Origin of the sequence: Pseudarthrobacter sp. (assembly GCF_036675385.1) — a bacterium.
In the GTDB taxonomy this organism is placed as follows: domain Bacteria; phylum Actinomycetota; class Actinomycetes; order Actinomycetales; family Micrococcaceae; genus Arthrobacter.
Genome location: NZ_JAKFFD010000009.1, coordinates 1 through 56,723 on the forward strand (window position 1 = coordinate 1; position 56,723 = coordinate 56,723).

52 protein-coding genes and 3 pseudogenes (1 of these 55 running past the window's edge) are annotated in these 56,723 nt (G+C 64.0%); 22 read left to right on the top strand and 33 right to left on the bottom strand.

Going from position 1 to position 56,723, the window contains the following annotated elements:
* Positions 1-131: 131 nt before the first annotated feature.
* From ureE to V6M49_RS00885, 9 genes are all read right to left on the bottom strand, one after another.
* Entirely contained in the window at positions 132-617 is a 486-nt protein-coding gene (gene ureE, locus V6M49_RS00845; RefSeq protein WP_332759494.1) for an urease accessory protein UreE, read from the bottom strand.
* Between the two features lie 24 nt (positions 618-641).
* A complete protein-coding gene (gene ureC, locus V6M49_RS00850; RefSeq protein WP_332759495.1) occupies positions 642-2,354 on the bottom strand; it encodes an urease subunit alpha in 1,713 nt (570 codons plus the stop codon).
* Positions 2,351-2,698, bottom strand: a complete 348-nt coding sequence (locus tag V6M49_RS00855) for an urease subunit beta (RefSeq protein ID WP_332759496.1) — start codon at positions 2,696-2,698, stop codon at positions 2,351-2,353. Before V6M49_RS00855 ends, ureC begins: the two co-directional genes overlap by 4 nt.
* Positions 2,699-2,714: 16 nt before the next feature.
* The gene (locus tag V6M49_RS00860) at positions 2,715-3,017 is read right to left on the bottom strand and encodes an urease subunit gamma (RefSeq protein WP_332759497.1); all 303 of its coding nucleotides are present in this window, start codon (positions 3,015-3,017) and stop codon (positions 2,715-2,717) included.
* A 117-nt stretch (positions 3,018-3,134) separates the two neighbouring features.
* Entirely contained in the window at positions 3,135-3,323 is a 189-nt protein-coding gene (locus V6M49_RS00865) for a hypothetical protein (RefSeq protein ID WP_332759499.1), read from the bottom strand.
* Between the two features lie 129 nt (positions 3,324-3,452).
* Positions 3,453-5,228, bottom strand: a complete 1,776-nt coding sequence (locus tag V6M49_RS00870; protein ID WP_332759501.1) for an ATP-binding protein — start codon at positions 5,226-5,228, stop codon at positions 3,453-3,455.
* A gap of 7 nt (positions 5,229-5,235) precedes the next feature.
* Positions 5,236-6,963: a carboxyltransferase domain-containing protein gene (locus V6M49_RS00875; RefSeq protein WP_332759503.1), complete on the bottom strand. Its 1,728-nt coding sequence runs from the start codon at positions 6,961-6,963 to the stop codon at positions 5,236-5,238.
* 19 nt (positions 6,964-6,982) lie between these two features.
* A complete protein-coding gene (locus V6M49_RS00880; protein ID WP_332759505.1) occupies positions 6,983-8,335 on the bottom strand; it encodes an MFS transporter in 1,353 nt (450 codons plus the stop codon).
* 59 nt (positions 8,336-8,394) lie between these two features.
* Positions 8,395-9,153, bottom strand: a complete 759-nt coding sequence (locus tag V6M49_RS00885) for a LamB/YcsF family protein (protein ID WP_332759506.1) — start codon at positions 9,151-9,153, stop codon at positions 8,395-8,397.
* Between the two features lie 106 nt (positions 9,154-9,259).
* Here V6M49_RS00885 and V6M49_RS00890 point away from each other — a divergent pair, with 106 nt between their 5' ends.
* Together V6M49_RS00890 and V6M49_RS00895 are read left to right on the top strand one after the other, a co-directional pair.
* Positions 9,260-9,988: a GntR family transcriptional regulator gene (locus V6M49_RS00890; protein ID WP_332759508.1), complete on the top strand. Its 729-nt coding sequence runs from the start codon at positions 9,260-9,262 to the stop codon at positions 9,986-9,988.
* A 17-nt stretch (positions 9,989-10,005) separates the two neighbouring features.
* Complete coding sequence (locus V6M49_RS00895; protein WP_141138952.1) at positions 10,006-10,341, top strand: hypothetical protein; 336 nt, start codon at positions 10,006-10,008, stop codon at positions 10,339-10,341.
* Here V6M49_RS00895 and V6M49_RS00900 read toward each other — a convergent pair.
* Positions 10,338-11,087, bottom strand: coding sequence for a LysR family transcriptional regulator substrate-binding protein (locus V6M49_RS00900; RefSeq protein WP_332759511.1), 750 nt, complete (start codon positions 11,085-11,087; stop codon positions 10,338-10,340). The two genes, V6M49_RS00895 and V6M49_RS00900, sit on opposite strands and share 4 nt — an antisense overlap.
* 101 nt (positions 11,088-11,188) lie before the next feature.
* On the opposite strand from V6M49_RS00900, the gene V6M49_RS00905 reads away from it, so the two are divergent.
* Positions 11,189-11,593 carry a DUF5997 family protein gene (locus V6M49_RS00905; RefSeq protein ID WP_332759512.1) on the top strand — a complete coding sequence of 135 codons (405 nt, stop codon included), beginning with the start codon at positions 11,189-11,191 and terminating at the stop codon, positions 11,591-11,593.
* Between the two features lie 28 nt (positions 11,594-11,621).
* On the opposite strand, the gene V6M49_RS00910 is transcribed toward V6M49_RS00905, so the two are convergent.
* From V6M49_RS00910 to V6M49_RS00920, 3 genes and pseudogenes are all read right to left on the bottom strand, one after another.
* Positions 11,622-12,002, bottom strand: coding sequence for a VOC family protein (locus V6M49_RS00910; protein WP_332759513.1), 381 nt, complete (start codon positions 12,000-12,002; stop codon positions 11,622-11,624).
* A 415-nt stretch (positions 12,003-12,417) separates the two neighbouring features.
* Positions 12,418-12,983, bottom strand: a pseudogene (locus tag V6M49_RS00915) (recombinase family protein).
* 119 nt (positions 12,984-13,102) lie between these two features.
* A complete protein-coding gene (locus tag V6M49_RS00920) occupies positions 13,103-13,702 on the bottom strand; it encodes a TetR/AcrR family transcriptional regulator (RefSeq protein WP_332759515.1) in 600 nt (199 codons plus the stop codon).
* 126 nt (positions 13,703-13,828) lie between these two features.
* On the opposite strand from V6M49_RS00920, the gene V6M49_RS00925 reads away from it, so the two are divergent.
* Entirely contained in the window at positions 13,829-14,563 is a 735-nt protein-coding gene (locus V6M49_RS00925; RefSeq protein ID WP_332759516.1) for an SDR family NAD(P)-dependent oxidoreductase, read from the top strand.
* 120 nt (positions 14,564-14,683) lie between these two features.
* Positions 14,684-15,307 (top strand): NADPH-dependent F420 reductase, encoded by a 624-nt coding sequence (locus tag V6M49_RS00930; RefSeq protein ID WP_332759517.1) that lies wholly within the window; start codon positions 14,684-14,686, stop codon positions 15,305-15,307.
* Between the two features lie 347 nt (positions 15,308-15,654).
* On the opposite strand, the gene V6M49_RS00935 is transcribed toward V6M49_RS00930, so the two are convergent.
* The 4 genes from V6M49_RS00935 to V6M49_RS00950 all read right to left on the bottom strand — a co-directional run bounded on the left by V6M49_RS00935 (position 15,655) and on the right by V6M49_RS00950 (position 18,629).
* Complete coding sequence (locus V6M49_RS00935) at positions 15,655-16,245, bottom strand: TetR/AcrR family transcriptional regulator (protein ID WP_332759518.1); 591 nt, start codon at positions 16,243-16,245, stop codon at positions 15,655-15,657.
* Between the two features lie 104 nt (positions 16,246-16,349).
* The gene (locus V6M49_RS00940; RefSeq protein WP_332759520.1) at positions 16,350-17,018 is read right to left on the bottom strand and encodes an NADPH-dependent F420 reductase; all 669 of its coding nucleotides are present in this window, start codon (positions 17,016-17,018) and stop codon (positions 16,350-16,352) included.
* Entirely contained in the window at positions 17,015-17,956 is a 942-nt protein-coding gene (locus tag V6M49_RS00945) for an SDR family oxidoreductase (protein ID WP_332759522.1), read from the bottom strand. Before V6M49_RS00945 ends, V6M49_RS00940 begins: the two co-directional genes overlap by 4 nt.
* 52 nt (positions 17,957-18,008) lie before the next feature.
* Positions 18,009-18,629 carry an NADPH-dependent F420 reductase gene (locus V6M49_RS00950; RefSeq protein ID WP_332759524.1) on the bottom strand — a complete coding sequence of 207 codons (621 nt, stop codon included), beginning with the start codon at positions 18,627-18,629 and terminating at the stop codon, positions 18,009-18,011.
* 312 nt (positions 18,630-18,941) lie between these two features.
* Here V6M49_RS00950 and V6M49_RS00955 point away from each other — a divergent pair.
* A pseudogene (locus V6M49_RS00955) lies at positions 18,942-19,429 on the top strand (recombinase family protein); the annotation flags it as partial.
* 574 nt (positions 19,430-20,003) lie between these two features.
* Here the strand turns inward: V6M49_RS00955 and V6M49_RS00960 are convergent.
* From V6M49_RS00960 to V6M49_RS00975, 4 genes and pseudogenes are all read right to left on the bottom strand, one after another.
* Positions 20,004-21,191 carry a 4-hydroxybenzoate 3-monooxygenase gene (locus V6M49_RS00960; RefSeq protein ID WP_332759526.1) on the bottom strand — a complete coding sequence of 396 codons (1,188 nt, stop codon included), beginning with the start codon at positions 21,189-21,191 and terminating at the stop codon, positions 20,004-20,006.
* A gap of 124 nt (positions 21,192-21,315) precedes the next feature.
* Positions 21,316-22,068 carry an IclR family transcriptional regulator gene (locus V6M49_RS00965; RefSeq protein ID WP_332759527.1) on the bottom strand — a complete coding sequence of 251 codons (753 nt, stop codon included), beginning with the start codon at positions 22,066-22,068 and terminating at the stop codon, positions 21,316-21,318.
* A gap of 722 nt (positions 22,069-22,790) precedes the next feature.
* Entirely contained in the window at positions 22,791-23,099 is a 309-nt protein-coding gene (locus V6M49_RS00970) for a cytochrome P450 (RefSeq protein WP_442959683.1), read from the bottom strand.
* A gap of 294 nt (positions 23,100-23,393) precedes the next feature.
* Positions 23,394-23,834, bottom strand: a pseudogene (locus V6M49_RS00975) (FAD-dependent monooxygenase); the annotation flags it as partial.
* A 280-nt stretch (positions 23,835-24,114) separates the two neighbouring features.
* Here V6M49_RS00975 and V6M49_RS00980 point away from each other — a divergent pair.
* The 5 genes from V6M49_RS00980 to V6M49_RS01000 all read left to right on the top strand — a co-directional run bounded on the left by V6M49_RS00980 (position 24,115) and on the right by V6M49_RS01000 (position 31,020).
* A complete protein-coding gene (locus tag V6M49_RS00980) occupies positions 24,115-24,987 on the top strand; it encodes a LysR family transcriptional regulator (protein ID WP_332759531.1) in 873 nt (290 codons plus the stop codon).
* 281 nt (positions 24,988-25,268) lie between these two features.
* On the top strand, positions 25,269-26,876 hold the full coding sequence (gene mdlC / locus V6M49_RS00985) for a benzoylformate decarboxylase (RefSeq protein ID WP_332759532.1): 1,608 nt from the start codon (positions 25,269-25,271) through the stop codon (positions 26,874-26,876).
* Positions 26,877-26,935: 59 nt separating this feature from the next.
* Positions 26,936-28,288, top strand: coding sequence for an MFS transporter (locus V6M49_RS00990; protein ID WP_332759534.1), 1,353 nt, complete (start codon positions 26,936-26,938; stop codon positions 28,286-28,288).
* 34 nt (positions 28,289-28,322) lie between these two features.
* Positions 28,323-29,816: an aldehyde dehydrogenase family protein gene (locus tag V6M49_RS00995; RefSeq protein ID WP_332759535.1), complete on the top strand. Its 1,494-nt coding sequence runs from the start codon at positions 28,323-28,325 to the stop codon at positions 29,814-29,816.
* Positions 29,817-30,039: 223 nt separating this feature from the next.
* Positions 30,040-31,020 (top strand): malate dehydrogenase, encoded by a 981-nt coding sequence (locus tag V6M49_RS01000; RefSeq protein ID WP_332759536.1) that lies wholly within the window; start codon positions 30,040-30,042, stop codon positions 31,018-31,020.
* Between the two features lie 89 nt (positions 31,021-31,109).
* Here the strand turns inward: V6M49_RS01000 and V6M49_RS01005 are convergent, their stop codons facing one another.
* Positions 31,110-32,105, bottom strand: a complete 996-nt coding sequence (locus V6M49_RS01005) for a LacI family DNA-binding transcriptional regulator (RefSeq protein ID WP_332759537.1) — start codon at positions 32,103-32,105, stop codon at positions 31,110-31,112.
* A 233-nt stretch (positions 32,106-32,338) separates the two neighbouring features.
* On the opposite strand from V6M49_RS01005, the gene V6M49_RS01010 reads away from it, so the two are divergent.
* On the top strand, positions 32,339-33,628 hold the full coding sequence (locus V6M49_RS01010) for an MFS transporter (RefSeq protein ID WP_332759538.1): 1,290 nt from the start codon (positions 32,339-32,341) through the stop codon (positions 33,626-33,628).
* A gap of 205 nt (positions 33,629-33,833) precedes the next feature.
* The gene (locus V6M49_RS01015; protein ID WP_332759539.1) at positions 33,834-36,224 is read left to right on the top strand and encodes an alpha-L-rhamnosidase-related protein; all 2,391 of its coding nucleotides are present in this window, start codon (positions 33,834-33,836) and stop codon (positions 36,222-36,224) included.
* 318 nt (positions 36,225-36,542) lie between these two features.
* Here the strand turns inward: V6M49_RS01015 and V6M49_RS01020 are convergent, their stop codons facing one another.
* On the bottom strand, positions 36,543-36,743 hold the full coding sequence (locus V6M49_RS01020) for a hypothetical protein (protein WP_332759540.1): 201 nt from the start codon (positions 36,741-36,743) through the stop codon (positions 36,543-36,545).
* A gap of 912 nt (positions 36,744-37,655) precedes the next feature.
* On the opposite strand from V6M49_RS01020, the gene V6M49_RS01025 reads away from it, so the two are divergent.
* Both V6M49_RS01025 and V6M49_RS01030 read left to right on the top strand, forming a co-directional pair.
* On the top strand, positions 37,656-38,261 hold the full coding sequence (locus V6M49_RS01025) for a hypothetical protein (RefSeq protein WP_332759542.1): 606 nt from the start codon (positions 37,656-37,658) through the stop codon (positions 38,259-38,261).
* Between the two features lie 53 nt (positions 38,262-38,314).
* On the top strand, positions 38,315-38,917 hold the full coding sequence (locus tag V6M49_RS01030) for a DUF6919 domain-containing protein (protein ID WP_332759544.1): 603 nt from the start codon (positions 38,315-38,317) through the stop codon (positions 38,915-38,917).
* 10 nt (positions 38,918-38,927) lie between these two features.
* Here V6M49_RS01030 and V6M49_RS01035 read toward each other — a convergent pair whose 3' ends face one another.
* From V6M49_RS01035 to V6M49_RS01050, 4 genes are read right to left on the bottom strand one after another with little or no spacing between them, the layout of a single operon-like run.
* Positions 38,928-39,332 carry a universal stress protein gene (locus tag V6M49_RS01035; protein ID WP_332759545.1) on the bottom strand — a complete coding sequence of 135 codons (405 nt, stop codon included), beginning with the start codon at positions 39,330-39,332 and terminating at the stop codon, positions 38,928-38,930.
* Positions 39,329-40,861 carry a tripartite tricarboxylate transporter permease gene (locus tag V6M49_RS01040; RefSeq protein ID WP_332759546.1) on the bottom strand — a complete coding sequence of 511 codons (1,533 nt, stop codon included), beginning with the start codon at positions 40,859-40,861 and terminating at the stop codon, positions 39,329-39,331. Before V6M49_RS01040 ends, V6M49_RS01035 begins: the two co-directional genes overlap by 4 nt.
* Positions 40,862-40,870: 9 nt before the next feature.
* Complete coding sequence (locus V6M49_RS01045; protein WP_332759548.1) at positions 40,871-41,407, bottom strand: tripartite tricarboxylate transporter TctB family protein; 537 nt, start codon at positions 41,405-41,407, stop codon at positions 40,871-40,873.
* On the bottom strand, positions 41,404-42,408 hold the full coding sequence (locus tag V6M49_RS01050; RefSeq protein ID WP_332759550.1) for a tripartite tricarboxylate transporter substrate binding protein: 1,005 nt from the start codon (positions 42,406-42,408) through the stop codon (positions 41,404-41,406). The genes V6M49_RS01045 and V6M49_RS01050 overlap by 4 nt, the downstream gene beginning before the upstream one ends.
* Positions 42,409-42,548: 140 nt before the next feature.
* On the opposite strand from V6M49_RS01050, the gene V6M49_RS01055 reads away from it, so the two are divergent.
* Positions 42,549-43,436 carry a LysR family transcriptional regulator gene (locus V6M49_RS01055; RefSeq protein ID WP_332759552.1) on the top strand — a complete coding sequence of 296 codons (888 nt, stop codon included), beginning with the start codon at positions 42,549-42,551 and terminating at the stop codon, positions 43,434-43,436.
* On the opposite strand, the gene V6M49_RS01060 is transcribed toward V6M49_RS01055, so the two are convergent.
* The 6 genes from V6M49_RS01060 to V6M49_RS01085 form a co-directional block, all read right to left on the bottom strand.
* Positions 43,356-44,207, bottom strand: coding sequence for a sugar phosphate isomerase/epimerase family protein (locus tag V6M49_RS01060; protein WP_332759553.1), 852 nt, complete (start codon positions 44,205-44,207; stop codon positions 43,356-43,358). The two genes, V6M49_RS01055 and V6M49_RS01060, sit on opposite strands and share 81 nt — an antisense overlap.
* Positions 44,204-45,247 carry a hydroxyacid dehydrogenase gene (locus V6M49_RS01065; RefSeq protein WP_332759554.1) on the bottom strand — a complete coding sequence of 348 codons (1,044 nt, stop codon included), beginning with the start codon at positions 45,245-45,247 and terminating at the stop codon, positions 44,204-44,206. The genes V6M49_RS01060 and V6M49_RS01065 overlap by 4 nt, the downstream gene beginning before the upstream one ends.
* Positions 45,244-46,116, bottom strand: a complete 873-nt coding sequence (locus tag V6M49_RS01070; protein ID WP_332759555.1) for a carbohydrate ABC transporter permease — start codon at positions 46,114-46,116, stop codon at positions 45,244-45,246. Before V6M49_RS01070 ends, V6M49_RS01065 begins: the two co-directional genes overlap by 4 nt.
* Entirely contained in the window at positions 46,109-47,095 is a 987-nt protein-coding gene (locus V6M49_RS01075; RefSeq protein ID WP_332759557.1) for a carbohydrate ABC transporter permease, read from the bottom strand. Before V6M49_RS01075 ends, V6M49_RS01070 begins: the two co-directional genes overlap by 8 nt.
* Entirely contained in the window at positions 47,092-48,366 is a 1,275-nt protein-coding gene (locus V6M49_RS01080) for an extracellular solute-binding protein (RefSeq protein ID WP_332759558.1), read from the bottom strand. The genes V6M49_RS01075 and V6M49_RS01080 overlap by 4 nt, the downstream gene beginning before the upstream one ends.
* A 103-nt stretch (positions 48,367-48,469) precedes the next feature.
* On the bottom strand, positions 48,470-49,534 hold the full coding sequence (locus V6M49_RS01085) for a substrate-binding domain-containing protein (protein WP_332759560.1): 1,065 nt from the start codon (positions 49,532-49,534) through the stop codon (positions 48,470-48,472).
* 154 nt (positions 49,535-49,688) lie between these two features.
* On the opposite strand from V6M49_RS01085, the gene V6M49_RS01090 reads away from it, so the two are divergent.
* From V6M49_RS01090 to V6M49_RS01115, 6 genes are all read left to right on the top strand, one after another.
* Entirely contained in the window at positions 49,689-50,354 is a 666-nt protein-coding gene (locus V6M49_RS01090) for a hypothetical protein (RefSeq protein ID WP_332759561.1), read from the top strand.
* A 186-nt stretch (positions 50,355-50,540) separates the two neighbouring features.
* A complete protein-coding gene (gene kdgD, locus V6M49_RS01095; RefSeq protein WP_332759562.1) occupies positions 50,541-51,455 on the top strand; it encodes a 5-dehydro-4-deoxyglucarate dehydratase in 915 nt (304 codons plus the stop codon).
* Positions 51,456-51,498: 43 nt separating this feature from the next.
* The gene (locus tag V6M49_RS01100) at positions 51,499-53,115 is read left to right on the top strand and encodes an aldehyde dehydrogenase (NADP(+)) (RefSeq protein ID WP_332759564.1); all 1,617 of its coding nucleotides are present in this window, start codon (positions 51,499-51,501) and stop codon (positions 53,113-53,115) included.
* Complete coding sequence (locus tag V6M49_RS01105; RefSeq protein ID WP_332759565.1) at positions 53,112-54,440, top strand: enolase C-terminal domain-like protein; 1,329 nt, start codon at positions 53,112-53,114, stop codon at positions 54,438-54,440. Before V6M49_RS01100 ends, V6M49_RS01105 begins: the two co-directional genes overlap by 4 nt.
* A gap of 81 nt (positions 54,441-54,521) precedes the next feature.
* Positions 54,522-55,442, top strand: coding sequence for an AEC family transporter (locus V6M49_RS01110; protein WP_332759566.1), 921 nt, complete (start codon positions 54,522-54,524; stop codon positions 55,440-55,442).
* Positions 55,443-55,878: 436 nt separating this feature from the next.
* Positions 55,879-56,723, top strand: the 5' end (the start) of a protein-coding gene (locus V6M49_RS01115; protein ID WP_332759568.1) for a putative bifunctional diguanylate cyclase/phosphodiesterase. Its footprint extends 1,252 nt past the window's final position; 845 of the gene's 2,097 nt are visible here — the first part of the coding sequence; the start codon lies at positions 55,879-55,881; its stop codon lies off the right edge, out of view.

The following is a 56,723-nucleotide window of genomic DNA, read 5'->3' on the forward strand; positions in this document are numbered from 1 at the left end:
CTTCGCCGTCGATGAGGCCACGTTCCAGGAACGTCTCCATCCCGAAGGAATGGCTGAACCCGCCGGTGGGGAGCGCGGAGTCAGAGAGCTGCAGCAGCGGCAGCAGGTACGACGGCGGCTCGTTCACGCGCTCAGTGGGTGTGTTCGGCATGGCGGAACGGCACGGGCACCACACGTTCCTGGCGGGAGTACGGCACGCCAACGTGGATCAGGTAGTCCTCGATCGTGTGGTCGTACTGCACCACCATCACCTCGGCGGCATATTCACTGTCGGCGTCGAAGAACTGCGCCTGCATGTGCCGGTTGCCGAGGTTGTGCGCCACGACCCCCATTTCGCGCATGCTGCGCGCGGCGATTATAAGGACGTCGGTTGCCAGCGCAGTCACCACGATGACCGTTTTGTCGTCGCGGAACAGGATGTCGCCGTCGCGGAGATCCCGCACGGGGCCCGCGGCATCGCTGAGCCGGATACCCAGCTCACGGCCGTGATCGGTGGTCACCCGCTGGATTTTCTTGACGAGTTCCGCGCTCGGCAGCAGGACCTGCTCTTCGTGGAGGCCGGCCAGTTCGCCGTCGGGGAGATCGTGCCGGTTGGCGATGACGTGGTCGATGATCATATATGCCCCCTTAGGGATATGTGTCTAGAAGAGGAAGTAGCGCTGCGCCATGGGCAGCACCGTCGAGGGCTCCGCCGTGATGGGCTCGCCGTCGACAGTCACCTCGTAAGTTTCCGGGTCAACGCCGATATCCGGCGTCGCGCCGTTGTGTTTCATATCTGCCTTGGTGAGCGTACGGATACCGCTCACCGGCCGGATCACGCGGTGCAGGCCCAGCTGCTCGGGGACTCCGGCGGCGATGGCGGCCTTGGAAAGAAACGTGATCGAGGAGGCATGTACCGCGGTGCCGAGCGCCCCGAAGTTGCCGCGCAGGACGCGTGGCTGCGGGGTGGGGATCGAGGCGTTCGGATCTCCCATAACGCTCATGACGGCCTGCCCGCCCTTGAGCACGAGCTCAGGCTTGACGCCGAAGAACATCGGGTCCCAGAGCACGAGGTCGGCGAATTTGCCCTCCTCGATGCTTCCGACCGAGTCCGCGATGCCGTGGGCGATCGCCGGGTTGATCGTGTATTTGGCCACGTAGCGCTTGAGCCGGAAGTTGTCCCCCACCTCGGGGTCGCCGTCGAGCTTTCCGCGTTGGCGCTTCATGGCGTCCGCTACCTGCCAGGTGCGCAGGACCACCTCGCCCACCCGGCCCATGGCCTGGGAATCGGAGCTGGTGATGGAGAAGATGCCCATGTCGTGCAGCACGTCCTCCGCTGCGATGGTCTCCTTGCGGATCCGCGAATCGGCGAAGGCCACATCCTCGGGGATGTCCGGGCTCAGGTGGTGGCAGACCATCAGCATGTCGAGGTGTTCGTCGATGGTGTTGACCGTGTACGGCAGGGTGGGATTGGTCGACGCCGGCAGGACGTTGGGCAGCGCCGCGATCTTGATGATGTCCGGGGCATGCCCGCCGCCGGCGCCTTCGGTGTGGAACGTGTGGATGACGCGGCCGCCGATGGCCCGGATGGTGTCTTCGACGAAGCCGCACTCGTTGAGCGTGTCGGAGTGGATGGCCACCTGCACGTCATACTCGTCGGCCACGCGCAGCGACATGTCGATCGAGGACGTGGTGGCGCCCCAGTCCTCGTGCACCTTCAGCCCGATGGCGCCGGCCCGGATCTGCTCCGTGAGGGGCTCGATTGCACTGGCGTGGCCTTTGCCGAGCAGGCCGACATTGATCGGGAGGTTCTCCACGGCTTGAAGCATGCGTGAAATGTGCCAGGCGCCCGGCGTCACGGTGGTGGCCTTGCTCCCATCGCTTGGTCCAGTGCCGCCGCCGATCATGGTGGTGACTCCCGAGGCCAGTGCCACCGGCACCTGGTCGGGGCTCACGAAGTGCACGTGCGTGTCTATGCCGCCTGCGGTGAGGATCTTGCCCTCACCCGCGATGATGTCGGTGGCGACGCCGATGGTGATGTTCACGCCCCGGGAAATCTGGGGGTTGCCGGCCTTGCCGATCTTGAAGATGTGCCCGTCCCGCAGGGCCACATCGGCCTTGTAGATGCCGGTGTAGTCAAACACGATCACGTTCGTGATCACGGTGTCCGGGATGTCCTTGTCCCGGACCAGCTGCCCGTTCTGGCCCATGCCGTCACGGATGACCTTGCCGCCGCCAAAAACGACTTCTTCGCCGTAGTTGGTGTGGTCGTGCTCAATCTCGAGGAACAGATCAGTGTCGGCCAGGCGGACGGCGTCGCCCGTGGTGGGGCCGTAGAGGTCCGAGTACTGTTTGCGGCTCAGTTCGAAGCTCATTTGGTGTCGTCCTGGAGGGAGATCAGGCCGCGGCTCGCCGCTAGCGGGCCGTTGATGCGGTCCCGGAATCCGAACACCGCACGCTCGCCCGAGAGAGCGAGCAGGTTGACCGTCTTGGCATCTCCGGGCTCGAACCGCACCGCGGTTCCCGCCGGGATGTCCAGCCGGAAGCCGTGGGCCGCGTCCCGGTCGAATTCGAGGGCGTCGTTCACCTCGAAGAAATGGTAATGCGACCCCACCTGGATGGGGCGGTCACCGCGATTGATCACGGCGAGGGCGCGGGGAATGAGGCCCGCATTGCACGTGACGGGCTCTGTCCGAAGGATGTATTCGCCGGGTTTCATGGGGGTTCTCCTACGCCTAGCGAATGGGGTTGTGCACGGTGACGAGCTTGGTGCCGTCCGGGAACGTCGCTTCGACCTGGACGTCATGGATCATGTCGGCGACACCTTCCATAACATCGTCCCTGGTCAGGATGGTGGTGCCGTAGCTCATGAGGTCCGCGACCCGGCGTCCATCACGGGCGCCCTCGACCAGCTCATACGTAAGAATCGCGATGGATTCCGGATGGTTGAGCTTAAGTCCGCGCTTCTGCCGCCGTCGTGCAAGATCGGCAGCAACCACGATCATCAGTTTTTCATTTTCGCGTGGCGTCAGATGCATAAAAGCCTCCTCATCATTCGCGATAAATCGCGAGTTCCCACTCGTTATCTACAACCGGCCAAAGAAGCGCCCGGGAGGCCCGTGGATGACTGAAGACTATCAGAGTCAACCCGCAGGTCAGGCTCGAACCCACTCCCGCACGAGCGCCACGAATTCTTCCTGCCGGGCTTCCGCCGCCTCCGCGCTTGGAAAAATCACCTGGCCGCGGTCCCGCCCGATCATTTCCAACAGCCCGCTCCATTTGGAGGCGTCAAAAGGAAAGTCATCCTCGAGGGCCTTTGCGCCGCCGTGAAAAATCAGCTGCACTTGATGAAGCGGCCGCAGGTTAAAGGTGGCCCGGTCAACAGAGTTGAAGCAGAAGCTCGGCGCCTTCGGTCCGGCCGGGCGGGAACACCGGCCGGACCTTTTCGCTGGAGCCAGGCATGCCCGAACGGCTCAGCCGATCAGCGCCAGCACGGCCCCGGCGTTCACAACGCCGCCGGCTTCTGCGCGGATCCCGGTCAGCATTCCGGCGCGGTGGGCGGTCACCTGCGTCTCCATCTTCATCGCCTCAAGCACGACGACGGCGTCCCCCGCCGAAACCTCGGCGCCCGGCTCCACGAGCCACTTGACCACGGTCCCGGCCATGTCGGCCCGCAGCTCGCCGGGATCAGCGGCACCTGCCGCAGCACCGCCGTCGGCAGCGCCGTCCAAACCAGCCCCGTCAAGGGAGACCCCCGCCGGAACGCCTGCACCGGAGCGCGCCCAGCCATCCAGCAGGTCAGCGGGCAGGCCGACGGCGAGGCGCCGGCCGTCGACGTCAACGGTAATGGTGCGCCGCTCACCGTCCGGAACGGACGTGCCGAACTCCGGATCCGCCGCGATGGAATCCGCAAAGTCAGTCTCGATCCAGCGGGTGTGGATGCCGAGCGCGGTCTCCGACGTGAAGTCCGGCGCCTGGACCACGGCCCGGTGGAACGGCAGGACGGTGGCCACGCCGGTGATCTCCATCTCGGCGAGGGCACGGCGGGCACGGCGGAGCGCCTGCTGGCGGTCGGCGCCGGTGACGATCAGCTTGGCCAGCAACGAATCGAACTGCGGCGCCACGATGGAGCCGGAGCGGACCCCGGAGTCCAGACGGATGCCAGGTCCCGTGGGGCCACTGAACGTCGCGACGGTGCCTGGCGACGGCAGGAAGCCCCGGCCCACATCCTCGGCGTTGAGCCGGAACTCGAACGAGTGGCCGCGCGGCGCGGGATCGGCGGTGAAGCGCAGCGGCTCTCCGGCGGCGATCCGGAACTGCTCCTGGACCAGGTCCACGCCGGTGGTCTCCTCGGTGATGGGGTGCTCCACCTGCAGGCGCGTGTTCACTTCGAGGAACGCGACGGTGCCGTCGGCGGCCACCAGGAACTCCACCGTCCCGGCCCCCGAATAGGAGGCTTCGCGGCACACTGCCTTGGCGGCGTCGTAAATCAGCTGGGTCTGCTGATCGGTCAGGAAGGGTGCGGGGGCCTCTTCCACCAGTTTCTGGTGCCGGCGCTGCAGCGAGCAGTCGCGGGTGCCCACCACCACCACGTTGCCGTGCTGGTCCGCCAGGACCTGGGCCTCCACATGCCGGGGCCGGTCAAGGTAACGCTCCACAAAGCACTCGCCACGGCCGAAGGCCACCACTGCTTCGCGGACCGCGGAATCGAAGGACTCCTCGATCTGGTCCATCTCGCGGACCACTTTCAGCCCGCGTCCGCCGCCGCCGAACGCCGCCTTGATGGCGATCGGCAGGCCGTGCTGTTCGGCAAACTCACGGACCTCCGCGGCCGAAGCCACCGGACCGTCGGTGCCGGCCACCAAGGGGGCGCCGGCGCGGACGGCGATCTCGCGGGCCGTGATCTTGTTGCCGAGCTGCCGGATGGCCTCCGGGTTAGGCCCGATCCAGGTCAGGCCGGCATCCAGGACCGCCTGGGCAAAGCCGGCGTTCTCGGACAGGAAGCCGTATCCCGGGTGCACCGCGTCCGCTCCGGACTCCGCAGCCACGCGCAGCAGGTTGGGGATATCGAGGTACGTTTCCGAGGGCGCGTTGCCGCCCAGGCTGTACGCCTCGGTGGCGGCGCCCACGTGCATGGCGTCGGCATCCACGTCCGCGTAGACAGCCACGGACTCCAGTCCGGCGTCCTCGCAGGCGCGGGCGATGCGGACGGCGATTTCTCCGCGGTTGGCGATCAGGACCTTGCGCATCAGTTGCTCACTTTGTCTGGGAATCTTTTGTCTGGGAAATGTCAGGGGAAGAATGGGAAAAGCCGGTGGGCAGTCCGTAGCCGGGAGCCCAGCGGAACCGGATGGACCCGCCGATGGGAACCTGGGCGGCCAGGTCCAGCTGGTGGTCAACCACCACGCCGATCACGGGGTAGCCACCGGTGATGGGGTGGTCGGCCAGGAAGAGTACGGGCTGTCCTTCCGGCGGGATCTGGAGCGCGCCAGCCATGGTTCCCTCGCTGGGCAGTTCACCGTCCCGGCTTCGGCTGAGCGGCTGGCCGTCCAGCCGCATGCCCACTCGGTTGGAGCGGGGCGTCACCGCCCACTCCTGGGCGCAGAGCGATTCCAATGCTGCGGCGTCGAACCAGTCATCGCGGGGTCCGGGAACGATGTCCAGGACCGTGACGCCGATGTCCGGAAAGTCGGGCTGCAGTTCGGGGTTGCCCACCACGTTGGAGGACGTGGCGGCGCCGGCTCCCAGCAGTTGCCCGGCGGCCAGCGGTGCAGGTCCGATCCCGGACATGGTGTCCGTGGACCGGCTCCCGAGCACCGCATCGACTGCTGCGCCGCCGCGGATGGCCAGGTAGCTGCGGAAGCCGCGCTCGGGTGCGCCGATGGTCAGGATCTCGCCGTCCAGCAGGGCAAACGCGGTGGCCATGGGCACTTCGCGCACCCGCTCGGACTGGACAAACTCGGACTGGCCATCTTCGTCGTCCGAAGCGTCCGGGTCGGGAACGTCCGACGGCGTCACTACAGTCAGTGCCGAGGGCGCGCCGGCCACTGCCAGCACCTGGTCCCCCACGGCCTGGACGCGCAGCCCGCCGGCAACGGATTCGACGACGGCGGCCGACGGGTCGTTGCCCACGATCCGGTTGGCGCGGCGCAGGGAGGAGCGGTCCAGTGCCCCGGCTGAGGACACGCCGAGCCCGGCGTGACCGGGGCGGCCGAGGTCCTGGATCAGGCTCTGGAGCCCCGGCGACAGGATCAGCAGTCCGGATTGGACGTCCGGTTCATGGGCAGCAAGGGCGGCGGCATCCACGGCAGCGTGCGGCACCGCGACTTCAATGAGCTCGCGTACCGCGCTGAACCGCACGCGGTCACCGGGCGCGGCCAGGGCCGGCTGCTCCCGGCTGAGGTCCCACATGTGGGCTGCGGTGCGGCCGATCAGCTGCCAGCCGCCCGGGGATTTCCGCGGGTACACGGCCGAATAGTTGCCGGCCAGGGCCACGGAACCTGCGGGGACGGCGGTCCGGGGCGAACTCCGGCGCGGGACTTCAAGTACCTGGTTTTCCCCCACCATGTAGCTGAAGCCCGGCGCGAAGCCACCGAACGCAACCGTCCAGACCTGCCCCGTGTGGGCTGCAATGACGCCGTCAGCGCCCAGCCCGGTGAGCCGACCCACTTCGGCGAGGTCGTCGCCGTCGTACACGGTCTCAATCTGTACCAGTTTGCCTTCGGCGTGGGACTGGACCGTCAGGTCCATCTCCAGCAGCCGGGCCGCCATCCGGCGCGCCGCAGCGGGTGAATCCGCCTTTACCATCACGGTTTCGGCGGCGGCCAGGACGTCCACCTGGCCGGGCAGCGGCTGCTCCAGCAGGAGGGCCTGGAGGGCAAGGACGTCGTGGAGCCCGGAGAGTTCGGCGAGCACCGCCGTCGTACCTACCGGCCGGACGGTGAGCACTCGGGCCGCGGCTGTTGGCTTGCTGACTGTTTCCATGGGGATCAGGCCGCGCCGCTCAGGCGCGGCTCTCCTGCGAGTCGTCGCGGTGCAGCAGGCGGAGGTCCTCTTCCGGCTGCGGGTCGCGGCCCAGGCGCATACCCACGATGGTGATGATGGCCGTCAGGAGGATGTACCCGGCGATCAGGTACCAGCCGCCGGATGCTGCGCCGTAAAGGGCGGTGAAGATCAACGGAGCCACAGCGCCGCCGATGACGCCGGCAAGCGTGTAGGCCAGCGAGCTGCCGGCGTAGCGGAGGCGGGCCGGGAACTGCTCGGTGATGAACGCTGCCTGCGGGCCGTACATAAAGGCGTGCAGGGCCAGTCCGATCACCACACCGATGATCAGCATCACCACGGACTTGCCCGCGATCATCAGGAAGAACAGGGGAATGTAGACGGCGGTGGCGGCAGCGGCAATGCCGTAAACCCAGCGGCGGTTGAACCGGTCGGTCAGGGCGCCGGCGAGCGGGATGAGGAAGAGCTGGAACGCGGAGCCGATCAGGATGGCGGCCAGCACGTTGCCGGTGGTCATGCCCAGTTCCTTGGTGGCGTAAACGGCCACAAAAACGGTGAACAGTGCGTAGAGCACGTCCGGGCAGACGCGGGACAGTGCGGCGGCGATCAGCGCACGGGGCTGGGTGGTGAAGACTTCCTTGATGGGCGCCTTCGGCTGGTCGCCGTGGGCCGCGATGGCCTTGAAGACCGGGGTTTCCTCGAGCTTGAGGCGGATGATCAGGCCGAAGACCACCAGCAGGGCGGAGGCCAGGAAGGCTACCCGCCAGCCCCAGGAGAGGAACGCTTCGGTGCTCAGCGAGGCTGCCAGGATCGCAAGTACGCCGTTGGCCATCAGGTTGCCGGCGGGCGGGCCGATCTGGGCTGCGGAGGACCAGAATCCGCGCTTGTTGGGGTCGCCGAATTCGCTGGATAGCAGCACAGCGCCGCCCCATTCACCGCCGACGCCGATGCCCTGGGCCAGGCGCAGGAGCACCAGGAGGATGGGGGCCCAGATGCCGATCGCGGTGTAGTCCGGCAGCGCACCGATGAGGACGGTGGCGACGCCGATCAGCACCAGGGTGAAGACCAGTACGTACTTGCGGCCCACCTTGTCGCCGAGCCGCCCGAACACGATGCCGCCGATGGGGCGGGCGAGGTAGCCCACCGCAAAGGCGGAGAAGGACAGCAGGAGGCCTACGAATTCATCATCCGAGGGGAAGAAAATCTTGGGGAAGACGAGGGCTGACGCCACCGAGTAGATGGCGAAGTCGTAGTACTCAAGCGAGGTGCCGGTGAGGCTGGCGACGTACGCCTTGAGCGCGCCGGGCGGCGGCTTCCTTGCCGCGGCCTTTGCGGCCTTGTTCGTGCTGGTCATGGTTTCCTCCGGGGGAATGAGGGGTGGTGCGGGGGCCTGGGTGCGGCCATGGGATGGGGCTAGCGGAACGAGCCGATGCTCACGCCGGCGTCGCCGAGAGCGGACTTCACTGCAGTGGCCATCGCTACGGCCCCCGGTGAGTCACCATGCACGCAGATGCTTTCCGCGCGGATTTTGAGGGTGGACCCGTCAATTGTGCGGACGGAGGATTCCGTGGCCATCCGTAGGACATGTTCCGCCACTTGTTCCGGATCCTCAAGGACTGCTCCGGGGAGGGAGCGCGACACCAGGGTGCCGTCGGGGTTGTAGGCCCTGTCCGCGAACGCTTCGGTCACGGCGCGCAAGCCGGCTTTCTCTGCAAGCCGCAGGACTTCCGAACCGGGGAGGCCGAGGATCGGAAGGTTGGGGTCAACCGATTTCACGGCGTCGACGACGGCCTGGGCCTGCGCTGTGTGCGTCACGATGGCGTTGTACAGTCCGCCGTGCGGCTTCACATACCGGACTTGGGTTCCTTCAACGGCGGCCAGGGCCTGCAGGGCACCGATCTGGTACACCACGTCGTCGGCCAGTTCCGCGGGGCTGATGTCCATAAAACGGCGTCCGAAACCGGCGAGGTCCCGGTAGCCGACGTGGGCACCAATAGCGACGCCGGCAGCAGCAGCCTCGCGGCAGGTCCTGCGGATGACGCTGGGATCGCCGGCGTGGAATCCGCAGGCCACGTTCGCGCTCGAAACCGAGCCGAACATGGCCAGGTCATCGCCGAGGCTCCAGCGGCCGAAGGACTCGCCGACGTCGCTGTTCAGGTCAATCGTTGCCATTTGTGATCCCCGTCTCATTGAGTGGTCCTACTAGGATGCACTAAATTTACGGATTGTTCAACAATCCTTCGATTCCACAATGTGACGATCGTGTAAATTCTCGAGTATGGCCTCTTCAGAACCGATCGTCCCCTCTTCCCGCGTTTCGGCGAATCACTCGGCGACGCGGACCGCCTCGGGCCGCCTGCGGGTGGCCGTTCCGTCCGTGGCTGAGCGGGTGGCGGATGAACTCCGCCTGCAGCTGGCGGAGGGAGCATTGCTTCCCGGAACGCGGCTCACCGAATCCACCATCGCCGAGGACCTGGGCGTCTCCCGCAACACGGTGCGCGAGGCCTTCGTGGAACTTGCCAGCGAACGCCTGGTGGTCCGCCATCCCAACCGCGGCGTCTTCGTGGCAAGCCTGGAGGCGGGGGACGTCCACGACGTCTATACCGTCCGGCGCGCCATCGAGGTCAGCGCGCTGCGTGCCGGAGGCAGCCCGGAGGACGTGGCCGCCGTCCGGGCCGCCGTCGACGAAGGCAAACGAGCTGCGGCAGCCGGTGACGACGAAGCCCTGGGCACCGCCAACCAGCACTTCCACGGCGCCATTGTGGCCATGGCCGGAAGCCCGCGGCTGAACAGCATCATGGGCCAGGTCCTGGCCGAAATGCGCCTGTTTTTCCACAAAGCCACCGTGGACGCGCAGTTTTACCAGCACTACCTGCCGGACAACGAAGCGATCTGCCTGGCCCTGGAAGCCGGGGAACTGGACCGCGCGGCCGACCTTCTCCTGGCGTACCTGGACCGCTCCGAAGACAACCTGAGCGAGGTGCACGGCGAGGCCGGAACAGACTGAGCCGTTAGGCTGGACGAATGAAACGCCGCCTTGCAGCCCTGTCCGCCGTCCCCCTGATGCTCCTCCTCTCCGCCTGCGGATCGGTCCAGGAAGTCGCTGAAACCACCGCGAACGATGCCGCGTCCAAGGTGGCAACCGCAGCCTCGGACGAGGTCAGGAAGCAGGTCTGCACGGTGGTGGAGGACGGGCTGGTCAGCGTCCAGGACAAGGCATTGCTGGGCGGGCTGGTGTCCGCCGCGGACACTGCCGGGGTGCCTGCGGAAATTACGACGCCGCTGGGCCAGATCGCCGAAGCCGGAGACCAGGTGCCGGCTGAGTCAGTCACAGCACTGACGGAAGCCTGCTCGGCTTAGCGCTTGCCTTTTTTGCGTGAGCCCTTGCCGCGGCCCTTGTCCGGATTCGGGGCGTAACGCTGGGCCACCTTCGGTTTCTTGACCGCGGGGCCGCGCCGGTCCGGCTTCGGCTCCTTCTTGGGCTTCTCCTGCTGGGCCGACGGCTGCCGGGAGCTCGCCGCGGTGCGGCCGCGGACAATCCCGATGAACTCCTCGATGATGTCGTCCGAGGAGTCGCTGGGCCAGGCCAGCGCGATCTCCGTGACCGGGGCACCCGTCAGCCGGCGGGCCACGGTGTCCTTGACGTTGAAATGCCTGGCCACGGACATGGGCAAAATCACCAGGCCCGCACCGGACGCCACCACCTGCATGGCCGCTTCGGGGCCACCCATTTCGGCGACGTCCAGGAAAGTCTCTGCCGAGAGATCGGCCAGGGCCACTTCCTCAAACACCGAAATCTCGTGCCCCTTGGGCGCCACTACCACGGGCTGCTCCTCATACAGCGGGATCACGTTGAGGCCTTCCCGCTCCACCGGAAGCCGGACAAAGCTGAGGTCCGCGGAACCGTCACGCAATACGGAAAGCTGGGCGCCGTCGTCGGACATAAACGACTCCAGCGGGATGTCCAGCACGCGCTCTTCCCAGCGGCGGATCCACTTGCCCGGGGTTACGCCGGGCACATAGGCGAAGCGGAGCACACGGGGCGCCTCCGGCTCCGGCGATTCGTCGGGGCTGGCGTTCTGGGGGGATTCATTGTCTGCGGGCACGTCTTCACAGTACCGCCCGCGCGGCCCCGCACTGCCGGAGCTGGTGCGAAGCTGGTGCGGAGCTGGTGCCTTTCAGCCGGGCAGCCGGATACCCTTGAACCATGACCTCTGCAAACTCCCAGTCCATGAAGCCGGCCACCGTTGCCAAGAAGCTTGGCATCTACCTGCCGGCAACACCGCAGGAGTTCCAGGATTCAACCATCAGCCGCGCCGATTTCGCCGAACTACAGTCCAACCCGCCGGGGTGGCTCGTGGAGCTCCGCCGTAACGGCCCGCACCCCCGCCCGGTGGTGGCCCAGAAGCTGAACGTCTCCATCAGCGGCCTGGCCCGCGGCGGTGTTGAGGAAGCGCTGACGACGGCGGAAATCACCGCGCTGCTGCAGGCTCCCCCGGCCTGGCTGGTCGCCGAGCGCTCCACCCACGCCGCCGTCCGCACCGAAGCCCAGCGCGTCAAGGACGAGGCTGCCAAAAAGGACGCCAAGAAAGCCCGCGCCCAGGCCGAGTAACTCCCGCTGGCTGAGTCCCGCGGGAGCGTCAGTCCTGGTGCAGCTGCACGAAGTTGCCGCAGCCGTCGTCGAAGACTGCACTGATCCCGGACGGATCCTCTGACGGCTCGCCCTGGAATTTCACGCCGGCGGCCACCAGCCGGTTGTACTCGGCCTGCACATCCGGAACGCCGAAGGTGATGGCCGCGAGCCCGGCGTCGTGCAGTGCGTTCATGTAGTTCGCACCGATCGGGTTGTCGCTGGGCTCCAGCAGCAGCCCCACCGACCCGGCGTCGGAGCCTGGATCCTTGATGATGAAGAGGTTGTACTCGGGCATCGCCATCAGGGTCTCGAACCCGAGGGTCCCGGTGTAGAACGTATGGGCGGCGGCCGGATCCTGGACGTGGATGCTGCACATTTTCAGTCTCATGGTCCTAAGCTACCGGCCCGCAGCAGGCGTGCGAACCTTCAGCGGAGAAGAGCCGTCCTACGTGTCCATCAGAGCTGCCAGCCCGGAGATTAGCGGTCTCCAGGGCCCAGACCGAAGGCACATCCGCCAGGCAGCTGGCCTCCGCAACCGCATCGCTGCGCAGGCCGCGGTGAAATGTGGCGTGGACTCGGCCGTGGATCCGGATTCGAAGATGTCTTTCGGTGACATCGTAGGCGGAGCCGAAGTCCCGTGAGCTGGACACCATCTCCTTTCACCAGTGGCGCGCGACAACTGCCGACGTGAGGTGACACGAGAGCTGCGCATTCCGGCCCTCTTCGAAACTGGCCGATAAGGGACCTTCCATCAAGCAAATTGCGTTCCCTAGCAGTAACAGCCGCGCCGGCGGGCAAGAGGTTCAGCCCAGCTTGGCGTGGCGCAGGTACTGGTAGACGGTCTCCCGGCTCATCCCGTAGTCACGGGCAAGGAGGGCTTTAGGTACACCGCTGCTGGCGCGCTGGACCAGCTCGGCTGCCCGTTCCGGCGTGAGAGTCTTTTTCGTCCTTTATAGGCGCCGCGCTGCTTGGCCAGAGCGATGCCTTACCTTTGGCGTTCCCTGATGAGGGAGCGTTCGAATTCGGCGAAGGCGCCCATGACTGAGAGCATGAGGTTGGCCATGGGCGAGTCCTCGCCGGTGAAGACGAGGCCTTCTTTGGCGAACTCCACCCGCACTCCTTTGCGTGTCAGACCCTGGACGAGCGCACGTAGGTCGTCGAGGTTGCGGGCGAGCCGGTCCATGCTGTGCACAACCAGGGTGTCCCCGTCACGGGCGAACCGCAGCAGCTCTGTGAGCTGTGGCCTGGCGGTGTCCCTGCCGGAGGCCTTGTCCATGAAGACCCTGTCCAGGACCTGGCCTTCGAGCTGGCGCTTCTCGTTCTGATCCAGAGTGCTCACTCGCACATATCCGATCCGCTGGCCAGCCACGATTTCCTCCAACCTTCGCGGTGGTCGCAACACTTAGCGAGTGAAGAGTGTTGTGCGGAGTTGTCGTCGGCGTATCGGCATGAGTTGGCGCAGCGGTTCTGGGCGGCGTTGCAGGCTGGTCAGTTCCTAAGCGAAACGGTGGCCGGTGCCGATGCTGCGGGGATGGCGTTGTCGACGAGGACGACGGCGATGGCGGCGGCGGTAGCGAAGGTGTCGGTGTTGAGGACTCGGCTGCGGGCCGAGGCGCCATCCAGGAGCAGCGCCAGTTGCTCACCGAGCCGCTCGGGGTCGTTGGCGCCGGCCTCGCGGGCGGCATCGGTGAGCCGCGCCGCAAATGCCTTCTTGTAGTCACTGGCGAGTACGCGTGCCGGGTGGCCCGGGTCGGGGATCTCGACGGCCGCCGCGATGAACGGACACAGGGGCGCGTGGATATCGAAGACGGCGAGGAGTCGTTCGCGAGGTGTTAGGTCGGTGCGGTCGAAGACTTCGGGCAGGATGTCGGGATCGAATCCGCGTAGGCATTCGGCGATCAGCTCGTCCTTTCCGGTGAAGTGCTGGTAGAGCGTGCGCTTGGACACCTTGGCCACCGAGCAGAGCTGGTCCATGCCGGTGCAGTTGATGCCTTGGTCACGGAACAGTTGTTGTGACGCGCTGAGGATGCGCTCTCGTGCGCCCCTGCCGCGGCGCAGGCCTCGCGGTCCCTTCTCCAACTCCGTCATACGCTCCAGCATACCCCACTCGGTACCGATCGGTGTGCATAGCTTGACACCTCGCAGACCCGCCCGATACGTTAAGTACGCAGATCGGTGTACTTAACATCGGCACGGTACATGAATGGAGTAGTCATGGGAAAGCTCGATGGCAAGGTTGCGGTGATCACAGGCGCGACTAGCGGGATGGCGCTGGCCGGTGCGAAGTTGTTCGTTGAAGAAGGCGCTCACGTTTTCATTTCGGGCCGGCGGCAGGACGCGGTGGACGAAGCGGTCAAGCTGATCGGCCGGAACGTGACCGGTGTGCAGGCCGATTCGGCCAGCCTCGATGATCTGGACCGTTTGTTCGAGACGGTCAAGCGGGAAAAGGGCTCGATCGACGTGCTGTGGGCAAGCGCTGGGGGCGGAGCGCAGGGCAGGCTCGGCGAGATCACCGAGGAGCAGTTCGATGCCGCCTTCTCGCTGAACGCGCGCGGCACGCTGTTCACGGTCCAGAAGGCGCTGCCGCTGTTCAACGACGGAGGCTCGATCTTTATGACCGGATCCAACGCGTCACTCCGGGGCTACCCCGAATGGAGCGTGTACGCAGCGAGCAAGGCCGTTCTTCCCGCCTTCGCGCGGGTATGGGTTGCCGAGCTGAGAGACAGGAAGATCCGGGTGAACGTTCTTACCCCCGGCTCGGTCGCCACGCCGATGATGGGCGATGTGTTGAGCCCGGAGCTGAAAGAGATGTTCGCGTCTGTGATCCCGCGGCGAGAGATGGGCCACCCTGAAGAGATCGCGTCGGTCGCGTTGTTCCTCGCCTCGGACGACTCGAGCTACGTCAATGGCATGGAGCTGGTCGCCGACGGCGGCACCACAGTGATCTGAACCACGCTCCAGCAATCCCGCGGGCACACCCACAACAACCCGTCGCCGCAACGAACTGATCTCGAAACGGGCACGAATGAGACAGGGCGACACCTCGAGAACAAGAAAAGAGCACACCTCATGAGCAGCATCACCCTAATCGGTACGGGGAACATGGCCCGTACCATCGGCACGCTCGCAGTGGCGGGCGGCAATACCGTCGAGGTCATGGGACGCGATCAGTCCAAGGCCGATGGCCTGGCCAAGGCTCTGGGCGGCGGTGCGGCGACAGGCAAGTGGGGCGCCATCCCCGCCGGGGACATTGTCATCACGGCCCTGCTCTACGACGGAGTCGTTCCGGTCGTCGCCGAGTACGGAGACGCCCTCGCGGGCAAGGTCATCGTCGACATCAGCAACCCCTTCAACGCCACGTTCGACGGACTGGCCCACAGCGAGGAGACCTCGATCGCGCAGGAAGTCGCCAAGGTGGCCTCGGCCAGCGCCAGCGTGGTGAAGGCATTCAACACCATCTTCCGTAACGTCCTAGAGAAGGGCCGGCCCGACGTCTTCATCGCGGGCGACAATGCGCACGCCAAGGCGGACGTGGCGGCATTCATCGGGAGCCTCGGGCTGCGCCCGCTGGACGTCGGCGGCCTGAAAATGGCGCACTGGCTCGAAGGAATGGGTCTGGTCACGGTAGGCCTCGCCGGCAACGGGGTCGGCCACTGGGACTTCGCCCTCGGCGCCAACGAATTCACCGGCTAAGCCCCGCGGTCCCCGGGCCGAGCAGCCGGCGAACAGCGCGCCGTGCTCGGCTGCTATAGGTCCGTTGATACCAGCCGCATGCGGTCGCCGCGGGCTTGCCGGTGGACGGGCGGCTGCGCATCGTCGACCGGTCCACCGTTCTCTCCACCCGCGTATCCATCTGACCCTGGTTGATCCGCTCGTGATCGACGTAACGGCCGCGTAGCCTGGTCCGGTGAGTCCTTCCGCCATCCCTCAGCGGGCACAGGAAGTAAGTCATCTGCACAGGGGCAGCCTCCCCACCTGCAACACGCTGATGACGGCTCGAGGCGGAACGCTGGGCGTCGCGAACTCGCTGCCGACGGCAGTCAGCGTGGGGGCCCAGGGCGTTCCTGAGTGACGACATGGCTTGCTTCGTTGGGCAGGACTGCGCTCGACATCACGCTGAAGAGATGGTCCGCGCGTGGCGCTAGCGAGGGCTGATCGTAGACCCACGCAGCCGCTGCGACTAGCGCGAACAAGTCAGTGCCGTCGATGTCGGCCCGCGCCACGCCCGCGCCCTGAGCGCGGGAGAGAAGCCGAGTGCCCGCATCGTGCAACGCAACGCACGAGACATTGAGTGCGGATTCGGTATCCTCGAGCGCGGCCACGAGCAGTCCCGAGAGACCCCGGTATTCGTGTGTGATCGCAACGCTGCCGCGGAACCATGTCAGTAGCGCATCCTCCGGCGTGCCTGACAACTCGAGGTCGGCCGCCTGAGCCCTCAGTTCATCGACGTCTGTACGAAGCAAGGCCTCAATCAGAGCCTCTCGCGTAGGAAAGTGACGGTAGAGGGTGCCGAGCCCGACGTCCGCTTTGCGGGCGACGTCACGCAGTGATGCATCGGCTCCGTGCTCGCTCACGACTTCGCGCGCGACCACGAGCAGGCGATCGTAGTTCTTTCTGGCGTCGGCTCGCATATGTCTCCCTGGTCAGCAAGTGGGGCGGTGCTTTGCATAATCGGTGCACCGATCCACTTAGACTAACCCGCCTACGGCGCAAGCGGAGAGAGACCGGCCCCCGGCTATCGAGTTGCGATTGCCAGCGCCGCGCGGATGGCGTTCTCACCGGCGGGTCGGCCCGACTCGACCGAAGAGGACCCATACGGGGTACCCCACACCGGCGTGCCCGTCGCCTGCCGCCAGCTGTCGGCCAGCGATCCAGCGTTTATCACGCTGTACCCGATGGAGTCGATGAATTCGGTAACCGCCGCCTTCGCCGGCGCGGAGTCGCCGGCGATCGGCAGGTACGTGCGGTCCGCCGCCCTAGCCGGGCGGCCGAGGGACAGCAGGTGCTTGTAGAAGATGTTGTTGAACGCCTTCACGAGCAGGGCGTCCGGAATGTACCGCTGCAGCAGTTCGCTCGAGGTGAGCGACGTACCGTCGAGCTCAGGGATGTGCCCGTCGCGTTCGGGGCCGTAGTTGCAGGTGTCGATGACCATTTTTCCTGCCAACGGCGCGACGGGCAGATCCGGGAACGCGCTGGCCGGCACCGTGACCACCACGATGTCGCCGGCCGCCGCGGCTTCCGCGCTCGTCGCCGCGGATGCCCGTAGCCCGAGTTCGGCGACCGTAGCCGCGAGCGTTTCGGGACCGCGCGAGTTGCTGAGCACCACCCTATGCCCAGCGCCGATCGCGAGCCGGGCGAGAGTGGTGCCGATCTGTCCGCTGCCGATGATTCCCACGGTTGTCATGAGCGCCCCTCGGGGAAGTAGTGGCCGTTGTCCAAGTCGGCGATCAGGCCGGGCTGTGTGGGTTCCCAGCCGAGGGCCTCCCGGGTGATGACGTTGGACGTCGGGTAACTCTGCGTGACGATGTTCGCGATGAATCCGAAGTACCCCGGCAGCATCAGTTCGTCCAGGGGAATGCTCACGGCGGGCAAACTTAGGCGGCTGCCGATGGCCTCGGCGATCTCGCGGAAGGGAATTCCTTCGTCTTCGACCGCGTGCCAGTATCGGCCAGCCTCACCTTTTTCCAGCGCCAGTCGGAACAACGGAGCGATATCGCGGATGTGCACGGCGTTCCAGACGTTCGCGCCGTCTCCGGGGTAGCCGGCGAAGCCCCGCTCCTTTGCCAGCGCGATCAGCATGGGCAGGAAGCCGGCACGGTCGCTTGTACCATGGGCGATATTGGCGATCCTCACGACCGAAGACCGCACCCCCTGCTCGGCCAGGCCGATAACGGTGGTTTCGACGATATTGCGCACCCGCAGGGTGCCCCTGTGCCCATCATCGACGAACAGAGCCGGGTCCTCCTCGGTGGCCGTACGGCCTAGCTGTCCGGCCGAGCCGACGCTCCCCGCCACGACCAGCGGCTTTCCCGTTCCCGCGAGTGCCTCACCGTAGGCGAGCATGACAGGGATTTCCGCCGCAGCCACAGCGTCCATCCCGCCCGTCGGGAGAAGGTCTTGCCGGTGAGCGACGTGGACGACTCCGTCGGAGTCAGCCGCTGCCTTTTTGAGCCCGTCAAGGTCCTGAAGGTCGCCACGGCGGACGGTCGCGCCGAGCGCTGTCAGCGCCGCCGCGGAAGCGTCCGATCGGGCAAGGCCTGTCACATCGTGCCCGGCGGCGATGAGTTCGGGGATGATGTGCGAACCGGAATGGCCGGTCCCGCCAGTGACGAAAATGCGCATGCTGCTGCTCCTTGCGTGTGATGCGGTGGATAAAAAAGGGGCGCGGCTGCGCTTAGTTGAGAGTGTTGATGCCGAGGGCGATGTTGAAGCCCGCGCCGTTCTGGGCCAGGCCCATCAGCAGCGGTCCCACCCCTTCCAGCCAGCGGGCCATCTCGAGGCCGCCGGCATCGAGCGGACGGAGTCCGAGGGACGTGACGAATGCCGACACAGTGGCCTTGGCTTCCGCGTCGTCTCCCGCGAAGAGTACGTCCCACGAGCCGTCCTGAGCTAGGACGTGACCGAAGACGGTGTTGAACGCCTTCACGACGTGCGCGCTCTCCGGGAGGACCTTGGCGATCTCCTGCGCACCGGAAGTACCCTCGGGAGTGACCACTCCGGTCGCGTCGGCGTTGAACGTATTTGAGATGTCGATGAGGACCTTGTCGGCCAGTGCACTCCCGTACCGGGCAGCGACCTGAACGGCGCTGGTGTATGGCACCGCCAGGACGACGATGTCGCCCGTAGGGACAGCGCCGAACGTCCCGACCGTGGCCCCGCCGCGGAGAGTGGCAGCCAGGCTCGTGGCCTTAGCCGCGTCACGCCCGATGAGCTCAACAGTGTTGCCGCCCCTGACCGCGCGAGCGGCTATTGCGTTGGTCATGCCGCCGAGGCCGATGAAACTGATGCTGCTCATAGGTGTGTACTCGCTTTCGCTGATCTGGACTTAGCTTTCTGTAATCAACCGCGAAGCGGTGATCGGGCGACGTATGTGCGCTCATCCCAGGACAGGAAGCTGAACTGCTCTAATCGGAGCAGTAGTCCGAATATACGGGGCAGTGCTCCGTTAAGCAAGCGCTAGAAGTAGGAGCAGCGATTTTCAAGCCGGACGGGTATCGCATTTGACCTCGCTCGCTGGGCCCGCTCGAACTCACCACACTCGAAGGTCGCTCTCGAGGTGCCAGTTCCGTTGTCGACAGGGGCTAGGAGAAGGCGCCATCAAATAATGATTCTGGACCGGGTCTTCACGGACAAAGCCTCAGGCAGAGATACCGACAGGCCACAACTGACCGAGCTGTTGCGGTTCGCCCGTGACGGGGACACCCTGATTGTGCACAGCACGGACCGGCTTGTCCGCAACCTCGATGACCTGCGCGCCCTAGTCCAAAGCCTCACGCGCAGAGGCGTGCGCGTGGAGTTCGTCAAAGAAGGACTTTCTTTACTGGCGAGGACTCCCCCATGGCCAATCTCATGCTCTCGGTCATGGGGGCCTTCGCTGAATTCGAACGCTCTCTCATCAGGGAACGCCAGCGGGAAGGCATCGTCCTGGCCAAACAGCGAGGCGCCTACAAAGGACGGAAGACCCTCACGCCGGAAAGGGCAGCCGAGCTGGCCCAGCGTGCAGACAGCAGTGTCCCGAAAGCCGTCCTTGCCCGGGAGTACGGGATCAGCAGGGAGGCCGTCTACCAGTACCTGCGACACACCGAGCTGGAGTGAGCCACTCCCCTGCCGGCGCCGCCATTGTGCCAAAGCAAACGCGACCGCAGCTTGACGGAAGGTAGGTTATCGGCTCTTAAAGCAGGGGAGTAGCAGTGGATGCTAGAACTCCGTTTCGCGAAGAACCTGACGTTCCCGCAGGTCAGGGGCGCTTAGTAAAATTATTTGCGATTTCGGCACGTCACTTGGATTTGGCCCGCCGCGACTGCAATCTAGCCTTCCTGCATCTATTGCATGCTTTCACGCATTGAGGGTTGCATGAATGGTAGTGTTCCGGTATTCCTCCCGCGACGCTCAGGGATCCCCCGCGTCGGCCTGTTCAGGGCGGTCGAACGGACGTTCGCGGCCATTCGGTTTGCCCTAGCGGAATCCAAGTTGAGGCCACTGGCTCGGCCAATGAACAGCAGTTTTTCAGTGGCCTCTGTGATGCGTCGGGCCCGCGAGCTCGCCGAACTCGCGGGCGTCATTTTCCCTATGGCTTACTCACCCGGATCCTCACCTGAGGCATCCAAGCCCACCTTGAAAACACGCTCGGGAGTCATCGGTCTCCTGTTCCTCCACATCAGGCGCACGTCTATCCGACTGCAGGCCACCCCGTATAGGACTCAGCCAGGTAGGCCTTGGCGTGCCGGGAGGAGACCACAGAGTGCAGCTCGCCGAGTTGGCGCGCGCGGTCGAAGTCGTCGGCACCCGGCACGGTATGCAGCATGGACGTCATCCAGTAGGAAAAGTGCTGGGCCTTCCATACCCGGTCCAGAGCGCGGTCGCTGTAGGAATCGAGCAGCGCGGTGGAACCGTTGGAGTAGAAGGAGTCGAGGCCTTCGAAGAGCACTTTGACGTCGTGAATGGCGAGGTTGAGGCCCTTGGCGCCGGTTGGCGGGACGGTGTGTGCGGCGTCGCCGGCCAGGAAGAGGTTGCCGTGGCGCATGGGCGTGTGCACGAAGCTGCGGAACGGCAGGACCATCTTTTCGAGGACCGGGCCTTCGTTGAGCTCGAAGCCGTTGCCGTTGACGCGTTTGCGGAATTCGGACCAGATGCGCTCGTCATCCCACTCGCCCACGTTTTCCTTGGGGTCGCACTGGAAGTACATCCGCTGGACTTTCTCCGTGCGCTGGCTGATCAGGGCGAAGCCGTGCTCGGAGTTGGCGTAGATCAGTTCGTCGGCGCTGCGCGGAGCCTCGGCCAGGATGCCGAACCAGGCGAACGGGTACTCGTGGAAATAGTGGGTCCGTGCGACCTCCGGCACTTGTCGGCGGCAATAGCTGCGGGAACCGTCGGCACCCACAAGGAAGTCCGCTTGGATCTCGAATTCCTGGCCATCGGCATCGGCGAACCAGACCTTCGGCTTGCCCTCGAGGTCCTGAACGGTAATGTCCGTGACGCTGTAGTGGACATCGCCGCCGTCGGCAGCCCGACGCGCGGCGAGATCTGCGAACACGTCGGTCTGCGGATAGAGCCAGACGGATTCGCCCACGAGGTCCTTGAAGTCGATCCGGTGGCTCTCCCCGTTGAAGCGAAGCTCGATGCCGTCGTGGCGGTCGCCTTCGCGAAGCACACGGTCCGAAACGCCGGAGTCCACCAGCAGGTTCACGGTGCCGTGTTCCAGGATGCCTGCGCGGACCGTCTCCTGGATTTCCTGGCGGCTGCGGATCTCCACCACGATCGACTCAATGCCCTGCGTGGCCAGCAGGTGAGAGAGCATGAGGCCGGCGGGGCCTGCGCCCATGATGGCGACTTGGGTGGTGATGGGGGTGCGTGCCATGGTGTTCCTCGCTTCGTTGCGGGCCCGGCGGCGTAGACGCTGCGGGTGCGGTGGGCTTTTGCCACCAGTGTTACCCGTGCAGAACCACCGGCGTTACGAGAATCCCGTTGAATGGAAGAGGCGTTCAGTCGTTCTGCATTGCGCCGAGTTGGCGCCCAATCCCGCGCGCCGCAGTCTGGAGGGCGGGCACCAGGGCCTGAAGCCGCATCTCCGCTAAGGGGACAACAACGCCAAGCGCCGCCACGGTGCGGCGCTTGCCGTCCATCACCGGCACCGCGATGCCCCAGGTATCGGGGTCCACCACGCCGGCGAGTTGCGCGTAGCCCTGCTGGGCGGTTTCAGCAAGCAGTTGGCGTACGACGTCGACGCTCACCTTGCCGCTGTGGTCGCTGAACTGCCCGAGGTACTCGGCCTGCAGCTCACGCGATTGGTGGGACATCAGCGCGAGTCCGGCGGAGGAGATGTGGACCGGCATACGGCCGGCGATGCGGGCGCGGTTGGCCACAGATCCGCGCCGCGAAAGCCGCTCCACAAAGAGTGCTTCCCAGCCATCCAGCACGGCCAGATTCACGTTCTGGTTCAGGACCTGCTGGATGTCCTCCATAAACGGCAGGGCCGCCTGACGGAGCGCCAGTGTGGGCGCATTACGGTTGACGAGCTCCCACAGCCGCATGCCCAGCCGGACGGTTCCGCCGGCACCGAGGTCCAGGAAACCGTGATCCGCGAGCTGCCGGACCAACCGGTGGGCCGAAGACAACGGAAGGGCTGACCTGTCAGCAAGGTCGGACAACTGCAGCGACGTCACACCCTCCGGGAACGCTGCGATGACCCGAACCACGCGGTCCACCACGGAATCACCTGATGCAGAATTTGCCATAGGTCGGCTCCTTCGCGGCGTCGGTAACAGGACCATTCAATGGTAGGACTTTGGACGGCCCGTGGGCGCCGTAGGCGACTAAGCCGACCTGGCATCGACCTCCAAGGACACGCCGAGGGTGACGGCACCCCTGCGACGCCCATACGCCCATCACTGATTGCACGATTCTGAACCCCATGAATGTGAAGGAAATTGAGACCTGGGAATCTAACGGATCGTGACGGCCTATCAGTGGCTGCAAAGGCTTCTCCGAAGGTCTGCCTCCTTTAGGAGACGTACTCCTGCCTCATGAATACCCGCCCGTGCCAGTTCAAAAGGCCCGGGGGAGAGGCCTTAAAGTGCCCTTTCAATCGTGCACGGACACCCGGGATTAAGCCAATGCTCGCGGCAGCTGGACTAGTTGTACTGACCAATAGATGCAACCAACCCACTGGCTGAGTACAGCAGTACCAGGCCCGGCTGAGTGTTAGCGTACGGGGTCATGAGTGCCCGACTCTATGTCAAGGAATACGGACTTTGCCCGATAGCCGTTCACGAAACCTTGGCGGATGCGGGGCTAAAGGATTTCTCTCGTGCGAAGCGGGACCACACTGCAGCCATGGCCAACGCGGACACGATCAGGGGGATACCGAAGAGCATGAAGATGTGCAACGGCGCCGCTGCCTGGTCAAAGGCGTTGAGTGAACTTGCGGCGTTAGAAGTTCGTCTGTTCAGAAGGTTGTTCAGGCCAAGTGGACCCGGATGGGCAGGGATTCCCACGCCCGGAGAGTGTTGTTGTGGGGCCGGCGTGTTGCGCCGCTGATTTCTATGGTTGCGATGCGCCTGGCCAGGGCGGTGTGGAGGGTGGATGCCTCAAGTCGGGCGATGTGCTGTCCCACGCATTGGTGGATGCCGAAGCCAAACCCTACGTGCCCGGAGGGGTCCCGGCCCAGGTCGAAGTCGTCGGGGTTGTCCCATCGCTGCGGATCCCGGTTTGCCGAGCCGAGGAACATGAGGATCATTTTGCCCTCGGGGATGAGGATGCTGCCAATTTTCGATGCCCCGGGTGGTGGTCCGGAAGAACGTCTGAACGGGTGATTCGAGACGTACTGCCTCGTCGAACGCGGTACGCGTTAGGACTGGGTTGTCGTGCAGCCGCGTCCATTGGTCAGGGTTGGTGGCGAACGCGTAGAGGACGGCGGCAAGACCGTTTACGGTCGTGTCCACCCCTGCGGTGAGCAGCGACCGGACAATCAGAGGTGCTTGGGCTGCCGTGATGTCTCCCTTGTCGGCAGCCGCCCAAATCTGCGCGCCGAATCCGTCCGGGGCTAATACGTCCCGGGTGCAATGTGCTGCTGGCGCATGGGGGTGTGGACGAAGCTGCGGAACGGCAGGACCATCTTCTCGATTACCGGGCATTCCTTGAGCTCGAAGCCGTTGCCGTTGACCCGGCTGCGGAACTCGGCCCAGATCCGGTCGTCATCCCATTCCGCAACGTTTTCCTTCGGATCGCACTGGAAGTACATCCGCTGGACGGTCTCGGTGCGCTGGCTGATGAGGGCGAAACCGTTGTCCGAGTTGGCGTAGATCAGCTCGTCCGAGCTGCGCGGCGCTTCGGCCAGGATGCCGAACAACGCGAAGGGGTACTCGGGGAAGTACCACTTGCGGTTCGCTTCCGGGATCTGGAACCGGCAGTGGCTGCGGGAGCCGTCGGCGCCCACCAGGAAGTTCGATTGGATCTCGAACTCGGTGCCGTCGGCATCGGTGAACCAGATCTTCGGCTTCCCACGGAATCCTCGCGATCCTACAATGACTGCTTACAACGCTTATGCTGAACGCCCTCGTGGTGAGTCGGCCCGTGGACTTGGACCTTCTGAATGACCGGACGGCAGAGGGAGGCTCCGCGTTGGGTTCTTCATGGCATGATCGATCTCGAAGGGCACACGGACGTTGCGCCGCCGTGTTCCGCTGCTCCTTGAACGCATCAGCGCACGGTACGCGGGGACATGCCCGCGCTATCGTTGCACACCCTCCGCCGCCCGTAGGAATAAGACGCAGGAGCCATCCATGGTGGACTTGAACCTCATCCGGGTCTTTACTGCCGTCATCGAGGAGGGGTCGGTGACGGCAGCGGCCGAGCGGCTGAAGATGTCGCAGCCTTCTGTTACTCAGGGTTTGAACAGATTGCGACGGGCGTCGGGGAGCGATCTCTTCCAGCGTGAAGGGCGCGGAATCGTCCCCACCCGTGCCGGGCTGCAGTTGTATGCAGAGATCGGCGGCTTACCGAAAGCCGCCGATGCGGCAATCGGCCGACTCTCACGATTTGATCCTGCCACGTCGCGGAGCACATTTCATATCGCCCTAACTGATCTGGGTCAGACGGTCTTCCTTCCGGCGCTGGTACCTGGCCTCGCAGCGATCGCCCCTTATTGCAGCCTGGATGTCGTTAACTTGGACACCGGGACGGCAGGCGATGTCCTTGTATCGGGACACCTTGACCTCGCCGTCTCGTCCACCCTACTTGGAGGGGCGTTGCGCACTTCGGTGATTCGCTGGGACCGTTACTGCTGTGTGGCGAAGCGCGGTCGGTTCGGAGACAGGACCCCAACCTTCGAAGAACTGGTCTCGCTGCCCCGAGTGGTCGTGCGGGGAACGACAGGACATGCCCTCATGCAGTCCCTCCTGCCGCCCCCAGTGGTGGGTTCCGTTCATCTGTCTGGGTTCGCGGCCATCCCCGGTGTCTTGGCAGCCTCGGACCTGGTCGCCTTCGTCCCAGAGGTGGTAACCGCAGAGTGGGTCGCCCGATGGGGCTTCGAGGTCACGCCGTTGACGAGTGAAGAGTTCACAACCCCTGTTCGCGCACACGCAGCCCTCGAGCCTTCTTCATCGGCAACGGCTTGGTTTGTCGACTGGGCAATCGAAACACTGCGGGCCGTCTAAACGATCCGGGGTGAACGCGGGCCGGCCGGAATCAGTTCGACCCGTGTCAGCCTCAGGCCGGGAAACCAATCATAAGCGTTGCCTATAGAAATAGGCTTAATTCTTTATTAGACCTGCGTGATTGCTGTCACTTAGCCTGAATGTGTCTCCGCAGAACCGACCCGTTCCGAAATCGGGCGGGACTTGGCCGCCATCGCTCATTTGGCCGAGAAGTCGTGGAAGCTCCGCCCACACGCCATGCCCTATCACCATGCAGGCAATCGTCATTCGAAAGAGGACCCGTGACCACCAAGAAGACCGTTCTGGAATCGAGCCTGGACGTGTTTCGTTCCCACGGCCTGACCACCATCTTTGGGAATCCCGGATCCAACGAGCTTCCGTTCCTCGCGGGCCTCAACGAGGACTTCGATTTTGTCCTTGGCCTGCATGAGCAGGTGGTGGTGGGCATGGCGGAGGGCTACGCCCGCGCTACGGGGCGACCTGCTTTGGTGAACATTCATGCGGCGTCCGGTTCCGGCAACGCAATGGGGGCTCTAACAAATGCTCATTACGGGCACATTCCGATGGTGATACTGGCCGGTCAGCAGGTCCGGCGTACCGTGGGTCAGGAGACGATGCTCGCCAGCGCGGATGCCGCAACGCTGCCAACGCCCCTTGTGAAATATTCGCACGAACCCCTATCCGCTGCTGACGTCCCACGGACCTTGGCCCAAGCAATTTTCGAGACCTCCACCCCGCCGTGTGGTCCCGTCTACGTCTCCGTCCCGCTCGACGACTGGGCAGAGACGGCCCTTGAGGACGACTTTCTGCTGAACGATCGTTCCGTGACAGCGGCGGGGGACCTAGCAAGCGCGTTAGCGGAAGAACTCATCGCCCTCATCGATGGGGCAAAAAGCGTTGCCCTTGTCTTGGGCCCCCAGGTGGACGCCGCCGCCGTGAAGGATCCGGCCGTCTTCGAGGCAGTTGTTTCCCTGGCTGAAAAGGCCGACGCATCGGTTTATGTCGCGCCATCCCCGTCACGCTGCCCCTTTCCCACCACACATCCCAACTTCGTGGGCGTGCTCGTTCCCGGCATCACTTCCGTGCGGGAACGCTTGGCCGGCCACGACGTGGTCCTCGTCCTGGGAGCCGCGGTTTTCCGTTACCACCGCTGGGAACCAGGCCACTACTTGACAGCGGGAACACAACTCATACACCTGACACAGGATGCCCGCGAAGCAACACGTGCACCCTTCGGTCGGGCCGTAGTGGCCGACGTCGCCGGCGCAGCAAAGACCCTGTCCGAAGGTGTTAAAGACCGCGGTCACCGGCGCGGAGCTCGCGGTTCGCGTGCCCTGCCAGCGGCCAAGACTTCCGCAGCTGGGATGACAGGCACCGAGGTCCTCGAAGTGCTGAACGCACACACCAACACCAACGTGGCCTACGTCAATGAGACGACCACCCTGGACTTAGAGTATCTCGAGCGCATCGCCATCGAACGCCCCAGTATGTACCACTTCCCGGCATCGGGGGGACTGGGCTTCGGCCTCCCCGCGGCCGTCGGGATGTCGCTGGGGGTCCCCGAAAAGACAATCGTTGCGACGGTGGGCGATGGCTCCGCCAATTACGGGATAACCGCCCTGTACACCGCAGCCCAGCGCCAGACGCGAACCGTGTTCGTCATCATCAACAACTCCAGCTACGGAGCCCTGGCGGCATTCGCCGAGCGCATGGGCGTGCCCGATGTTCCTGGTCTCCAGCTGGGCAAGATTGATTTCGTCGCCATTGCCGAAGGCTACGGCGTTCCGGCCCAGAGAACCGAAACCCGCGAAGAATTCGAGCTGGTCTACAAACAGGCATTGGAAGGAAACGGGCCATTTCTTATCGACGCACAGGTCGTTGCTGACTAGGCATCAATTTCCCACCCCACCAACAGTCTTCTCCCAGAGAACGCAGGCAAGGAATCGCAATGACGCAATCCACCCCCAGCTCGGCAATGGCAGGAGCACCGCTAAACAAGTTTCACCTGACCCTGCTCGCGTGCTGTTCGTTCATCATGTTTTTCGATGGCTACGACCTGATCGTCTACGGATCGGTGCTCCCAACCCTGATGAATGAATGGTCCCTTAGCCCGGACCAGGCAGGCTGGCTCGGCAGCGCCGCCCTAATCGGCATGATGTGCGGAGCCGTCTTCCTCGGCTCCCTCGCGGACCGGGTCGGCCGACGCCCGATCATCCTCCACGGCACACTGCTCTTTTCCCTCGCAGCGGCGGCAACAGCGTTGGCACCCAATCCGGACATCTTTTGGGCGCTCCGGTTCATCACGGGGGTCTTCCTCGGAGGGGTGATTCCCAACATTGTGTCCCTGATGAACGAACTGGCGCCCGCTTCCAAGCGACACACCCTGACCACAGTCATGTTAAGCATGTACTCAGTCGGGTCGATCATCGCTACCCTGATCGCATTGTGGGTTCTGCCCCTGCTTGGATGGCAGCCAATCTTCTTCATCAGCGGCGTGTCACTGCTTTTGCTTCCGGTCCTGTACCGCCAGATGCCCGAGTCAATGGCCTTCCTCATGAGCCAGGGACGGGTCACCGATGCCCGCCGCCTGCTGACCCGTGCTCTCCCCGCCGCCGATCACGCCCTGATTGACTGGACCGTCCCCCCAGCCACGCAGCGGGCATCAGTTTCCGTTGCCCAGCTTTTCCGGTCCGGACGCGCCCTCGGAACACCCATGGTCTGGATCGCTTTTGGTATGTGCATGCTCATGGTCTACGGCCTGAACACCTGGCTCCCCAAAATCATGATCGCCAGCGGTTTCGATCTCGGATCCAGCCTGCAATTCCTGGTCGTTCTGAACGTCGGCGCCACCGCCGGTGCTCTCGCGGGAGGATGGCTCGGGGACCGATTCGGAAACAAAAAGGTCCTCGTGGCCTTCTTCGCCCTGGCGGTCCTGTCCCTCGTCTTCCTTGGCATGCACCCGGCTCCTGTCCTGCTGAATGCTCTGCTCTTCCTTGCAGGGGCCACCACTGTTGGGACTCTGGCCGTCGTCCATGCCTTCGGTGCCGACTTCTACCCCACTGGCATCCGCTCCACTGGCGTCAGTTGGTGCTCCGCCATTGGGCGCTTCGGAGCAATCGCAGGACCCATTCTTGGCGGAAGCCTCCTGGCACTCAAGCTCCCGCCGGAGCAGAACTTCCTGATCTTCGCCGTGCCCGGAGTCGTCGCCATCGTCGCCGTACTTCTCGTCATCAGCCCAAAAACGGCATCCCGCGCAAAAACGATGCAGATGCCCGAAGACACCGTTGCAGTCAAGAACTAAAACCACACCCACCGCTACCCCTAGGAGAACCGACATGGCTACCCAGCTTGCACAGGAAACCCTCACTTCGACCGCCTGGATCACGGGCCACCAGTTCATCGGCGGCCAGTGGCGGGACGGCAACTCCCCCACCGCGCTGAACGTCTCAAACCCGTTCAATGGCGACGGTTTGGTCTCGATCCGGCAGGCAGACATCACGGATCTCAACGCCGCCTACACAGCCGCCGAGACAGCCCAGGCGGCCTGGGCAGCCACCAGCCCCGCTGCCCGTCAGCGGGTCATGCTGAAAGCGGCACAGATCCTTGAGGAACGGCGCGAGGAAATCATCTCCTGGCTGGTGGCTGAATCCGGCAGCACGGTCCTGAAAGCCAACATCGAACTCGGTGCCGCGATCGGAATCACCAATGAATCAGCCTCCTTCCCCCATCGTGTCCAGGGACGAATTCTGGAATCCAATACCACCGGCAAGGAAAACCGGGTCTACCGGCGTCCACTGGGCGTTGTAGGTGTCATTAGCCCATGGAACTTCCCGCTGCACCTGACCCAGCGCTCGATTGCCCCGGCCCTTGCCTTGGGAAACGCCGTCGTGATTAAACCAGCCAGCGATACCCCTGTCACGGGCGGACTGATTCTGGCGAAGGTCTTCGAAGAAGCAGGGTTGCCGGCAGGCGTCCTCAACGTGGTCATCGGTGCAGGATCAGAAATCGGTGACGCGTTCGTCGAACACCCGGTTCCGTCGTTCATCTCCTTTACCGGCTCGACTCCGGTGGGACAAAATGTGGCCCGCCTCGCCGCAAGCAACGAACACCTCAAGCATGTGGCATTGGAGCTTGGCGGCAACAGCCCCTTTGTCGTGCTGGCCGACGCCGATATTGATCAGTCCGTCAGGGCCGCCGCAATGGGTAAGTTCCTGCATCAGGGACAGATCTGCATGGCCATCAACCGGATCATCGTCGAAGATGCAGTCCATGACGAATTCGTGGAAAGATTCACCGCCCATGTGCGTACCCTGCCCGTAGGGGATCCTGCAGATCCCTCCACAATCATTGGGCCTGTTATCAACAGCAAACAGCTTCAGGGATTGTGTGAAAAGATCCGGCTCGCCAAAGAACAGGGTGCCCACGTAGTACTCGACGGACAAGTAGACGGAAACGTCCTGCCGCCGCACATCTTCGTCGACGTCACCCCGGACATGGAAATCGCCCGCGAGGAAATTTTCGGTCCGCTGGTGGGTATTATTCGGGCGCAGGATGAACAGCACGCCCTTGAGCTTGCCAACGACAGCAGCTTTGGGCTTTCGAGTGCGGTCTTTACCGGCAGCCCGGAACGTGGCGTCGCGTTCGCCCGGGGAATCAAGGCAGGTATGACCCACATCAACGACATCCCGGTGAATGACGAACCCCATGTGGCCTTCGGCGGCGAGAAAAGCTCCGGACTCGGACGCTTCAACGGGGAATGGGCGATCGAGGAATTTACAACCGATCACTGGGTCAGCGTCCAGAGCAGCCCGCGCCAATACCCCTTCTGATTCTCAGGACAAAAGGCATGAAGTCGGAGTTGCCGGTGCGGGGCAATGCGCCGGCAACTCCGAGCAGCGCTTCACCAACATAAGCAGGAGCATTCATGCCACCCATGAAACCTAATCCGAGCGACCAGGATCCGGACTGCCGATCGGAACCGCGCAAAGCCGCGCTGGAATACCTGCTGGCACAACACCTACCTCATAACACCTAGCACAACAGGAGAGAAGCATGACCGAATACACCAAGGATGCACCCCCAGAAACAGGTATCAGCTGGCCCCGGGCAGTGGCCGTTATCGGAGCTGCGGGCCTCATTGGATCCGGCGTCGTCGAACGGCTCGCGGTCGAGGGCCTTGCAGAGACTGTTCACATGATTGACTTGCGCGACAATATCCTCGACGCGCATGCCATAGACATCTCCGAAGCACAAATACTCTCTGGCACGTCCCGGACCAAACTCGTCGTCGGACCACCCGCCGATGGGTCGCCTGTCGACCTGGTGATCGTCGCAGCGTCCGCTCCAGAGACTCCCGACGGCGACCGGCGGGACTTCCTCCTTGCCAACCTCAGACTGCTTCAGCGCCTCGTTCCCGACATCGAGCGCTTGTCCGGGACCGAGGGAGCTGTAATGCTGCTATCCAACCCGGTCGACGTCCTGGCCGAGTCCCTGCGAAGGCTTTCCAACATCGACCCGGACCGTATCGTTGGCTACAGCCTCAACGACTCGCTGCGGTTCCGCGCCGCCGTCGCCCGTGAATTGCTCATCGCCCCGGATCGTGTCGACGGCCTGGTTCTCGGCGAGCACGGCAACGGACAAGTGCCTCTATTCAGCGCCCTCACCGTCGACGGAAAACCGGCCGACCTTGATCCGGCCCAGCGCACCAGTGTCACCGAAGACATCACAGGCTGGTTCTTCCGATGGTCCGCATTGAAGCCCGGGCGCAGCAGCGGATGGACCACCCCACTGGGCGTCGCCAACATTGTCAGGAGTATGGGGGAGGGGAAACTTCACCCCGCGACGGCGTGGACCAGGGATCGCGATGGCCTGCCGGACAGCTTCGTATCACTGCCCGCGAGGTTCACTCACAGGACCGTCATTGCTGAACTCGGACACATCAGTTCGACCGAGCGTGACCAGCTCATCCAGGCGGCCAAGTCCGTTGCAGCGGCGGCAGACGATGCCCTGGCAGCACTTGACGGCGAGAGCTAGAGTTCCGCGGCGGTGTCACCGTATCTGTGACAGCAGCGGCAGAGCGGACACTGCAGCTTGCAGGAAAGGCTGGCGTCGACTCCAGGTCTTCATGTGGACGATCGGGCGATGAGCTGTGGTTCGAAAACCACGTGACGCTGTTCGGCATTGCCAGCGACGTCAAACTGTTGCAGGAGCAAGTTAATTGCTGCGCGGCCGTAGGCTCTTGGGGATGTGTGGATCGTGCTGACGGGCACTGAGTTGGTGCTGCCGATTTCCAGGTCGTCGTATCCGATGACGGCTATATCTTCAGGAACTTTCAGTCGACCATCGCGCAGTATGCCGTCGAGCAGACCGATCGCCAGGAGGTCGTTCGCGGCGAAGATTCCGTCGGGTATTCTTTCCGGCCCCCGATTCAGCAGTGTCTGCGCAGCATTCCTCCCTTCGGGCAGCGTCCGTTCCTCGACAAGGACGATCTCCAATGTCGCCTCCGGTGTCTCGCGGACTGCCTGCGACGCGCCATGGAAACGGTCGTTGACCTGACGAATATCGAGCGGGCCACCAACGAAGCAGATGCGTCTTTTTCCGCGCTCAATCAAATGTTTGACGGCCAGGTATCCACCCGCCCGGTCGTCTACGGAGACAGAGGCTTGGGATGGCGACTCGGATTTTCGGCCAGTGAGAACAAACGGGATCCCGAGGCCTCGCAGCTTTTGGAGCTGAGCATCCACATCTCCCTGAGCTGCCACGATGACACCGCGGACCTGCTGTCCTGCAAACAACTCCAAATACTGTCGTTCCCGCTCCCTGCTTCCTGCTGTGTTAGCCACAAGAACATGGAACCCTGCCTCGGCGGCTAGTTTCTCAACCTCGTTGGCAACTTCGGAAAACCAGACACTGCCAATATCGATCGTCAAGTGACCGATGACCGTGCTGCCTCCAGCGCGCAGCTGCCGCGCTGCGTCGCTGCGTACATACCCAAGGCTCTGGATGGCTGCCGCGACTCGGGCCCTCACAGGCTCGGACAGCTTGTGCGGAGCGTTGTAAAAGTTGGACACAGTGGTTTTCGAAACGCCGGCGGCCGATGCTACATCGGTGATCGCCACTCTTCTCATCAAACGACTCCTAAGCTTTATGCGCGTGTGGCCGTCGCACCGCTCGTACGCAATCTTGTCACAGCCTCACCTCTCTGCCCTGGATTTGAGTGCACTGTGATCTTGCCAACGCTAAATTGAATCGATACACTCATCCATACGTAGGGTGCCGCAGATAGCGGTGAACCGATACACCAAGCCAAGCCGGATCTACGGATCCCCTAATGCTCGAAGGCGAGTACAACATGGTTACAAAGACTCCCGCGGTGGCGGGCAAAATATGGTTCCGGGCCGGAGTTGCCGGAATGGCGTCCTACCTGGACGCGGCTGCAATTGTCTCTACTGGAACGGCTTTGGTCCTGTTCAAAGGACCCCTTGCACTGACGCCGACGTCGATCGGGGTGTTGTCTTCGCTGCTGACGCTCTCCATCGCCGCGGGATCAATTGTGGGCGGTACTCTCGGGGACCGTTTTGGCCGTAGGCGTGTATTCACCACAACGATGGTTCTGCTGGTAATTGGCGCGGCGGTTATGGCTTCAGCATCCAGCGAATCGCTGCTCTATCTGGGGGTGGTGCTGCTGGGCCTGGCCGCAGGCGCTGATTTGCCGGTGTCGCTGGCACTGATCGCTGAGATCGCTCCTCAGGGTGCCCGCGGCAAGCTCGTCGCGTTCAGCCAAGTCTTCTGGTACCTTGGCCTGATTGCAGCCCAGACCATGGGCCTGCTTGTTGGCGGTTTGGGCGAAACGGGCGCTCGTCTGCTCTACGGACACATTGTCCTCATGGGTGTTGTTGTGCTGTTGTTCCGGCTTCGGATCCCGGAGTCCCGTCAGTGGATTGATGCGCGCGACGAGCTCAAGGCCGACACCCGCGTGACGCGGAAGACTCCCGCAGCCTTCCGGGTGCTCTTCAAGAAGCCCCTACTTACCTCGATCGTCGCACTGACGCTGTTCTACTCAACCTTCAATATTGCGGCCAACACGAAGGGCCAGTTCGGCATCTACATGTATGTCACCGTCGCTGGAGCCAGCGTTCAGACGGCCTCCGCGATTTCGCTGGTCCTGCTTTTCGTCGCCATCTCGTTTGCGATCCTCTTCGTTCGACTTGTTGATGGCCCGCACCGTCTCCGCTTGTTCCTTCTGGGCATCTTCTTCTCTGCTCTCCAATTCGCCATCCCGGCAATCCTGGGCGTGACCGTCTGGACTTTGGCCTTTGGATACGCCTTCGGGACCATCGGACTTGCCTTCGCATTCGAGGGAATCCTCAAGGTCTGGACCCAGGAATCATTCCCGACTCTACTTAGGAGCACCGCGCAAGGAGCCATTGTCGCTGTAGCCCGCGTCGTCGCTGCAGCTGCCGCCCTCTTCACTCCGAGCCTGCTTGCCGTGAGCCCCACCGCACTCCTTGCGGCCCTCTCAGGCCTCGTTATCATTGCCGGCGGGTTCGGTCTCTGGGCCTCACGGCTGCCGAAAGCAGGACTGGCTGAAGCCGCGGACTCCACCTCGAACCAGGCTGCCTACACCCACCCCCAGCAGTAGCAGCTGCTCATCCACGCGGCACCTAAGAGCGCTGGACCCGCCACGTTCGGCAAGATCGGCTGGCGGCCCCCAGACCCGTTTACCAAACAGGAGAACCACCATGGCACGCACCGGCGCTGCAACCCTGACCGGAGCCCCAGGGAACCTACTGGAAAATTATCCGTGGGCCCGTCAATGGCAAGGGGAATGGATCGGTCCGCGGCCAGTGGCTTCCACAAAGGACCGGATGGCAACGGGTGCCCGCAACGCCCCCTTCTCCCGGCATCTCTACCGGTCCACCCTGACCATCGACTCCCTTCCCGAAACAGCCCCGCTGCGCCTTACCGCGGACTCCCGTTACGTCCTGTACGTCAACGGTGAAGAAGTCGGCCGGGGACCGGTCCGCTCCCAGCCAAGAAAACTGCACTACGACACCTACGACGTCGCCAGCCTCCTGCGGGAAGGGAGCAATCAGGTGGTTGTGCTGGTGACCTACTTCGGTTCAGCCAATTCCTTTTGGCAACCAGCGGTAGGCACCGGCAACTTCGGTTCCGTTGGTGTTCTGGCCCTCGAAATGCAACTGGGACATCGCTGGTTCGTCAGCGGTGATGACTGGGAGGTCGAGCCTGCGACAGCTTGGTCGGAACCACCCCGCAAGGGCTTTGCGGGAGGCGTCCCAGTCGAGGTCTTCGACGCCCGCCTCCTGGAACCTGAGTGGAAGGAGGGAACCGCCGGAAACTGGAGTGCAGCGCACGTCCAGCCCGTCGTGCACCTCTCGGGCCTGGGTGCTACCAGGCCACCTACTGACCCGTTCGGCGCACTGCTCCCCCGCCCAATAGGCGCCTGCGGCGGCGAAGAAGTGGCACCTGTTGCAGCTTCTATCGGCAACAGCATGCCTCCGGCCGCAATGGCGGAGGACCCCATAGACAATGTCCGGACCCACTGGCACGGCCTGACATCCACCATGGGCCCGGCCCAACCCGGGGAAGTCAGCTTTGTCGCGACCGGCCCGGCAACCCGCGCCGCCTCTTTCGACTTCGGCCGCATCGTTGCTGGGCACACGGCGTTCACCCTCGACGCACCATCCGGCACGACAATCGACATCCTTTACCGTGAGGCAGCCGACACAACACCCGAAGCAGCCGGACACCACGCGCCAAGGACCGGGGCCAGGTATATAGCGCGCGGCATCGGAGACACTTTCGTCGCGCAGGAGATCAACGGGCTTCGCTGGATCAGCATGATCATCACCGTTCCCGCAGCAGGCACAGTCCGGCTCAGCGAGCTTCGGGTACGTGAGTACCTGTCCCAGCCAACAGGTAACTCATACTTCCGATCAAGTGACCCCGAACTGGACAAGCTCTATTTGGCGGGCGTCCGGACCGTTGCGCTCAATTCCCTCGATGCCTACGTTGACTGCCCCACCAGGGAGCAACGTTCATGGGTCGGCGACGCGGTGGTACACCAGATGGTAAACCTCACCACCTCCGATGATTGGCGGCTGCCGCATTGGTATATCGAACTCGCCAATTCACCCCGTCCAGACGGCATTCTGCCGATGAGCGTTGTCGGGGATCTAGAACACGGCCAAGGCTTTACCATCCCAGAGTGGTCCCTCTACTGGATCCACGGCCTGCACAATATCTACCGCTACTCCGCAGACCGGGCAACGCTGACAGCGGCCACTCCAACGGCCCGCCGCATTCTGGAGTGGTTTGTTCCGTACCTGACAGACGCCGGAGTGCTGGCCAACCTACCCGAGTGGACCCTGACTGACTGGTCAAGCATCTTCCTCAATGGCAAAAGCTCCATACACACAGCTTTTTGGGCGGCCGAATTACGGGAATATGCTGAAATCGCAGAATTCCTCGGCAATGCGGGGGAAGCGTCTTGGGCCCATGCCATGCATGCCAAGATACGCGCCGGCTACGAGGCCTTCTGGGACGAAAAACGTGGAACCTACATTGACCACATCGTGGACGAAGAGCCCCAACCTGCGGCGTCGCAAATCGCTGGAGCCCTCGCCATCATCAGCGGCCTTGCCCCCTCTCACCGAACTGCCCGGATCATTGACTGGATAAGCGACCCAGCGCGTCACGTCACCAGGTCCTGGATAGGAGGCAACGGCACCTACGACGAGGAGAAGATCGCCCGGCAGATCAAAGGCGACCGGCAGGTTGACTGGAACCCTGAAACCCAGTCAGTGGTGGCACAGCCGTTCGCGTCCTTCCTCGTGCACGACGCTTACGCTGAAGCGGGACGACCCGATCTCGTACTAGGCAGCATCCGCCGCTGGTCAACTTTTCTGCAGGACGGATGGGATACCTTCGGCGAATGCTGGGGCTGGGGAACACCAGCACACGGCTGGAGCTCAACGCCCACACGCGACCTGATACAACACATTGCTGGAGTGAACCCAGCTGAACCGGGCTTCACCCGCGCCAAGATCTCTCCCGCATACGGTGCCATCGACCGTCTGGAGGCAAGCACGCCCACCCCATACGGGAACATCGAAATTTCGGTAGCGGACAATCACGCGATCGTGACCAGTCCAGTTCCCTTTACTCTGTTCGATGTCGATGGCAGGGCAACCAACTACCCGCCCGGACAGGCGTAAACCTCCGAGGCCGTTCGTAGTAGGGATGGGACAAATTGGTCGGTGGTCATCGAAGGACGGTTCCAGAAGCGTGCCATTTGTGGTGGCAATGACATGGGTGTCGACCCCACGACAAACGGGTGGGAATACGCAAACATGGTCATAGCGGTTCTGGCACCTTCCTCATTCCGCGGACATCGTCAGGACGCTATGGGCCGGTACCAGTCCGTGCGAGATCCACCGTCTAGGGTTGATGGCATAAACGCTTGTGAGGACTGTTGTGGCGCTGGGGCCGCTGCTCATGGTGAGCTGGCCGTGCCGTCCAGCCAGCGGAGGGCTTCAGGCAGGATCGCGGTGGTCGGGGATCGAAGCAATTGCCCTCCGGCCCTGGTCCGGGCGCCCGTTCAGAATAATGGTTCCCGATTCGGCCACGGTCATGCGCTGGCGGTTGACGACGGCGTCAGTTGCGACAAGTTCGGCGACGGACCCAACCCCGTGCCCGCGGTCGTCGTACTTCACCGGGGGGTAACCGAACGTCATTCCTATACAAAACGCCTGGCACTCCTGAACGTGATTCCGGAACAACGTAGGGACGGTTCACACCGCCGGAAATACGGAAAGACACGGGACATCCCGCGAATCAACGTTACCCGGTCGATGTCGCCGGCCGCGTAAACGCTCCGCAATTCGTAGGGTAGGCTCCCTGGATCCCTTCGGGACTGGGTTCACCCCCGGCATCCGCCTACACCAGCAACTGGATGACGGACGGCGGGGCAATAACCAAGGCACGGACAATCCCGCGCTGCCTGGCTCCCGTCTCCACCTCGGAACGAACCCCCTTGATGTAATCCTGCCGCCCAGTTTCCGACGCGCCCGCGCCGGCTTGGTCTCCATAGGTGCAGCTTCCCGGGCTGGTGGCGATCGTCGCATGCCGAAATGAGCTGTGCTTCCGGTCGAGATACACCCCAACCTGACGTCCATCCCACTCGGACGGGTGTCAGAATAGGATCTGAAATGGCGTTTCCGGACATGCCTTTTGGAAAGTCATAGGTTTCATCCTGACAGCTTCGGCAGGGGTGACTACGGCGGCAGGTCAAGGAATCCGGTATGCGAGGGTTACCACGCTGGACCAGAATGAACAGCGCAAGCTCGGCGGCCAAGCCTTGGATTGGATTTTCAGCGACAAGGCTTCCGGCATCTGTACCCTCAGGCCTCAATTGGCCGAACTGCTGCGCTCCGGTCGTGATGCAGACATCGTCGCGTTGGGCGAACTTCGTGTTTGGCAGGCGGAACCAGGAGCCAAGTCAAATGCCCGGGGGCCTCTCTGATCAGCCTCAGGATCGTGCAATATCCACATAGCCTGCCCGCCCATTGACCCCGGTGCCCGGAGGGGCTGGAATGGAAGGAGCAACCCGGAATCCTGGGCCGGGCCTGACGCGGGGAGGTGCCGCAGTGCCGGCATTTGCAGAATCCGTCCTGTTTGGAGCATTGCAGCTGAGTTTCTGGGGTGCAGTGCTGGTGTGCGCGGTGGCTGCCACCGTCCTGGCTGTCCGCCGGCATTCGACGCCGGACCCTGCCGTCCGCGCTCCGGACCCCGTGTTCTGGGATGTGTTTATGGGCTCTGCCGTGGCGCTTCCGGCCATCCTTATTCCCACGCTCGCGTCACCGTGGTTTGGGGTGGTCCTCGCCGCGCTGGGCGCAGGGGCGGGCGTGGCCACCTACCGGGGCAGCCCCCAGATCCTGGCGTGGCAGGAACGCCGCCGGCAGCTGCGGCTGGACCGGCCCGTAAACACCGCGGCGCAGGCCGAACATGACGCACTCCTGGCCCGGTGGAGCCGCTACGAACTGGACCCTGCCAGCTGCATCGACTACCCCGCCATGACGGATGTCCGGCTGCCCGAAACGTCCGCGCTGATCCGCGCCATGAAAGAGGCAGAGCAGCTGCGGGCCGTGCCGCACCAAGGGTACGCTCCCGCCGTCGTCCGCTTTGGCGCTGCCCTTGCCGCGGCGGAACGTGCTGCCGGGATCCCCGCCGGAATCACCGCCGTCGGACATTAACTGCTGTGTCGCCGCCGCTGGAGTCCGGCCGCGGGGCGCCGTAGCATCCGAGGATGGAACCCACAGAAGCGGAAGTCCGTGACCAGTTCGGCAGGCGCCTGGAGGATAAGGGGGCCTGGCGGCAGGCCATCACCCTGGAAGCTGCCGGGGAACTGACGGCGCGGTGGCTGGAGGGCCATAGCGAATACCAGGCCGCTACCTTTACGGTCCGCTACGACGACGAAACAGAACCGATCGCCACCGAGCTTGCCGCCCTCAACAGGAAGGGGCTGTTCACCAAGGAGTCCCAGCCCGGCCTGCGGACCGGCAGTTCCGCCCAGCGGCAGTACGTCACCGGCTTCTGCAGTGCAGAGGCGGCGGTGGAACTCCTGGCCCTCTCCACCCGGTCCGAGCTGGTGACGGTGGCGCATGCCCCGGGCGAGGCCAGCAGCGCCGCCATCCCGGTAACGCTCGACGGCGGCGAGGTAGTAACGGTCCTTGGCTCCAGCGAGACTCCGGTGCAGGAAGAGCAGATCCAGGACTGGGCGGAGGAAACCAACGAAACGCTGGCGCTCCTGCTCGCCGACTCCTGGTATGTGGAAATCCTGGATCCCGTCTGGGGCCGCAATGACGTGCTGCTCCCGGCCGTCCTCGCAGCGCTGACAGTGGCGCCGTAGCCCGCAGCATTTACGTGTCGGAGGTACCGGCCTTCACCGCCAGCACCGGCCGGTCCGCTTGCATCAGGATCCGTTGCGCGTGGCTGCCCAGGATGAACTTGCCCACCTGCGTGCGGTGGCGGAGGCCGATGACGATCAGTGACGCATCAACCTCCCGGGCGAATTCCAGGAATTCGTCAGCAAGATCGTTTAGGTACGGGGGCTGGATGACGGTAGCCTTCACGCCAGCTTCGGTGGCCCGCTGGGCTGCCTGTGCGAGGACGTCGTCGGGTGCCACTGACTTGTCCACCAGCGCGCCTTCCCGCGCAGAATTGACGATCACCAGGTCCTCGCTGCGGAGCTTGGCTTCGGCGATGCCTGCCGTCAGCGCGGCTTCTCCTGCGGGTGTGGGGACGAATCCGACAACGATGCTCATACCTTCTCCTTGATTTCTGATGTTGACGGGCCCACCGGAACGGAGGCCTTGCGCTTGGCTGCGGCACCGCGGATAACCGGCAGCACGGCTACCAGGACGAACACCACCAGCAGGGTGGCCGAGATGGGGCGGCCGAAGAAGCCGGTCGGGTCTCCGCCGAAGACCAGCAGCGAGCGGCGCATGGAGCTTTCCAGCAGTTCGCCGAGCACAAATGCGAGTACCAGGGGACCTGGTTCAAAGCCGAACTTCTTCATGAGGTAGCCGACGATGCCGAAGACAACCACCAGGGTGACATCGAACATGCTGTTGTTGATGGTGTACGCACCCAGCAGAGTGATCAGGGCCGTGACAGGCGCCAGGATGGCTGCCCGGACGCGGAGGATCTTCACGAAGATTCCCACCAGCGGCAGGCTCATGATCAGCAGCAGGATGTTGCCGATGTACATGGAGTTCACCACGCCCCAGAAGAGCTCGGGGTTCTGCTCCACCAGCTGCGGGCCTGGGGTGACGCCCTGGATCAGCAGCGCGCCGAACATCAGGGCCATGGTGGCGTTGGCGGGGATCCCGAGCGTCAGCAGCGGGATAAAGGACGAAGTGGCGGCGGCGTTGTTGGCAGTTTCCGGTCCCGCCACACCCTCGGGGGCGCCCTTGCCGAAGCGCTCCGGCTGCTTGGCGCGCTTCTTTTCCATGGCGTAGGAGGCCATCGAGGCGATGGTCGCACCGCCACCGGGAAGGATGCCCAGGAAGAATCCGAGCACCGACCCGCGGCCGATCGCGCCGGAGGCCTGCTTCAGGTCCTTCCTGGAGGGCCAAACATTGGCAACCTTCGACGGCGCCTTCGCGGCCCGGTGCCGTTCCTCCAGGTTGTAGAGGATCTCACCGAGTCCGAAAAGACCCATGGCGATCGGCACAAAATCGATGCCGTCTGCGAGTTGCAGGCTGCCGAAGGTAAAGCGGCTTTCACCGGTAAAGATGTCCCTGCCGACGGTTGCCAGCAGGAGGCCGAGGGCCGCGGCGATGAGCGCCTTGGCTTTTGATCCGTTGCTGATGGTGGCCACCAGGAGGATGCCGAGCATGGCCAGCGCGGTGTATTCCGGCGGACCGAAGTCCAGCGCGAAGCTCGCCACAATGGGGGCCAGGAACGTCAGGCCGATGATCGAGGCAGTGCCGCCGATGAAGGAGCCGATGGCCGCCAGGCCCAACGCGGTACCGGCTTTGCCCTGCTTGGCCATCTGGTAACCGTCGAAGACGGTGACAACAGAGGACGCTTCGCCGGGGAGCCGGAGCAGCACTGACGTGATGGTGCCGCCGTACTGGGCGCCGTAGAAGATGCCGGCGAGCATGATGATGGCCGTGACGGGCTCAACGTTGTAGGTGAGCGGAAGCAAAATGGCGATGGTTGCCGCGGGCCCCAGTCCGGGCAGCACACCGATCAGCATGCCGATCACGACGCCGATCAGGCAGTAAAGGAGGTTTGTCGGCTCCAGGACAACGGCAAATCCGTTGATGACGGGATTTAGAAAATCCACGGGGGTCTCCTAGAAGAGGTGGGGGATGGAGGTTTGGAGCGCGAGGACGAAGATGGCGTAGAAGGAAATCACGACGGCGGCACTGACCACCAGCGTGGAGCGCCACGTTTCGCCTCCCAGGAAGCGCATCCAGATGATGCACAGCGCCAGGGCTGGCAGCTCAAAACCTATGAGCGGCATCAGCGCAACCATGGCGGCGAGGGTCACCAGGCCGGTCAGCGGTGCACCGGACATACGGGTGAACTTCTCCGCATCCCGGTTGTGCCGGCCGGCGATCAGCTGGAACAGCCCGAGAGCCACCATGACGCAGCTGATGATGAACGGCCACAGGCCGGGCTGCGGCTTGTCAGGAGTCCCCACTCCCATCAGGATGGCCAGGACGGCCGCTCCGGCCCCCACACCAAGGACCACCAGTGAGGATGCCGCGTTGGCCAGGGCACCTGCTGCCGGAGGCTTTTCTTCTTCCCATTGCGCCGCAAGCTGTTCCGGCGTCAGGTCGTCCAGTTCGCCGGCAGACTCCGTGGACGTTCCTGTCACAGGAGTCACTTATTTCCGCCAAGGCTGATGTCATACTTCTCCACCAGTTCCTTGTATTTCGCCGCGTAAGCCTTCCAGTCGGTGGCCACTTCCGCACCGGAGATCTCCTTGGGCGTCAGCATGTTCTTCTTGTTGAACTCCTTGTAGGCGTCCGACTTGAAGGCCTCCTTGAACGCGGCCTGCAGCTTGTCCTTGACCTCCTGCGGGGTGCCCTTCGGAGCGGCGATGGCGCGGTACTGCGCCACCGGAACGTCGTAGCCTGCTTCCTTCGCCGTCGGGGTGTCCGGCAGGAACGTGTTGCGCTCTTCGGAGAAGACCAGGAGCGGGGCCACCTTTCCGGCCGCGATCTGCGGCATTGCTTCACCGAGCTGGATGGTGGCGAGCTCCACCTGGTTGCCCAGTGCGGCCGTCAATGCGGGCTTACCGCTGTCAAACGGGATGTCGGTACCTTTGACGTTGGCCTGTTTGAAGAGCACGGTCTGTGCAAGCTGGCTGCCGGTGCCGACACCCGTGGTACCGAAGGTCACGTTCCGGCCGGCATCGGTCACATCCTTGAAGGTCTTGAAACCGGACCCGGGACTTGCCACCAGGACGTAGTCGTCCTGGGACAGGCCGGCAATGATGTCCAGGTCGTCAATGTTGACCGCTTCGCCAGCTGAGACTGCCAGCGGCGTAATGGTTATCAGGGATGCGTTCAGCAGGACGAGCTCCTGCCCATCGGCGGGCATGCCGGCCACTTCCTTGGTTGCCAGGGCGCCGTTTGCACCCGGCTTATTGACCACGGGCATCGGCTGGCCAAGGGTTTTGGAGGCGCCTTCGGCGAGGGCGCGGGCAATCAGGTCCGTGCTGCCGCCAGCGGCCTGACCTACCGAGAGATTGACGGGGCCCGATGGGTATTTGGATGAATCGGCTCCGGCGCTGCCTGCGACGTTGCCGCAGGCGGTCAGTGCCAGCAGCGCAACGGCAGAGGCCGCTCCCAGGATCGTGCGGCGTGTGGGGAAGTGCATCATTGGAACTCCTCGTAGAGATTCGGGCGAGGCCCGATCGTCGCTGTGAACCGAATCACTTCTGGCTCGCTCAACGACTATAGGGAGACGTTATGATGCATGTCTAAGCCCAAAAATGCATGGGGTGATACCTGAAAGGCATCATGTTCACTTTTGACCAACTCGCCGGATTCATCGCGGTCGCGGAGGAACTCCACTTCGGACGTGCGGCGGAAAAGCTGAATATGACCCAACCGCCGCTCAGCCGCCAGATCCAGAAGCTGGAGAAGAGCATCGGCACGGAACTGCTGGAGCGCGACAACCGCAAAGTGCAGCTCACCCCGGCCGGGAGCGCTTTCCTGGACGAAGCCAAGCGGCTGATGGCCCTGGCCAACCGCGCACCGGTGACAGCCCGCCGGATCGCCACCGGCCGCTCGGGCGTGCTGCGCGTGGGCTTCACCGCCGCCAGCGGGTTCAGCATCCTGGGGCCGCTCTTGGAAGAGATCGCGTCCATTCTTCCCGAGGTGGACATTGACCTCCAGGAGCTAGTGACCGGGGAACAGATCCAGGGCCTGTTGACCGGCGAGCTCGACCTGGGCTTGGCCCGGCCGCCCTTCGACAGGGAAATCTTCGATTCGCACCTGCTGTACAAAGAGTCCATGGTGCTGGCCGTGCCAACAGGCCACCGTTTGGCGGACCTGTCCCGCCCCGTGGAGGACGAAGACATCGGGGACGAACCGCTCATCATGCATTCACCGACGCAGGCCGCTTACTTCTACGACCTGGTCATCCGCATGCACTCCATCAACCACGGGAACGTCCTGCACACCGTGAGCCAGATCCTCACCATGGTCTCCCTGGTCGCGGCCAAGCGGGGTGTGGCTTTTGTCCCCCATTCAGCCACGCTCCTGGCGATCAAAGGGGTCGAATTCCTACCGCTCGCCGGCCCCAGCAGCGACGACCCTGTTGAGCTACATGCCATCTGGAAACGCAAGGTGGCCAACCCGGCGTTGCGGCGGCTCCTGCAGGACCTGGAGTTCCGCGCCGGGTAGGGCGGACGCCGTTTCCTGCTCCGCACCGAGGGCGATGCGGGTTAAGAATTCACTGTCCCGGATGACGTTCTCCGGAAGGTCCGCTTCCACGAACTCCAGCATGAGGTCCGTGGACCCTCCCCTGTCCCGGAGGATCTCCGCCACTGAACTCCACAGCTGCCTACGGTCCGCGAGTGGCAGCCGTTCACGTCCGGGCCACCAGGAAAAGCAATGGATGCCTACGACGTGATCCAGTACCTGACGCAACGAGTCGACGGCCTGCTCGTCGGTAAGTCCGACGGCGGGCTGCCAGTATGTTCCGACGTTGGGCCGGCCCACGCGTACCAATAACTCCAGGGTGGTTTCCGCCGAGTCAGTCAGCGTTCCGCCGTGGTATTCGAAGGCGATTTCCAGTCCATACGCCGTTGCAAGCCCGGAGATCCGCTGCGCGTCCGCGACCACCGCATCCCAGACCTGCGAGCTGGCGTCCAGTGACGCCGATTCCCCCGCCCAGACCCTGATCCGCGGAGCTCCCAGGGCTGACGCCAAAGCCGCGACAGCGCCGAAGTCACCCCGGCTCCCCACACGGTAGTAGGAACCGAGGGACAGTACTTTGAGGCCGGCTGCCGCGGTCGCCTGCTTGGCCCGGAGTGCGGCTGCCGCATCGGGGACGTGCGCTTGGCTGCTCCACTCGATGCCGGCGAGGCGGGCCGCGGAAACGACGCCCACAACGTCCTCGATGCTGCTGTTCCGCAACGTCACCGAGCAAATGCCCGGTGTCAGGACACTCATGCCATGCCGTCCAGCGTCTCCCGGCTGATTGAATGCTCCGGCGCCCTGCCCTGCGCCAGGCGTTCCACCTCCGTCACGGCGAGGTCGCCCATCCGGGCGAGCTCGTTGCCCAGGGAGCCGGCGATATGGGGCGTCAGAATTACATTGGGCATCCCGTACAGCTCATCGCCGTCCGGCAGCGGTTCAGGTGCTGTGACGTCAAGGACGGCGCTGAGCCGGCCGCTGCGCAGCTCGGTACGCAGCGCGGCGTGATCCACCAGGACGCCACGAGCCGTGTTAATGAATGTGCTTCCGTCCTGCATTTGCGCGAGTTCTGCCGCGCCGATCATCCCGAGGGTCGAAGGCAGCACGGGAGCGTGCAGTGAGACCACCTTGCTGCTGTGCATCAGCTGCTTCAGGGTCACCAGTTCGACACCCAGGCGTGCGGCCTCGGATGGCGAGACAGTCGGATCCGACAGCAGGACACGCAGCCCGTGCGACTTCAGGCGTTCCATCACCAGGCGCCCGATCCGGGAGGCACCAATGATGCCCACAGTGTTTCCGTTATTGCCCACATCCTGCCGCAGGACCTCCTTCCGGTAGCCGGACTGCCGTGCGCGTTGCCCGGCCTGGAAGGCGAAGGCGTCCTTTCCGGCGAGGAGTATGAAGGCCAGAGCATATTCCGCCACCGGGACCGCATTGGCGTGCGCCGCCGTGGTGACTGTCAGTCCGCGGTCCCAGGCCACTGGTGCCACATGGTTCTTGACCGTTCCTGCGGCATGCGCCACGAGGCGCAAGCCGGGAGACAGGTCCAGGACGGACGCATCGATCCTGGGGCTGCCCCACCCCGTAATCAGCGCTGTGGTCCCGGCCAACACCTCCCGCGCCCGGGGAGTCGTGAAGTCGGTCAGCACATCTGTGCTGACAACGTCCGCAACCGCCCGGAGGCGGGCGAAACCTTCAGCATTGATGAGGCCGTCCCTGAGCTCATTGGAGCCCATGGCGAAGGCCACACGGGGCCGCAACTGACGCTCGCCGTCGTCGTCCGTCCGGCGGTTCATCCTTTCAGCCCTGCGCTTGCCATGCCTTCAACAAACCGCTTCTGCGCAAAGATGAACAGGATGATCATCGGCAAGGTGGCAAGTGCCGTCCCGGCCATAAGGTACGGCCACAGGACGTCGGACTGATCCTGGGAGAAGATCGCGAGGCCAAGCTGGAGCGGCCTGATTTCGTCAGTGTTGGTGATCATGAGGGGCCAGAGGAATGCATTCCAGGCTCCTTCGACCTGAAAGACGAAAATGGTGACCAACGCGGGCTTGATCAATGGTGTCATTACCTTCAGGAAGATCCCGAACTCCCCCACGCCGTCCATACGGGCCGCATCGGCCAGTTCTGACGGAAGCGAAACGTAGAACTGCCGGGCCAGGAACGTGTACATCGGGCCGGCCGCAAGCGGGATGATGAGACCCCACCAGGAATCCAGCCAGCCCGTGCCGCCTTGGCCAAGAATGTCATTGCCGCCGAACAGCGGCATGCTTTTCACGATCAGGAACAACGGGACCAGGATGATCTGGAACGGAACCATCAGCAGCACGATGAAGTAGTTCAGCAGCGATTTGGCCCCGCGAAGGGGGAGCTTGGCCAGGGCGTAACCGGCCATGGTGCAGACGGCCAGGGTCACAGCTGTCTCACCGATGGCGATGATAAAGCTGTTGCGGAAGTAGTTCAGGAACGGGGCGATTTTCATCGCTTCCGCGAAGTTCTCCCAGTGGTACTCGTTGGGCAGCCAAGTGAAGACACCCACTTCGTTGGGAGCCTTGAGCGCGGTCAGTACCATCCAGATGAACGGCGCGAGCATCAGCAACGAGCCCACCGTCAAGGCCGCATACAGGGCAATCCTGCCGGGTTTGATTCGTGCGGTTCTATTCACTCTTATCAGATCCTTGAAGCTTCCGGCCCACAATGATGAACACGCTGATCAGGAGGATCATGACCACCGTTTCGGCTGAGGCATAGCCGAGCCGCATCCCTTGGAACGCATTATTGTAGATGTCCAGCACCAGGACGTTAGTGGAGATCCCGGGACCTCCCCTGGTCATGACGTAGACGAGGTCATAGACCTGGAAGGTGCCCACAATCGAAGTGATCAGGACAAAGAACTGGGCAGGAGCCAGGGCTGGCCACTTCACATGCCTGAAGGTCTGCCAAGGGTTGGCGCCGTCCAATTCCGCGGCTTCCACGAGTTCCCGGGAAACACCCTGCAGGGCGGCTAAGTAGATGATCATTTTGGCGCCAAGCCCCTGCCAGATCCCCACCAACATGAGGGAGGGCAGTGCTGTGTCGGGGCTGTTGAGGAACGGCTGCGGACCGAAGCCGAAGAAGCTCAGCGCACCGTTGGCCAGGCCTGCCCCGGGGTTGTAGATCCACAGCCATACGGTGGCAACCGCCACCGTGGCGGTCACCGTGGGGATGTAGAAGGCAGTCCGGAAGAACGCCATGCCGCGAAGCTTCTGGTTGAGCCCCAGTGCGATGACCAGCGCCAGGCCCATGGAGATCGGCACCACCACGATGGCGTACAGAACAGTGTTCACAAAGGCGGTCTTGAAGTTCTGGTCACCCATCAGCTCGACGAAGTTATCAAAACCAACCCACGCCCATTCGCCGCTGAAGCTGTAGTCGGTCATGCTTAAAAACAGTGCAGCGACGGTGGGTACAGAGATAAACACCGTGGAGTGCAGCAGCGCCGGAGTCAGCAGGAACCAGCCGGCCCACACCTGCTTCCGTGTGACGGAGCGCCGCTTCGGGCGGCCGCCGCGCCGTTTGGCGGCCGCGGGTTTCCGCGGGCCTGCCGGCGCCACGGTTGGGGACTCCGACGCCGGCGCCGGCGTCATGGTTGCTCGGTTGGTCATTTTGAAAGCGCCGCCAGGGACGACAGGACTTCCTCTGCCGGACGCTTGCCGAGCAGGGCTTCGTCGAGGCCGGAGTTGAAGGACTTACGCACTTCCAGCCAGTTCGAGGCTCCGCCTTCGTAGGCCGCGTGCGAGAGGTTTTCCGCGACGAACTTGCTCAGCGGGTTGGACTGGGCCTGCCCTGTTTTCGCGGTGTCCTTGGTAGCCGGGATCTTCGAATTGAGCTTGGCCTGGGCGTTGTTGGCCTCCGGCTTGATGAGGGATTCGATGAAAGTCCAGGCAGCCTTTGCATTCTTGGTCTTGGCACCGATCGAGGCAATGTCGCCGCCCACGAACTCGGCCTTGGTGCCGCTGTCCAGCAGGAAGAAGCTGAGGTCGTCACAGTTGGCCTGGCCGATGCCCTTGTCGCTGCAGTCGACGGCGCCACCCACCATGCCGATGGGAGCCTCATTCGTGTAGACCAGGGGCTTCTTTGCAGAGTTCATCTGGCCGAACGTCTGGACGTTGTTGATCATGCTTTTCATCCATTCGAGCGTCTCCACGCCTTCAGCGTTGTTGAAGTTCGGCTTGCCGTCCACGAACAGGGGCGTGCCTGTCGAAGCCAGGAAGGTGGTGAACGTCTGCCGGTAGGCCCCGGACGCTGCCCAGAAGTCGAAGCCGGGACGGGTGATCGCGCCGGAGGCATCGCGCTTGGTCAGTTTCTCGGCTGCTTTTTTCAGCTCCGCCATGCTGGTCGGCGGCTTTTCGGGGTCCAGGCCGGCTTCGATAAAGGCGCTCTTACGGAAAGCCACTGCGCGGGCATCAGCGATCAGCGGGTAGCCGTATACCTTCTCATCGTGGGTGACGGCCGGGACCATCGCCTCCGCTGTCTTGGAGCTGATGTCCTCCTTGGTAACCCCCACATCCGCGAGATCCTTGAAGACCTTCTTGGCGGCGAACGGCTGGATCCAACCTATCCCCGTGACCAGGACGTCATAGCCGGATCCGGAGGCGATCGAAGTGGAGATCTTCTCATTCATGGTGTCGTACGTGACGAAGTCCGGTTCGATGGTCATCTTCGGGTAGGTCTTGTTGAAGTCGTCAACGACCTTCTGGAATTCCGCCTTGCCTTCGTTGGAAAGGGGGTACGTGGGGATCATGATCCGCAGCGATCCGGTAGCCGTCGCGGGGTCGTCCGTGGATGAGCTCGGCGCACTGCCAGAGCCGCACGCCGCCAACGCAAGCCCGAGGCCGACGGACATCGCCATGACCTTCAAAGCGTTCTTCTTCATGAGTTGTCTCCCTTGACTGTGATGCGCCGCACAGGGGCCAGCGCCTCCTAAGAAGGTAGATCGAAACAACCCTTCATTCAATCGTTTCGTGCATGATCGAACATTATCGGTCAGATGGAATTTCCCTTGCTCCGCAGGATTCGCGGATGTGCAACGTAGGCAGCAGGGAGAGGTGGGACACCGGGCCCGCAATCGTGGAGCCATAGCCGATGCTGCGCATGAGCTGCTCGAGGGCAAGGGAACCCACGGCATGCTTGGGGGGCGATACTGCCGTCAGTGGGACAGGCGCCATGCTCGCGGTGACGTCGTCATAGGCCACCACGGCAATATCCTCCGGTATCCGGAGTCCCCGCTGGAAGGCGAGCTCAACCAGGAGGGCGGCGGCCATGTCGTTGTGAACAAAGAATGCCCGTGTCCCGTTGGCCAGGCAGCGGTCAAGGAGCTGGTCCAACTCAGCCGGCACACCGTCTCCGCCCACCCGCCCCAGCTGGACAACTTCCGGCTGATCCGTCAGACCGAGAATCTCCCGGGCGTCCCGGCAACCGAGTTCGAGCCAGTACGAGGTAGGCGTTGCGGACATGGCGACCGCTATGGACCGGTGGCCCAGTCCGTAGAGGTGCCGCAAGGCCAGGACAGCACCGGCCCTGTGATCCGTCCGGACGTGATCCATTTCCCGCTTGAGGCTTGGGCTGCCGAACGCCCGCTCCATCAGCACCGTAGGAACACTGATGTCCTCCACCCAGGCTGCGGCCCCAGGATCGGAGTCACCGGCCGCAGTGGCCAAGAGGATACCCTCCACCCCGAGAGCGATCATTCGGCGCACGCGGTCCTGTTCGACGGCACCGTAGTCGGAGACCCCGAGGACCAAACGGACACCGAAACGCTCCGCCGCCGATTCGGCCCCGCGGATGACTTCGCTGAAGTAATACATGCTGCTCGGCACCACGATACCCACCAGTTTCTGGCCGGGACTGCCGGGCTGTTCCTGTCCGCGACGGACAGCGCCGCCATGGATGCGGCTCAGCATCCCGGCAGAGTGGAGGCCATTGAGATCCCGCCGGATAGTGACCTCCGCGACGTTGAGTTCCCGGGCCAAGTCCACGGCGCGCACGCGGCCGTAGAGGCGGATGTGCTCAAGTATGAGCTTCTGGCGTTCCTCTGCGAGCATGGCATGCTTCCTTCATCCGAGATCAGTTTCGTGGCTACCGTTGCAATATCGATCATATTCCGATCAAATGAACATACGCGCAAGGCGCGTCCGGCCGTCGGAACGCTCCGGGCCGGACTGCAACCGCCACCATGACGAAGAATGAGGAACGCCAGTGGAGTCGACCAAGGGGCCATCGCGCTCGGCCCGGCTGCTCGGCGTATTCGAGACGGCCGGGGACATTCTGACGCTTCAACTGTTGTTCCTGGTGGCGTCCCTGCCTGTGATCACGATATTTCCGGCGGCCCTGGCGCTGCAGTACTCCCTCGGCGATATCTTCGTGGAAGGAAGGCCCCGGCCTGCGAGGCTCTTCCGGACCAACTTCATCTGGGCCATAAGGCGTACATGGAAAGTGGCTGTTCTGCTGCCGTTGTTGATGATTCTTGCGGCTGCGTCGCTTTTGTTTTGGTTGGCGGCAGGCGGGTTGGCAGGAGTAGTCGCCCTCTGCATCCTGATTCCGATGTATGGAGTGCTGGTTGCCGGCTATGTGGCCGTCCTCGCATCCACCCTTGAAGCCGCCGCCTCGAGGACAGGCGCCCGTGGATGGGACAGCATTGCGGGATTCCGCGAACGGCTTCATAAGGCCTGGTCGCTGGCGCAGCGCCGGGCCATCCCCTTGGCGCTATCCGTCGTCGTGATGGTTACCTGGCTGCTTGTGCTGGCCAAGCTGCCAACTCTGGTGCTTGTGGGAACTGGTCTGGTGCCGGCCGGATTGGCGTGGTGGGTGGCCAACCCCTGGGTGCAGGACCGGCGGGCAGAAATCGCTGGCAGCAACAACTGAACTGCCACCTGGCGAGGCGAGTCCGCTACTTCGCTGGAATTCCGGAGGGGCCCGATGATGCTGTTCGGGTATCAATCAATACGAAATAGGGCTTAGACAGGCATCATGTGGCCTGCCTACTCTGGACAGGAACCGACACCCCGCCCGCGAAAATTAGCACGCGGCGCCCACACAGAGGACACCACCGTGGCAAAGTACACCCCGCAGGAACTGGCAGACACCCTCAAGGAAGGCCTGCTGTCGTTCCCGGTGACGTCATTCGATGCCCAGCTGCAGTTCGACGAGGAAAACTACCGTAAGCACCTTGCCTGGCAGGCCAGCTTCCCGGTTGCCGGCCTCTTCGCGGCAGGCGGCACCGGCGAAGGCTTCTCCCTCACGCCGTCGGAATCCGAGCGGGTGGTCCGCGCCGCCGTCGATGAAGTCGGCAGCATTGTCCCGGTGCTCGCCTCAGCGGGCGGTTCCACTGCACAGGCCATCGAGAACGCCCAAGCTGCGGAGGCCGCCGGCGCCGACGGGCTCCTGCTCCTCCCCCCGTACCTCACTGAGGCGGACCAGGGCGGCCTGATCGACCACGTCAGCGCCATCTGCAGTTCAACCTCGCTGGGTGTCATCATCTACAACCGCGCCAACGCCATCTACAAAGACACCACGGTGGCCACCCTGGCAGACCGCCACGAAAACCTGATCGGATTCAAGGACGGCGTGGGCGACCTCGAACACGACGCGCGTGTCTATGCCAAGCTCGGCGACCGCCTGTTTTACCTCGGCGGCCTCCCCACGGCGGAAACCTTCGCGCTCCCGCTGCTGCAGCTGGGCATGAGCACTTACTCCAGCGCCATGTACAACTTCGTCCCGCAGTTCGCGCTGGACTTCTACCAGGACGTCCGCAACAACGACCGCGTCGCCGTGAACAAGAAGCTCAACGACTTCGTCATCCCATACCTGGACATCCGCGACCGTGTGAAGGGCTACTCGGTCTCCATCGTCAAGGGCGGCCTGGATGCGATCGGCCGCTCCGCCGGCGGGGTCCGTCCGCCGCTGCAGAACCTGGCACCCCAGGACTTCGCAGACCTCAAGGCCCTCATCGCCACCGCTTCTTGAACCACAGTCTCCTGATCAACGTCTCTCCTAAGGAGTCAGCACTATGACACTCACCGGACATTCCCTGATCGCCGGCCGGCCCGTCGCCGGCGACGGCAAGACCGCCTTCGGCTTCAACCCCGCCACCAACGAGCAGCTTGCTCCCGCGTATTCGCTTATCACCGAAGAACAGCTGACGACGGCGACCTCCGCCGCCGCGGCTGCCTACCCGTCGTTCAGTACCCTGGATCCCGAGACGCACGCCGGTTTCCTGGAAGCAATAGCCGAGAACATCGAGGCGATCGGCGATGAACTGATCATCCGCGCTGGCCAGGAAACCGGGCTTCCCACGGCCCGGCTGCAGGGCGAACGCGCCCGCACCACCGGCCAGCTGCGGCTTTTCGCCGCAGTGGTCCGGCAGGGCGACTTCCGCGGCGTCCGCATCGACCCGGCCCTGCCCGACCGCACGCCTATGCCCAGGGCGGACATCCGCCAGCGCCAGATCCCGATCGGTCCGGTGGCCGTGTTCGGCGCCAGCAACTTCCCGCTCGCGTTTTCGACGGCGGGAGGAGACACCGCGTCCGCCCTCGCCGCAGGCTGCCCGGTGGTCTTCAAGGCCCACAACGCCCACCCCGGGACCAGCGAACTCGTGGGCCAGGCCATCGTCAAGGCTGTTGCGGATGCAGGCCTGCACCCCGGCGTCTTCTCCCTGATCTACGGGCCCGGTGCCAGCATCGGCCAGGCCCTCGTGGCCGACCCCGCCATCAAAGCAGTCGGCTTCACCGGCTCCCAGAGTGCCGGCAGCGCCCTGATGCGCACCGCAGCAGCCCGGCCGGAACCCATCCCGGTGTACGCGGAAATGTCCTCGCTGAACCCGGTGTTCGTGTTCCCGGGCGCCCTCAACGGCTCCGCCGAACAAATCGATGCCCTGGCGCAGCAGTACGTCACCGCCGTCACCGGCAGCTCAGGCCAGCTCTGCACGTCCCCCGGACTCCTGTTCGCCCCCTCAGGCGAGCTGGGCGACAAACTCGCTGCCGCCGTCGGACGCGCTATCTCCACCTGCGCCGGACAGACAATGCTCACCGAAGGCATCGCCAGCTCCTGGCAGGCCGGAACTGAGGTACTCGGCTCCGCTGCCGGCGTCAACGTCGTCGGACAAGGCACCCCCGGCCCCACCGAAAACGCACCCGCCCCCACCATCTTCGGCACCCAGGTCAGGGACTTCGTCTCCAACCACGTGCTGCACGAAGAGATCTTCGGCGCGGCATCGCTGGTGATCCGCTACTCCTCCACCGAGGAACTCCTCGAAGCCATCGGCCGGCTCGAGGGCCAGCTCACCGCCTCCCTGCAGCTCACCGAGGAGGACTACCCGACGGCGGCACCCCTGATCCCCGCCCTCGAACAGAAGGTGGGGCGCATCATCGTCAACGGCTGGCCCACCGGCGTCGAAGTGGGCCATGCCATGGTCCACGGCGGACCGTTCCCCGCAACCTCCGACACCCGCACCACCTCGGTCGGCACCCTCGCGATCACCCGCTTCCTGCGTCCAGTCGCCTACCAGAACATCCCCCAGGAACTCCTGCCCGCAGCGCTCCAGGACGCCAACCCCTGGCACTTGAACCGCCGCATCGACGGCACGGTTGAAGCCGCAGCCGACGCAGAAGATAAGGTCAACGCATGAGCAACCAGCCCACCATTGCCCGTGTGGAAGTGGTGCCGGTGGCCGGCCACGACAGCATGCTGATGAACCTCAGCGGCGCGCACGGACCGTTCTTTACCCGCAATGTGGTCATTGTGACCGACTCCGAGGGCCGCACCGGCCTGGGCGAGGTCCCCGGCGGGGAGAAGATTAAGTCCACCATCGAAGAGGCCGGAACGCTGATCACCGGCCAGCCCGTGGCCCGTTACCGCTCCCTGCTGCGCGGGATTGCCGCAGAGTTCGCGGACCGCGACGCCGGCGGCCGCGGCCTGCAGACGTTTGATCTGCGCACCACGGTCCACGCCGTCACCGCCGTCGAGTCCGCCCTTTTGGACCTGCACGGCCAGTTCCTCGGCGTTCCGGTCGCTGAGTTGCTGGGCGACGGCCAGCAGCGCAGCTCGGTGCCGATGCTCGGATACCTCTTCTTTATTGGTGACCATGCACGGACGGACCTTCCTTACCTGGTGGAGGACGTCCCCAAGGACCGCTGGGAGACGCTCCGCCGCCAGGAGGCGATGACGCCGGAGGCGGTGGTCGCGCTGGCCGAAGCAGCCCAGGAGCGCTACGGCTTCAGTGACTTCAAGCTCAAGGGCGGCGTGTTGTCCGGGGACGACGAAGTTGACGTTGTCACGGCCCTCGCCAAGCGATTCCCCGAGGCGCGGGTAACTCTTGACCCGAACGGCGGCTGGCTCCTGGAGGAGGCAATCCGCCTCGGCAAGCGCATGCAGGGCGTTGTGGCCTATGCAGAGGACCCGTGCGGCGCGGAAGGCCGCTTCTCCGGCCGAGAGGTTATGGCTGAGTTCCGCCGAGCCACCGGGCTGAAGACGGCCACGAACATGATCGCCACGGACTGGCGGGAGATGTCCCACGCCATCCGCAGCAACGCGGTGGACATTCCGCTGGCGGACCCGCACTTCTGGACCATGTCCGGCTCGGTCCGCGTGGCGCAGCTGTGCAAGGAGTTCGGCCTGACCTGGGGATCGCACTCGAACAACCACTTCGACATTTCCCTGGCCATGTTCACCCACACCGGTGCGGCCGCCCCGGGCGAAATCACCGCGCTGGACACCCACTGGATCTGGCAGGACGGGCAGGGGCTCACCAAGAACCCGTTGCAGATCCGCGACGGCGCCATCGAAGTTCCGGACGCTCCGGGGCTGGGGATCGAGCTGGACCGGGCGGCGCTGGACAAGGCGCACGAACTGTACCTGCAGCACGGCCTCGACGCCCGCGACGACAGCATCGGCATGCAGTACTACATCGACGGCTGGTCCTTCGACCCGAAGCGGCCCTGCCTGGTCCGCTAGGACCATCGCTTCCCCACGGCCGGCCCTCTCCAACAGGGTCGGCCGTGCGGAACCTCCAACAGCTAAATAGAAGGGTGGCCTGTGGGCGGCGTTGTTTCCGGAATCCTGATCGTCTCCGTCGTCATTGGCGTGGGCTATTTCGCTGCCCGGTTGCGGATCCTGGGGCCGGAAGTCCAGGGCGCGCTGACCCGAACCGCCTACTACGTCACGAACCCGGCGCTGCTGTTCACGGTGGTTGCCGGCAGCGATATCCGCGCCGCCCTGGGGACCGATGCCCCGCTCGCGCTGCTCTCCGCAGCGATAGTGGGGCTTCTCTATTGGCTGGCGAGTTTCCTGTTCTTCCGGCGCCCTGCTGCTGAGACCGCCGTCGGCGCCATGGCCAGCAGCTACGCAAACGCCAACAACATCGGTATCCCGGTGTCCCTATACGCCGTGGGGACGGCGCAGCACGTGGCTCCCGTGCTCCTGGTCCAACTCCTGGTGATGGCGCCGTTCTACCTGACGGTCCTGGGGCTGGTCTCCGGTTCCAAAATCTCGTGGAAGAAGATGCTGCTGCAGCCGTTCGGCAATCCCATGATCATCGCGTCCGCATTGGGCGTGGCCGTCGCCCTCACCGGCTGGACCGCGCCGGACCTGCTGCAAAAGCCGATCGACATGCTGGCCGGCGGGGCCGTGCCCATGGTCCTGCTGGCCTTCGGCCTGTCCCTCGCCGGCCGCGCGCCCCTGCAGAAGGACGACGGCCGGACCGAAACCCTCGTAGCGACGTTCCTCAAGATCGGAGGGATGCCGCTGATTGTGTGGGTTCTTGGCCGCTTTGTCTTCGGGCTGGAAGGCCAGCATCTCCTGGCCAGCGTGATCATGGCGGCACTTCCCACGGCGCAGAATGTGTTCCTCTTTGCCTCTCCTTACGGCCGCGGCATGACGGTGGCCCGCGACGTCATCCTGTGCACCACGGTTCTCAGTGTGGGCGCACTCCTGGCCGTCGCCTGGCTGGTGGGATAGACGCGGGGCAGATCTTCCAGCTGCCCCTTCGGACGTCCGACGGCGGGTCCGACGAATGGCCCTGAATCGTTCCGCGCGTCGTTGCGTTGACCTCCGTCGTTGCTACCGCATAGTGGACCCAAACCCTCGATTGAGTTCATTTCCGGCGATCGATTCCGGTCCTCGAATAGCGATGACAGGCGACATAGATGGAGATCGCATGACTACCGAACAGCCCGCTGGTCGGTCGGGTTTCACAGGGATCGACGTGCGTAGTTCCCGATGGTGGAGCCTCGGGCTCGTGACGGTGGCCGGGGTGTATTCCATCGGACTTGCTCTTCGCCCGAGTGCGGACTTCAGTCCATTGGTGGACGGATTCCTTGCCCTGCTAACGGTCTGGGTTCCCGCAACGGTCGGATGGCTGGTAGTTCACCGCACGAAGCGTAGGCGACTGGAGATGATCCTCGCAGCAGGGGCAATATCCTGCACGGCTGCAGGGGACACTTATTACATCCTGATGTCTGTTGGCGGCGCGGATGTGCCCTTGCCCTCCCCCGCCGACGTGGGCTACACAGGCTTCTATGTGTTGATGCTGGCCACCCTGGCCGTGGTCATACGGCGTCGCCTGCCGGACATGACATGGCCCGTCGTCCTCGACGCCGTTGTCGGAGCCCTGGGGGCTTCAGCCGTTCTCGCGGTGGTCATGGACCCCATCCTCAGCGCGGTCCTCGACGGCCCGCGTTCCTTGGCGATGGCACTCGGCGCCGCCTATCCCCTGTTGGATCTCCTCCTGGTGGCTGCGGTGATTGGGATCGCAGCGACCACAGGACGCAGCATCGGACGGGGATGGGCCCTGTTGGTCCTGGGACTGCTCACGTTTACCGGTGCCGACATCGGCTATGCCCTGCTGGAGTTGAATAATGTCTATGTCGTCGGAACACCCCTGGACGCTTCATGGGCGCTGGGCCTCGCCGTGATCGGCACCTGGGTTGTTATGCAGGGCCGCAATGAGCCGCCGGGAAGGGAGACCTTGGCGGTTCCGTCCCAGGCGGTTCCTGCCCTGGCGACCGTCGCGAGTCTCTCTGTTTTGGTTTTGGGAACGCAGGTGCGCGTGGTCCCGCCCGCTGTCGTCTTGGCCAGCTTGACTCTGGCGCTGGCCGCGCTCCCGCTGGTGTTCCGGCAGCGGATCCGGCTGGCCGACGTGCTGCATCAGGCGCGCACTGATGAGCTGACCGGGCTTCCGAACCGGCGGGCCCTCTACACGGAGGTGCCGAGCCGTCTTGCCTCAAGCGGCCGACGCCG

Bases quoted from the DNA above. Each gene is read 5' to 3' on its own strand.
- ureE (WP_332759494.1), bottom strand. From the start codon at position 617: ATGATCATCGACCACGTCATCGCCAACCGGCACGATCTCCCCGACGGC.
- ureC (WP_332759495.1), bottom strand. From the start codon at position 2,354: ATGAGCTTCGAACTGAGCCGCAAACAGTACTCGGACCTCTACGGCCCC.
- V6M49_RS00855 (WP_332759496.1), bottom strand. From the start codon at position 2,698: ATGAAACCCGGCGAATACATCCTTCGGACAGAGCCCGTCACGTGCAAT.
- V6M49_RS00860 (WP_332759497.1), bottom strand. From the start codon at position 3,017: ATGCATCTGACGCCACGCGAAAATGAAAAACTGATGATCGTGGTTGCT.
- V6M49_RS00870 (WP_332759501.1), bottom strand. From the start codon at position 5,228: ATGCGCAAGGTCCTGATCGCCAACCGCGGAGAAATCGCCGTCCGCATC.
- V6M49_RS00875 (WP_332759503.1), bottom strand. From the start codon at position 6,963: ATGGAAACAGTCAGCAAGCCAACAGCCGCGGCCCGAGTGCTCACCGTC.
- V6M49_RS00880 (WP_332759505.1), bottom strand. From the start codon at position 8,335: ATGACCAGCACGAACAAGGCCGCAAAGGCCGCGGCAAGGAAGCCGCCG.
- V6M49_RS00885 (WP_332759506.1), bottom strand. From the start codon at position 9,153: ATGGCAACGATTGACCTGAACAGCGACGTCGGCGAGTCCTTCGGCCGC.
- V6M49_RS00890 (WP_332759508.1), top strand. From the start codon at position 9,260: ATGGCCTCTTCAGAACCGATCGTCCCCTCTTCCCGCGTTTCGGCGAAT.
- V6M49_RS00895 (WP_141138952.1), top strand. From the start codon at position 10,006: ATGAAACGCCGCCTTGCAGCCCTGTCCGCCGTCCCCCTGATGCTCCTC.
- V6M49_RS00905 (WP_332759512.1), top strand. From the start codon at position 11,189: ATGACCTCTGCAAACTCCCAGTCCATGAAGCCGGCCACCGTTGCCAAG.
- V6M49_RS00910 (WP_332759513.1), bottom strand. From the start codon at position 12,002: ATGAGACTGAAAATGTGCAGCATCCACGTCCAGGATCCGGCCGCCGCC.
- V6M49_RS00920 (WP_332759515.1), bottom strand. From the start codon at position 13,702: ATGACGGAGTTGGAGAAGGGACCGCGAGGCCTGCGCCGCGGCAGGGGC.
- V6M49_RS00925 (WP_332759516.1), top strand. From the start codon at position 13,829: ATGGGAAAGCTCGATGGCAAGGTTGCGGTGATCACAGGCGCGACTAGC.
- V6M49_RS00930 (WP_332759517.1), top strand. From the start codon at position 14,684: ATGAGCAGCATCACCCTAATCGGTACGGGGAACATGGCCCGTACCATC.
- V6M49_RS00935 (WP_332759518.1), bottom strand. From the start codon at position 16,245: ATGCGAGCCGACGCCAGAAAGAACTACGATCGCCTGCTCGTGGTCGCG.
- V6M49_RS00940 (WP_332759520.1), bottom strand. From the start codon at position 17,018: ATGACAACCGTGGGAATCATCGGCAGCGGACAGATCGGCACCACTCTC.
- V6M49_RS00945 (WP_332759522.1), bottom strand. From the start codon at position 17,956: ATGCGCATTTTCGTCACTGGCGGGACCGGCCATTCCGGTTCGCACATC.
- V6M49_RS00950 (WP_332759524.1), bottom strand. From the start codon at position 18,629: ATGAGCAGCATCAGTTTCATCGGCCTCGGCGGCATGACCAACGCAATA.
- V6M49_RS00960 (WP_332759526.1), bottom strand. From the start codon at position 21,191: ATGGCACGCACCCCCATCACCACCCAAGTCGCCATCATGGGCGCAGGC.
- V6M49_RS00965 (WP_332759527.1), bottom strand. From the start codon at position 22,068: ATGGCAAATTCTGCATCAGGTGATTCCGTGGTGGACCGCGTGGTTCGG.
- V6M49_RS00980 (WP_332759531.1), top strand. From the start codon at position 24,115: ATGGTGGACTTGAACCTCATCCGGGTCTTTACTGCCGTCATCGAGGAG.
- V6M49_RS00990 (WP_332759534.1), top strand. From the start codon at position 26,936: ATGACGCAATCCACCCCCAGCTCGGCAATGGCAGGAGCACCGCTAAAC.
- V6M49_RS00995 (WP_332759535.1), top strand. From the start codon at position 28,323: ATGGCTACCCAGCTTGCACAGGAAACCCTCACTTCGACCGCCTGGATC.
- V6M49_RS01000 (WP_332759536.1), top strand. From the start codon at position 30,040: ATGACCGAATACACCAAGGATGCACCCCCAGAAACAGGTATCAGCTGG.
- V6M49_RS01010 (WP_332759538.1), top strand. From the start codon at position 32,339: ATGGTTACAAAGACTCCCGCGGTGGCGGGCAAAATATGGTTCCGGGCC.
- V6M49_RS01020 (WP_332759540.1), bottom strand. From the start codon at position 36,743: ATGACGTTCGGTTACCCCCCGGTGAAGTACGACGACCGCGGGCACGGG.
- V6M49_RS01030 (WP_332759544.1), top strand. From the start codon at position 38,315: ATGGAACCCACAGAAGCGGAAGTCCGTGACCAGTTCGGCAGGCGCCTG.
- V6M49_RS01035 (WP_332759545.1), bottom strand. From the start codon at position 39,332: ATGAGCATCGTTGTCGGATTCGTCCCCACACCCGCAGGAGAAGCCGCG.
- V6M49_RS01050 (WP_332759550.1), bottom strand. From the start codon at position 42,408: ATGATGCACTTCCCCACACGCCGCACGATCCTGGGAGCGGCCTCTGCC.
- V6M49_RS01055 (WP_332759552.1), top strand. From the start codon at position 42,549: ATGTTCACTTTTGACCAACTCGCCGGATTCATCGCGGTCGCGGAGGAA.
- V6M49_RS01060 (WP_332759553.1), bottom strand. From the start codon at position 44,207: ATGAGTGTCCTGACACCGGGCATTTGCTCGGTGACGTTGCGGAACAGC.
- V6M49_RS01065 (WP_332759554.1), bottom strand. From the start codon at position 45,247: ATGAACCGCCGGACGGACGACGACGGCGAGCGTCAGTTGCGGCCCCGT.
- V6M49_RS01075 (WP_332759557.1), bottom strand. From the start codon at position 47,095: ATGACCAACCGAGCAACCATGACGCCGGCGCCGGCGTCGGAGTCCCCA.
- V6M49_RS01080 (WP_332759558.1), bottom strand. From the start codon at position 48,366: ATGAAGAAGAACGCTTTGAAGGTCATGGCGATGTCCGTCGGCCTCGGG.
- V6M49_RS01085 (WP_332759560.1), bottom strand. From the start codon at position 49,534: ATGCTCGCAGAGGAACGCCAGAAGCTCATACTTGAGCACATCCGCCTC.
- V6M49_RS01100 (WP_332759564.1), top strand. From the start codon at position 51,499: ATGACACTCACCGGACATTCCCTGATCGCCGGCCGGCCCGTCGCCGGC.
- V6M49_RS01105 (WP_332759565.1), top strand. From the start codon at position 53,112: ATGAGCAACCAGCCCACCATTGCCCGTGTGGAAGTGGTGCCGGTGGCC.